The following is a 56,172-nucleotide window of genomic DNA, read 5'->3' as shown; positions in this document are numbered from 1 at the left end:
GCCCGTTCGGCCATGGCAGGGGCGGCGGACGCGGCGGCCCGGGCGACATGTTCCGCGCCGGGCGCATGCTGGCCGACGGCGACCTCAAGCTGATCACGCTGTCGCTGCTGGCCGAGGCGCCACGCCATGGCTATGACATCATCAAGGCCTTGGAGGAGCGCACCAGCGGCATCTACAGCCCGAGCCCGGGCGTGGTCTACCCGACGCTGACCTTCCTGGAAGAGGCAGGCTATGCCGTGTCCTCGAGCGAAGGCAACAAGAAGGTGTTTTCGATCACCGAGGCCGGGCAGGCGCATCTTGCCGACAACCGTGAGATGATCGACGGCGTGCTAGACCATCTCGAGCGCTTCGGCCGCAAGATGGCCAAGGCGCGCGACTGGTTCGGCTGGAACGACGATAGCGAGGATCGGCGCGACGGCCGAGGCGGCCGTTCGGAAAAGCGCGACGAATTCCGTGCGCTGCGCCACCGGCTGCGCGCCGCGCTGAGCGACATCGTCGATGCGCCGGCGGACAAGCAGGCCGAGGCGATGAGCATCCTCGAAGACGCCGCCGCGGCGCTCGAAGCGCTGTCGCGCAAATAACCCGGCTTCGGTCCAACCGGCACGGCCCTTGCCCGTTCAGGCAAGGAGCGATAGTGAAATTCATCCCGCGCCAGATTATGTGGTGCGGGATGAATGCTGTTGGAGGAAGTCCGATGTCTTTTCTGAAGCGTCTTTTCGGCGGTGGCGGTGATGAAGCGGCCGAGCCAAAGAGCGCCGCACCGGCCAAGCAGGTCGAGCACAAGGGTTTCACGATCAGCGCCACGCCCTACAAGGCCGATGGCCAGTACCAGACCTGCGGCGTCGTCTCCAAGGATGTCGACGGCGTCCTGAAGGAACACAGATTCATCCGCGCCGACCGCTTCGCCGGGTTGGACGATGCCGTCGACATCTCGATCAAGAAGGGCATCCAGCTCGTCGACGAGCAGGGCGAGCGGATGTTCGGGTAGGCGCCGACGAACAGCTCAAGAATTCGACAGACCCGAGGGCCGGCCCAGATCCTGGGCCGGCCCTTTCGTTTGCTCCGCTATGCCGGCTGCAACGCTCTGCGCGGCAGTGGCGGGAAGGCGATGGCGATGCCTGCCGCACCCAGCCCGATGAGGGCCGAACCGATGAACAGCCAATGGTAGTTGGCGTAGGCGTCGAACACCATGCCGCCGGCCAGCGGGCCGAGCGCCATGCCGAGGCTGGACAGCATGGTCGCGGCGCCGAACACGGTGCCCAGGATGCGCTGGCCGAAATATTCGCGCGCCAGCACCGCGTAGAGGGGCATGACGCCGCCATAGGTGGCGCCGAAGATGACGGCCAGCATGTAGAACTGGTCGAGCTGGCTGACCGAGAGATAGGCGGCGATCACCACGGCCTGGATCAACAAGCCGGCGATCAGCACCGGCTTGACGCCAAGCCTGTCGGCGAGCACGCCATAGAGCAGACGCCCGCCAAGCCCGGCAAGGCCCTCGACGCTGTAGATCGAGACGGCGGCCATGGGCGCCACGCCGCACAGCATGGCATAGCTGACCATGTGGAAAATCGGCCCCGAATGCGCCGCGCAGCAGGCGAAGAAGGTCAGCCCCAGCACGATGAATTGCGGCGAGCGCAGCGCTTGGCCGACGCTCAGGCCGGCGCCCTCGGCAACCGGCGAGGAGCCGGTGTCGGTCACGACAGGCTTCGGTGGCTGGCGCACCAGAAGCACCGCCGGCAGGAGCAGCACCCAAGCCATGATGCCGATGTCGAACATGGCGGTGCGCCATTCATAGGCCGAGATCAGCCAGCGGGCGAAGGGCGAGATCGTCATCGGCGCGACGCCCATGCCGGCCGAGACCAGCGACACGGCAAGGCCGCGATTGGTGTCGAACCAGCCTGTTGTAAGCGCGATCATCGGTGCGAAGAAGGCGCTGGCCGCGAGCCCGACGAGCACGCCAAAGGTGATCTGGAAGGTGATAAGCGAGCCCGCGCGGCTGGCCAGCACCAAGGCCAGGCCGAGAAGCAACGCGCCGATCGTGACGACGATGCGGGCGCCGAAGCGGTCCGACAGCGCGCCCCAGGCGAAGCCGCCAAGGCCCATGACCAGGAAATTGAGCGTCATCGCGCTCGATATGCCGGCGCGTGACCAACCGGTATCGAGCGCCATCGGCTCGAGGAAGATCGCCAGCGAAAACATGGTGCCGATGGCGACACAGGACATCAGCGCGCCGGCCGCGACAATGACCCAACGATAGGAAAGGTTCATGGTTTTCTCCCATGCCGTAAGGCATTTGTTGTGCGGCACGGCCTGACTTGGCCTGCCGCTTGCGTCCGAAGGACGCCGGCGCCGGCACCAATCCTACAATCCGGTTGCATTTTTTATCCAGTCCGGGATGGGCCATTCCCCGGCGCCTAGATCGGCAGTTCCGATGTGTATTTGATGGTCTGGCTGGGAACGTCGGTCTTGACGTTCTGCACGCCCCTGATGCGGCTGAGATGTTCCGACTGGAAGCGGCGGTAGTCGTCGATGCCGGCCGCCACCACGCGCACCATGGCGTCGCAGTCGCCGAGCATCAGATAACATTCCATCACCTGCGGCAGCTTGGCCACTTCGGTGGCGAAATGCTCGATCGTGTCTTCGTCCTGCGCTTTCAGCCAGATGCGGGTGAAGAAGGTCAGGCCCTTGCCGATGCGGGCCGGATTGAGCACTGCGACGTAGCGGTCGATGACGCCGGCCTCCTCCAGGAGCTTGACGCGACGCAGGCACGGCGACGGCGACAGGCCGACTTCAGCGGCCAGTTCATTGTTGGCCATGCGCCCGTCGCGCTGCAGTGCCCGCAGGATGCGCCTGTCGATCTCGTCAAGTTTCATGGCTCTAAATTCCGTTTATCTGTTGATTCATGGCATAAGATGCCAAAATCTGGTAAAAGACAACAATCTTCGCAACCAAATTGCGAGGCCTGGCGGCTATGGTTGCCCTGACATCAGCGGCATCCAACGGAACCGGCAGAGGCGGCCGCGCGGCGCGGCCGGAGGAAGATCATGAGCATTGCAGAGACCAGATCGGCGGCGGGCGGCGGACTGAACTCCGAGTTCCGGCGCGGCGTGGCCTCCTGCGCGCCCGTGCTGTTCGGCACCATCCCTTATGCGCTGGTGCTTGGTGCACAGGCCACACAAAGGGGGCTCAGCACCGCAGAACTGTCGCTGCTGACGGGACTGAACTTCGCCGGCGGCTCGGAATTCGCGGCGATCCAGCTGTGGACGTCGCCGCCGCATGTCCTGCTCATCGTCGCCATTACCTTCCTGGTCAACAGCCGCCATCTCCTGATGGGGGCGGCACTGGCGCCGTTCCTGCGCGACCTGCCGCGGCGCAAGGCGTTTTCCGCGCTGTTCTTCATGTGCGACGAAAGCTGGGCGCTCGGCCTGGCCGACGCCAAACGGCGCGCCGCCGACGGCGTCGCGCCAGCCTTCAGCCCGCGCTACTATATGGGCGCGGCAGTGGCGATGTACCTGACCTGGGTGGCCTTCACCACAATTGGCGCCTTGCTCGGGCCGGTGCTGGGCGAAGCCGAGACCTACGGCTTCGACATGGCGTTCGCGGCCGTCTTCCTGGTACTGCTGCGCGGCATGTGGAAGGATGTTGCCGCTGCGCGGCCGTGGCTGGTCAGTCTGATCATCGCGGCGCTGACCTACCTTTTCGTTCCCGGCGCCTGGTATGTAGCGGCGGGCGCGCTGGCGGGGCTGGTCTCGGCCTGGCTGTTGTGGAGGGATGAGGCATGATCGACGCGCAGACGCTTCTCACCATCGTGCTGATGGCCGGTGTCACGTACCTCAGCCGCGTCGGCGGCTATGTCGTGCTGCGCAATCGGGTGCTCAGCGCGCGGGCAACGGCCGTGATGGAGGCGGCGCCCGGCTGCGTGCTGATCTCGGTGATCGCGCCTGCCTTCGTCTCGAAAAACCCGGCCGATCTTCTGGCTCTGGCCGTCACGCTGATTGCCGCCACGCGATTTTCGATGCTGCCGACCGTGCTGATCGGGGTCGCTTCGGCGGGACTGCTGCGGCACATCATTGGATAGGCCAAAAAAGGCAGGCGCGGGCGCCTGCCTTCGATCTGGTTGGCAATCAGAGCTTTTACGCGGCTGCCGCGACATCCCGGCTGGCAGCCACCACGGCGTCGACCTTGGCGGTTGCCTTGGCGAGCGCTTCGCTGACTGCGTCAGGACCCTTGGCGACGCCTTCGATGCGGATGACGTCGACGTCGGTCATGCCGATGAAGCCGAGCACCGAGCGCAAATAAGGAACGGCGTGATCGAACTGCACAGCCGCGCCTTCCGAGTAGATGCCGCCGGATGCCAGCACGATATAGACCTTCTTGCCGGTGACGAGGCCTTTGGGGCCATTTTCGCCGTAAGCAAAGGTTTTGCCGGATCGGGCGACATGGTCGACCCAGGACTTCAGCGTCGAGGAGATGTTGAAGTTGATGAAGCCGGTGGCCAGGATCACCGTGTCGGCGGCAAACAGTTCGTCGAGCACGGCATCCGAGACCCCGACCACTTCGGCCTGACGCGGCGTGCGGGCTTCGGCAGGGGTGTATATGCCGGTCGCATAGTCGGTATCGATATGCGGCAGCGGGTTGGCGACGAGGTCGCGCACGACAAGCGTGTTCGACGGGTCGGCGGCGAGCAGCTTCTGAGCGAATTCGGTGGCGATACGGGTCGAGTGCGAGGCCGCGCCGCGCGGGCTCGACGTGACGAGAAGAATGGACATGGTGGGTCTCTCCAGTGGAATTGGATTGTCCCGCTACATATGGGCTTTCGATCCATCAGATAAACTGGTATATTTTCTATACGATCCATCCATTAATTAGATACAATAATGCAACCCAACCCGACACTCGACCAGCTTCAGATCCTCGTGGCCGTTGCCGACACCGGAAGTTTTTCCGCTGCCGGCCGCAAGCTTAACCGGGCGCAATCCGTCATCAGCTACGGCATCGCCAATCTCGAGGCGCAGCTTGGGCTGAAGCTGTTCGAGCGCGAGGGCACGCGAGAGCCGCAGCTGACGGAGATCGGTCGGGCGATGCTGGAAGACGCGCGGCGGATGATCGGCGTGCTGCACCGCATACGCTCACGCGTCGATGGTCACCATCGGGGGCTGGAGGCGGAAGTCGCGCTGTCGGTAGATGCGGCGCTGCCTTCGCCAGTGCTGGTGCGGGTGCTCAAGGCGTTTGAGGCGCAATTTCCGACCGTGATGCTGCGCCTGCACATCGGCACACTCGGCCTAATCCCCGACCACGTTGTCGGTGGCCAGGCCGATCTCGGTATTGGCGGCCTGCTGGGCGATGTCGACGTCCACCTGGTGGGTATAGGCTTCATGTCGATAGTGCTGGCAGCCGCGCCCAGCCACCCGCTGGCGCTGCTGCCCAAACCGGTAGCGATCGAGGACGCGCGCGAACACACACAACTCGTCGTCACCGACCAGTCCGAGCGTACCAAGGGGCGCGATTTTGGCGTCTTCGCCTACCGAACCTGGCGACTGACGGACCTGCGCACCAAACATATGTTGATGCGTGAGGGGCTGGGCTGGGGCGGGCTGCCGCGTTGGCTGATCGCTGACGATCTGGCTACCGGCCGTCTCGTGGAACTCGACCTCGAGCCTTTCAGGGAGGTGCGTTCGCCGCTCTATGCCATGCACCGCGCCGACCGCAGCCCGAATCCGGCGGCGGCCTGGCTGATCGACCAGTTCAAGCGCCAACTTGGCTGCTTCAACGAGTTCGAGCCGGGCGAGGTGCCCGACGAAGAGCCGGAAATTTCCAGCGCACAGATTTGATTCCAACCTTTGCCCTGGATCTCATCGGCGGGAAGCCTCGGATCACGCGCGGGACAACCCATCGATCAGTGCCGTGAGAACGTTGCGGTAGTCTTCGGCCGAACCGCCCGCCTCAATGGCAAGTGCCGCGCGGTCGAAGGCGGCGGCGAGCAGGGCGGTCGTCGCTTCGGCCGGAAGCTTCTTTATGGTCCGCGCCCGCATCGCCGCGACCAGCCCTTCGCGCAGCGAGCGATTGCCATGGCGGTTGTCGATGGCGTCCATTTCGGCGCGGCCGAGCACGGCCGGGCCGTCGAGCAGCAGGAGCCGCGTGCGGCCGGGCGCGCGCATGGCGGCAAGATAGGCGTCGGAGCCGGCAATGAGCGCGTCGCGGGCATTGAGCGAAGGCGGCGCTGCGCCCTCGATCTCCCGCGCCACGGCCTCTGCCTCCTGCTCGACGACGGCGCCGAACAGCGCCTGCTTGTCGGAGAAGTGGTGGTAGAGCGCGCCGCGCGTCACGCCGGCCGCGGCGACGATCTCTGGTGTGCCGGTCTCGGCGTAGGATTTTTCGATGAACAGTTTTCGCGCCGCGGCGATCAGATCGGCGCGTGTCGCCTCGGTGCGGTCACGGTTGGAACGGCGCGCTGATCTCTGTTGCATACATGCAGCCTGTATGTTAATTCAATTTACATGCAGACTGTATGTTGCTTGACGGGAGAAGGAAAGATGAAGACGACCAGCTATTATCCGGTGCTGATGACCGGGGACGTTGCCGGCACAGCGGCGTTCTATGTCGAACATTTCGCCTTCCGGCCGCTGTTTACGAGCGACTGGTACGTGCATCTGCAATCGGTGGAGAGCAAGCGCGTCAATCTCGGTATCGTGCGAGGCGACCATGAGACGATCCCGGAAGAGGGACGGGGTCGGAGCTCGGGCCTGCTGATCAACTTCGAAGTCCGTGATCCCGATGCGGTCTATGAGCGGATCACAGCCGCCGGCCTGCCCATCCTTCGGTCCCTGCGCGACGAGCCTTTTGGTCAGCGCCATTTCATCACCAGGGATCCCAACGGCGTCCTGATCGATGTCATCAAGCCGATCCCGCCAAGCGAGGAATTCCTGGCACAGTATGCGCAGGGTGCAGTGAGCGCCTGAGTGGAAACTCAACCAGCCCTTGCCACTGGCGTCACTGTCACCTGGCTGACACCGGTGCGGCGCACCACCGTGCACCGCGTCTCGCGGCCGATCCGCTCGGCGTCGAGCAAACGCACCAGGTCGTCGACGCCGGTGACCGGTCGGCCGTCTATCGCGGCGACGATATCGCCTTCCCTGAGGCCGGCCCTGGCCGCAGGGCCCTCCTTCTCGACGCCGCGCAGCCGAACCGCGGTCTTGCTCGACACTTGCGACAGAAGGGCCGCGCGACGGGGCAGGTTCACGGTGTCGGCCGACACCCCGATGAAGGCGCGGCGTACGCGGCCGAAACGGATGATCTCCGAAATGACGAAGTTGGCGGTGTTGGAGGCGACGGCAAAGGCAATGCCTTGCGCACCATGGATCATGGCGGTGTTGACGCCGATCACCTCGCCCGCCGAGGATACCAACGGTCCGCCGGAATTGCCGGGGTTGAGCGCGGCGTCGGTCTGGATGACGTCGTCGATCAGCCGCCCGGTGGAAGCGCGCATCGAGCGGCCGAGCGCCGAGACGACGCCCGAGGTGACGGTCCATTCGAAGCCGAGCGGGTTGCCGATGGCTATGGCGATCTGGCCGCGCCGCAGGCGCTTGGAATCGCCCAGCGGCGCGACATCGGCAAAGCTGCCGTCGGCGCGCACCAGCGCGATGTCGGTGTCGGCGTCGCGGCCGAGCACGCGGCCTTCGCTGGAGGCGCCGTCGGGCATCGATACGCGCACCGTTCTGGCATCGCCGACGACGTGGAAGTTGGTGACGACGAGCCCATCATGCGCAATGACGAAGCCCGACCCATGCCCGCCCTGGCCACCGATGCGCTCGATGCGGCAGACAGCCGGGCCGATGCGGTCGACAGCATCGGCCACCGTCGTCGAGTAGGCGTCGAGCAGCGCGTCGTCGGATTGGAATTTGGCGGCAGCAACGGCCATTGGCAGGCTCCATGTTTTCAGGCGCAACGATGACTATATGTGCGGAGCGGCTTCATCCGCCGCGACCTGACCAGATGGCCAGTCGCCCGGCCGACTAGCCGTCAGGCGAGTATCTCCAAGCGCGCTGCCGCGCGATATCTGGGGCATGGATGAACCCAGGAGACTGCTATGAGCGAATTCAATCTAAGTGCCTTTTCGGAAGCCATTGCCGATCTGGCAGCCAAGGCGGCACCGGCGACCGCGAGCTTCACCACCCACAATCATCGCACAGCGAGCGCTTTCCATTGGCGCGACGGCTACTTCGTTGCCGCCGAGGAAGCCGTCGAGGCCGGCGAGGAGATCGAGCTGACGCTGGCTTCGGGCGAGACGGTGAAGGCCGATCTTGTCGGCCGCGATCCCTCGACCGGCGTCGCCCTGCTCAAGCCGGCCGGTGCTACCAATGCCGAGCCGTTGGCCAAAGCGGATGCGGTGCGGCCCGGCAATATTGCCGTCGCCATCGGCAACAGCCGGGGTTCGGCGTTGGCAGTTTCAGGCTCGGTCGGCGAAGTCGGCCCGGCCTGGCGCTCAATGCGCGGCGGCACCATCGACCGGCGCATCAACCTGGCGGTGGGCGCCGGCGGCCGTTTCGAGGGCGGCCCGGTGCTCGATGCCAAGGGCGCGCTGATCGGCATGCTGTTGTTCGGGCCGCGCGGCCGCGCGCTGGTCATGCCTTACGAGACGATCGAGCGAGCGGTCGCAACGCTGCGCGAAAAAGGCCATGTCGCCCGCGGCTATCTCGGCGCCGGTCTGCATCCGATCCGTGACGGCGAGGCCCGCGGCGCCATCGTCATGAGCCTTGATGACAACGGTCCGGCCAAGGCCGCCGGCCTTTCCCTCGGCGACATCATCGTCGCCTGGAACGGCGAGGCGGTGAGCGGCCCGCGCGAGCTGATCCGCAGGCTCGGCCCCGACAGTGCCGGAGCTTCGGTTACGCTCGGTGTCGTGCGCGGCGGAGAACAGCGCGACGTGGCGCTGACGGTCGGCGAAAAGCCGCTCAGCTGAGAGGATTAATGGACGCGATCGCGACAGGCGAGATGACGCAAAGCAGCACCGGCGAGCGGCAGCTGGTCGTGCTGGTCGCGCTCGGTGATGCCGCGCGCGCCGAGCGGCTGTCCGCGTCGCTTGCCGCGACCGACGATCTGCTGCCGGTGACGCCGGGCAGCAGCGAAGCGGTTGATGTCGCCATCGTCGACGAGACCGCCGGCCCCACGGGTGCGGGAACAGGGAAGGGCGACGCCGTTCCCGCCGCGACCGCGCGGGTGCTGTTGTCTTCGCAGGCCGGCCTGGCACGGCCGCAGGGGCAGGTGTTCGCCGTGCTGCCGACGGCGGCGGATGCAATGCTGATTGCGGCCGCCGCCAGGCTGGCGGCGGCCGGCTACCGCGTCTTTGGCGACAGCGGATCCGTTCCTGGCCGCCGCGATGATTTCCACGGCGGCGATATTGGCGGCGACGGCCTTTTCGACGAGGAGCATCCCGACGAGCATGCCGCCCGCCCGGCGCTGTCGCCGCGAGAAGCGGAAGTGCTGGCGCTGCTGGCCGAGGGCGCCCCCAACAAGGTAATCGCGCGGCGGCTCGACATTTCCGTTCATACGGCGAAGTTCCATGTCGCCGCGATTCTGATCAAATTGGGCGCTGCCAACCGCACGGATGCCATCGCCATTGCGATGCGGCAGGGGCTGGTGCTGGTCTAGGGTGACGTCTCAGCCAGGATTTGACGATCATCGTCAAAGTCAGCGCTGCCCCTATAGCTCCAGATCATTTACAGCGGCAAGGAACGGACCCTCCGCAGCGTCACCGTCAGCCGCTGCCGCAAGCTCTTGTATCCGGGGACCGCCACAGGCAAGGATCGCGCCACCGGACAATGCAAGCGGAGGAAAAATGTCGCTCAAGGGAAAGACGCTGTTCATCTCCGGCGGGTCGCGCGGCATCGGGCTGGCGATCGCCTTGCGCGCCGCGCGCGACGGCGCCAATGTGACGATCGCGGCCAAGACCGCTGAGCCACATCCGAAGCTGCCGGGCACGATCTACACCGCCGCTGAAGAGATCGAGCAAGCCGGCGGCAAGGCGCTGCCGGTCCTGTGCGACATTCGCGAGGAGGCGCAAGTGGCCGAAGCGGTGTCGAAGACGGTCGAAAAATTCGGCGGCATCGATATCTGTGTCAACAATGCCAGCGCTATCCAGCTCACCGGGACCCTGGAAACCGACATGAAGCGTTACGACCTGATGCACCAGATCAACACGCGCGGCACGTTTCTCGTTTCCAAAATGTGCATTCCGCACCTGAAGTTGGCCGGGAATCCTCATATCTTGAATCTGGCGCCGCCGCTCGACATGAAGGCCAAGTGGTTCAAGAACCATGTCGCCTACACCATGGCCAAGTTCGGCATGTCCATGTGCACGCTGGGCATGAGCGCGGAGTTCGCCAAGGACGGCATCGCGGTCAATTCGCTGTGGCCGATCTCGACCATCGATACCGCGGCGGTGCGCAATCTTCTGGGCGGCGCGACGGTGGCCGCGATGAGCCGTTCGCCCGAAATCATGGCCGATGCCGCGCATGCCATCTTCATGCGGCCATCACGCGAAGCGACCGGCAATTTCTACATCGACGAGGAAGTGCTGCGCGCCGAGGGGATCAGCGATTTTTCGGTGTATGCGCCGGGTGCGGCCGGGCCGCTGGCCGGCGACTTTTTTGTCCCGGACGAGGTGTTTGCCAATTCCGACACGAAGATCAGGACGGCTTTCTAAAGATGTATCGAGGCGCAAATTCCGGATGGAACTCGGTTTCAGACATTCCTGGAGTTGCTCTAAGCAAAAAGCCCCGCCGGAGAGGGCCGGCGGGGCTCAGTGCGTCCCGCTGGAGTCGGGACGGGGCAGGGAACGCCCGATCCTGAATCTGGGGTAGGCCATCTCGCGATTCAATGAGCGGGATCTAACACCAGGACAATTCTTGTTGAACTTGGGCCGTTGCCGCGATCTCACCCATCCCGGCGAAACCGGGATGGGCCTTTTACCGATCCGATTCCAGAAGCCTGCTCAAGCGTCTGGAAATGCAGAAATTTGATCGACCATGATCTTTTCCGAAAGCCGGTTTCCGGCTCCCGGATCGTGGTCAGTTGTTGCTCGCCACCGGCGCCACCAGCGAGGTGATACGGCGGATGGCGACACGCCGGTTCTCGCGGTTGGGGCCTGAGGTGTCGACCTTCAGATATTCCTCGCCATAGCCCTGCGTGGTCAGGTTTTCAGGCGGTATGCCGAAGGCGTTGGTCAGCGCTTCGGCCACCGCTTCGGCGCGGCGGTCCGACAGAGCGAGGTTCGCCTCCGGTGTGCCGACAGCGTCGGTGTGGCCTTCGATAAGGAAGGTCTCGGCCGGGTTCTTCTTCAACAGCTTCTCCATGGCCGTGGCGACACCCTCGAGCTTCTGCACCTCGGCATCGGAGATCGAGGAAGAGCCGAATTCGAAGTTCAGCGTGTCAAGATCGATGCGTCGGGCAATGTCGCGCACCCGTGCGGAACGCTTGACCTCGTTGATCGAATAGAGGCGCTGCACCTTCTCCACCGGCGGCTGCTCGAGGAAGGTGTAGTAGTCGTCCGGGCTTTCGACCTCTTCGGAGTCAAGGATGTAGTCCCGGCGCGGAATGGTCAGCCGCATCGGTGGCAGGTCGTCGCCCGGATCGCGCCAATCATTATCGTCGTCGTAGCTTCGTTCGTCGACATAGCTCAACACATACTCATGACCGTCGGGCATGATGCGCGACCGCTGGATGATGTCGCCGTAGCGGTTGCGGATGGTGACGATCTGCACGCCATTGTCGCGCTCGACTGTCTCGCGCGTGCGGCCTTGCGACAGATCCTCATAGTAGACATCCTTGGCGCCGCGGGTCAGGCGCGGGCGGTCACTGCTCTGAACGTATGTCTGATCGTTGAGCTGGATGATGACGCGATCGCCGATCTCCTTGAGCACGTCGACACCCTTGGGGCGGCGGCGGTCGCGGATGTTCTCGTCCGGTGCGCGCTCGAGGCGTTTGCCCTTCTCCTCGGTAACCGGGACGATTTTTTCCGGTTTGATCTCCTGCTGAGCAGCTCTATCGTCGGTCGGAGGCGGACCCTGGTCGACGGGAGCGACCGCGGGCTGGCGGCCCTGAGCACCGCCCTGCCGGGCGTTTTGCCCACCATTCTGCTGCTCGCCATTTTGCTGCTCGCCATTCTGGTTGGCGGGGTTCCTGCTGGCCTGGCCGTTCTCGCCGCGGCCGCGGCGTCGGGCATCCTTCTGGCTGTCGAGAATGGGGGCAGCGTTCTTGTCGGCGGGCGTCTCGGCCTGCTCGGGGTTTTGCCCCTGGACAGGCGCGGCCTTGCCGGCACTGGGCTGTTCACCCGTGGCCGGCTGCTCGCCCGTTGCAGGCTGCCTGCCGGTTTGCTGTTGTTCGCCATTGGCCGGCTGCTGTTCGCCATTCGCCGGCTGCTCGCTAGCCGGTTGTCTGGCGTTCTTTTTCCTCTTGTCCTGGGGTTGTTCGCCCTGGGCTGCCGGCCTCTCGCCTGAGGGTGCCGGTTCTGCCTTGGGTGCTTCTGCGGCAGGTGCTTCCTTCGGTGTCGGCACGGCGCTGGGCTCGGCCTGCTGCTCCTGTTTGCGCTTCTTGCGCTGGTTGTCGTTGGCAGGTTCCGTTTGGCCCGCCGGTGCCTGTTCGGTCTGCTGTTGTTGGTCGCGCTTCTTCCTGCGCGGCTGCTGTTCCTCGGTGGCGGGTGCTGCCTCACCGGCTGGCGCCTGCTCGGTCTGCTGCTGCTGGTCGCGCTTCTTCCTGCGCGGCTGTTGTTCCTCGGCAGCTGGTGCGGCCTGCTGCGCGGGGGCCTGTTCGGTCTGCTGTTGCTGATCGCGCTTCTTCCTGCGCGGTTGTTGTTCCTCGACGGCGGGCGCGGCTTCACCAGCGGGCGCCTGCTCGACCTGCTGCTGATCGCGCTTCTTCCTGCGTGGCTGTTGTTCCTCGGCGGCTGGCGCGGGCTGCTGTGCGGGTGCCTGTTCGCTCTGCTGTTGTTGCTGATCGCGCTTCTTCTTGCGTAGCAGTTCCTGGTCGCTCTGCTGTGCATCGTCAGTCTGGGTGTCCTGGGCCAGGACCAGCGGCATTGCGCTGTCTCGCATGGGGCCGAACGCGGCACTTCCCTGAAGCGGGGATGCGCCCAACGGCGCGGATGCCATCAGCAGGCCGAGTGCGGTGCCTGCCAGAATCCGTGGTTGGCGTTTCATCGAAATTCTCCTTGTGGGGTCCCATCCTTGCCGAAACCGATTTTAACGAAATTGGTTCCGGCGGCTCATGGTTAGGGACCGTACGGGGCGATTGGCCGGCCTTTTGAAGGCAACTTCATGTCTTTCGACTGGGGTGCCGCCCCACTCCAGCCCTTGCCCTGCTTGACCTTCGCGGCGGCCGGGGCCACATGCCGGAGATGGAAACGCCGTTCTGGAAAACAAAGACGCTGGAAGCAATGAGCCCGGCCGAGTGGGAATCGCTCTGCGACGGCTGCGGCAAATGCTGCCTGTCGAAGCTCGAGGACGAGGATACTGGCGACATCTACTGGACCAGCGTCGGCTGCCGCCTGTTCGACGCGCAGACATGCCGCTGTTCGGACTATCACAACCGGCTGGCGCGCGTTCCCGATTGCGTCGGGCTGACGCCGCAAAATGTACGCACCATCAGTTGGCTGCCCAGCACCTGCGCCTACCGGCTGGTCGCGGAGGGGCACGATCTCTACTGGTGGCACCGTCTGGTGTCGGGCAGTGCCGAGACGGTGCATGAGGCCGGCATGTCGATGCGCGGCCGGGTCAAGGCCAACGAGACGGATCTGGCCGAGCCGGAGGATTATTTCGACTATATGCTTGACGACGAGCCATAAGCTCGCATCGGGATGGCGAGCCATGGCTCGCATCGGCACGAGGAACCATAGCTCGCATCGGGATGACGAGCCCTGAGGCCGGTGTCCGCAAGGGCGCGCAGGAACCAGGAACCATGCGAGACGTTTGGGGCACATTGTTGGAAAACCCGTAGAAGCTTCCTTTTTCCGCCACATGAACCGCCGATGAACGGCAGGTTCGTAAATAGTTCAGACAGGCGGGTGCATTCTCCCATCATCGATTTCAAGAGGACGGGCGAGAGCCCGCAACAAGGAGAGAAGACCATGTTCAACTCGGTGAAAACGGCAGCCCTTTCGGCCCTCGTCGGCCTCGGCACGCTGGCGGCCGTTCCCGCCCATGCCGACAGCCTTTACCTGGGCTTCGGCAACAACAACGATCCGCGCTTCGGCGTCTATGCCGGCGATGACGGCTATCGCCACCGCCGCGATGAACGCCGCGACGACTGGCGCCGCGGCTGTTCGCCCGACTGGGCCCTGAACAAGGCCGAACGCATGGGGCTGCACCGTGCCCGCATCGTCGACGTCAGCCGCCGCACGGTCAAGGTGATGGGCCGCCAGTATGGCGACCGCGTCGTCATCGTGTTCGCCAATGAGCGTGGTTGCCCGATCATCAACCGCTGAGCCTCTTAAGGCGCGACCTTCTGCGAGGGTTGGTAGCGGCATGATCTTCTGCGGGGTCAGTCGCAGACACCACCCTCTGCGAAGATCCGTCTGGAGACATGATCCTTTCAGGATCAGTCTGGAGACACGACCTTCTGCGAAGGTCGGTCTGGAGTAGTGGAGCCGCTTTCCTTCGGGAAGAATGCGGCTCAAAAAAACCCCGCGGGAGCGATCCTGCGGGGTTTTTCGTGCACCATGGCGGACGGTTCAGGGCCGGGCCCGGCCACGGACCATCGAAGGCGCTTATTTCAGTTCGAAGGTAACCGTGACCTGGACATTGTAGGCGTTCTCGCCGGCCTGCACCGGAGCAGCACCGACGGCCGCGTCGAAGGCCTTGGCGTTGATCGGCATCGGTGGCGGCGCGATGTTCTGGTCAGTGATTTCGATCACCCGGCCTATGCTGACGCCGGCGGCTTCCGCCAGCGTCTTGGCCTTGGCCATGGCATCGGCCACCGCCTTTTTGCGCGCTTCGGTAACGGTGGCAGCCGGATTGTCGTTGGTGAAGACGATGCCGCCGCCCTGGTTGACCCCCAGCGATACCGCCTTGTCGAGGATCTCGCCGGTCTTGTCGACGTCGCGCACGCGCACCGATAGCGTGTTGGTTACCTGGTAGGCAATCAATTCGGCCTCCTGGCCGCCGTCGGGCTTGTTTGTGTAGTTATAGCGCGGATTGATCTGGATGCCCGCGGTCTGGAGGTCGCGGTCCTTGATGCCGGCCGACTTCATCGCGGCGATCACGGCCGCCATGGCGTCGTTGTTGGCATCCAGTGCGGCGCGCGCCGTCTTGGCTTCGCGCATGACGCTGAGCGTCAGGACCGCCAGGTCGGGCGCTACAGTCGCCGCCCCTTCGCCCGAAACCACGATACGGGGCGGTGTCGGCGACTCAGCGGCCGCGGCCAGCGCCGGAAAGGTGATGGCGGCGGCGAGTGCGAGGGGCAAAAGAGGTCTGGTCATAAAATCTCCTCGGGTAAGCATATCCGCGCCCAGCGGGCGCACGAGGCTCCTTATGGCGCGATTATGGGCTGATTTGGACGATTGTGACCAGCGGTCCCGGAAAGCCTTGTGCCGCGATGCGAAAAACATTAATCCAGCCCGCGTGGGGCCTGTAGCTCAATGGTTAGAGCCGGCGGCTCATAACCGCTTGGTTGGGGGTTCGAGTCCCTCCGGGCCCACCATTGGCTTTCGGTGCCATTGATTTAATTGGGTTTTTTGTACTTTTTTGTCCCACTCTCTTCCACCCCCCTCGAAAGTGGGACATTCTGTGCCTGTCGGAGCGCACCGCGATAAGCGGTAAGAGTCCGCTCGCCACGTCGAGCTCGATCCGGCCTACGCGCTGGCGCATGGCAACGCTGCGATGTGCCACCATTGCCTCTTCCTACGCAGCGGCTTGCAGGTCCGCGCCGCTTCGATACGTCATGCCCGCTCCGCCATCCTCATGGGCACGACGATGCGTCTGCATTGACCCTCGCGTGATTTTCGATCGGCATGGATGGACATGACCGCAGTCCTGCTTTCAGTGTATTTGGAAGCTGCGCTCGCGATTAGTCCGTCATCGGCGCTGACCTACATTTTGGGCAGCGTCGTCCTCGGATGGAGCGGAAAAGCAGAGCGAGCCATCGAGTGGAGCAAACGAAGCATGCGGCTTTTGCCGGCAAGACGATCGGGCTTGCCGGCATCGGCGCCAGCTATTTCTGATCTGCGCGATATTCGTGAACATTGATCGCATATCAAGTGACTGGAAGCGTCGACCTGCGGTTGGGGGAGATATCGCGCCTTTTTTTCGGATCTTCGTGCACTCGTCGTTGTGCTCCAGTCGGCGGCAGTTCGTTTCACGGCCTCTCAATGGGACGCTGACCGGGCCTGTGAATAGACTGCCACTGCGATCAGCGTCAGCAGGCCGATGAACCAATATTGCCAGGCTTGCGACAGGCCCAGGAAAACCATCGATGAATTGACTTCCTGGATCAGGACGGCGCCAAGCAGCACGCCGATGAAACTGCCGCGTCCGCCAAAGAGACTGGCTCCGCCGAGGACCACTGCGGCAATGCTGCCCAGCGTGTATTCGATGCCCTGATTGGGATCGCCGATGCCCAGCTGCGCCACCACCATCATGCCCCCAAGCGCCGTGAGCAAGCTGCAGGCGATGAACGCGCCGACTACGGTCCAGCCTGTGCGCACACCAATATGCGCCGCCGCCTTCTCGTTAGAGCCAACGGCGCGCAAGCTCATCCCCCAACGGCTGTAGCGCAAGCCCACTTCGAGGATGATTGCCAGGACCAACGCGACGATAAACACGACCGGAATGCTGCCGATAGTGGCTTTGATGGTATCCATGACGGTGGCGCTGATGGCTCCATCGGGATAGGGCCGCAGCAACACCGAGATGCCCTGAATGATGATGTAGACTCCAAGCGTCGCGGCGACGGAGGTGAAGTTCCCGAACCGAACCAAGGTCCCGTTGGTCAGGCCGATGAGGGCTGCGGCGCCAAAAACGGCCAACACGCCAACGATTATCGTTCCCATGCCGGCACCTTCATTCAGGAAGAATGACGCGATGACGAGGCTCAAGCCGATCAACGGGCCGACCGACAGATCGATCCTGCCAGTGAACACTGCGCACATCTGCCCAAACGAGACGAACGCCAGCGCAGCGGAAAGGAACAGGATCTTCTCGATGTTGAAGCCTGAGACGAAACGAATGTTGTGGCCAGACGCTACCAGGCCCAGCAGCACGATCAGCCCGGCAAGCACGAAGCTTGGAACATAGTCGCCGGCAGCAACCATTCGCAGCCATGAACGCGTAGTGCCGGATCTGTCTCGTCCTTGCTGGTCGGTCTTGCGATGGGTGGTGGCCGTTATCATGGTCCGGCCGATATTGGCCTCATTGACGTCTTGGCCTGAGAGTTCGCCCACGACGTGCCCACGGGAGAAGACCAGCACGCGGTCGCATACGCCCTCAAGCTCGACGATATCGGATGAGACGATAACCACCAATGTCCCGCGCGAAGCGACGTCACGCAGGATGCGATAGATTTCGGCGCGGGCACCCACGTCAACCCCGGCTGTCGGCTCCTCTGCCAGCACGAGTGAAGCCTCTGCCAGGAGAGCTCGTGACAGGATCGTCTTTTGCTGGTTCCCGCCAGACAGCGTGGCGACATTCTGCTCGATCGATGCCGCGCGAATGTTCAGGTCCACTCGCTGGGCTTCCATTTGCCGCCGTTCGAGCGAACGGTCCACGACGCCAAAGTTCGCGAAACGTGACAGGGCCGAGATGGTACCGTTTTCGCGCACGGAAAGACTGGGAAAAAGGCCTTCATGCTGGCGGTCGGGAGACAGATAGATAATGCCGGCACTACGAGCGGCACCCGGGTTGCCGAGCGGCACGGTCTTCCCGTCCAGAGTGACGGCTCCACGGGCATTTCCAAGACCTGCCAGCGAACGCAGGAAGTCGCTCTGGCCGTTTCCGGTAATGCCGGCGATACCAACGATCTCGCCGCCACGCGCCGACATGTTGATGTCTACGAAATCAGCGCCCGAAAGCCCTTTGACCTCAAGAACACTTGCGCCACTCATGACACCGGATGATTTGGGCGGAAATTGCTTGGTAACGGTGCGTCCGACAATGAGGTTGAGGATCTGGTCATCGCTGACATCGCGCACAGGTGCCGATCCCTTCACTTCACCGTCACGCATGACGGTGACAGTGTCTGCGATCTGTCTGATTTCCTGCAGCCGATGCGAAATGTAGATGACCGCCGCGCCGCGAGCCGCGGCTTGGCGCACGTTGCGAAACAGGATATCGACAAGGTCGGCTGTCAAAGCCGCGGTGGGTTCGTCAAGAATGAGGATCTTCGGGTCGATCGCAAGCGCCTTGGCAAGTTCTATCAGTTGGCTTTGTGCTATGTCGACATCACACAGCCGGGTCTTGGGATGAACGGCAGAGCCAACACGATGGAGTTGGGCGACTACCCAGTCATTGGCATTCGCATAATCCGTTCGAAGCGCTGCTGGAACTGCAAGCAGCAGGTTTTCAGCCACCGTCAGATCAGGAAGCACTGCCGGGTGCTGATGCACGATGGCGAGCCCGAGCCGTTGCGCCTGTGCCGCGCTCAAGCGATCTACAGTTTGTCCGCATATTTCGATCGAACCCTGATCGAAGCTCAAATTTCCGGAGGCAATGCCCATCAATGTCGACTTGCCTGCGCCATTTTCTCCCAGAAGCGCATGAACCTCGCCACATCGCGCGTCAAACGAGATGTCCTTCACGGCGACGACATTGCCGAAACGCTTCCACACGCCTTGCATGCGCAATCCCAACGGGGCGTCCGATACCGCGTCGGCCGGGGGTGCCATGTCAGGCTGAAGCTGTTCGACGGTGGCCATGCTCGATCCTCCTAAGTGTCTCCATCATCCTCCTTGAGGGGATGAAGGGGCGGGCAGAGCCCGCCCCGTTTTGCTCGAGATCAGAGACCGCCCTTGAGGGCCGCCAGGACTTGTTCGTCCGTCAGGCTGGTGCCATTCGAAGCGGATTCCGGGAGCTTCGGATTGCAGAACACCGTTCCGGCAAGCGAATCCTCCAGCTGGAAGTTCGTCACTTCCTTCACACCGGCCTCGGCCACCGTATGCTTGGTGCCATTGGGATCGGTTATGACGAGCGGCTGATCCATCTTGCCGCCGGCGGCCTCGGCAATCGCCCAGCGCACGGCCAGGCGAACATTCCACTGCTCGGCGCTGTTTGTCGTGTACTGGAAGGTGGACTTCGCGTCGGCGTCATGCAGCTTCTTCCAGGTGCAGCCGAACACATTGGCGTCTTCACCGGCGATCAGCGGCAGCGGCCGTCCGGCGCGTTCGAAGACGCCCGAGGCGACAACGCCCATGCTGAGGTCGGCGATGACACCGTCGATCTGCGGATACTGGGCAATCAGCGCGCCCAGTGATTTGGCGACCATGCTGGAATCCCAATTCGTCACTTCGAACGGCTTCTGCCCGATCTGGACGATGCCCGGATAGTCCTTGAACGCTTCGAGGATGCCATCGGCGCGCTCACGGCTCTGGCTGGTTCCGGCAGGTCCGCCGAGATAGGCGACATTTCCCTTGCCGTTGAGGGCCTTCGCCATCCATTTTCCCCAGTCGACGCCGTCCTGGTGGAAGTTCGTGCCGACGAAAACGCTGTAATCCTTGCCTTCCTCGCCGCCGACACGGGCCCGGTAGGGGACGACGGTGCTGCCTTGCTTGAAGGCATCGCGGATCGCCGGCAACATGGCCGGGCCGGCATCGGGAAACACGACAATGGCATTGACGCCGCGTGCCGCGAGACCGCTGAGGTCGGAGATTGCCTTCTGGGTGTTACCCTGTCCGTCAGTATGATCCCAGCCGGTGACATTCGGGCACTGGCTGGCCTCGTTGATCGCAGCGGCCGTCGTCATCTGCCGCCAGGGGTTTTGGGCGAAGCCATCCGCCAGCGCGACGGAGATTTCCTTCGTTCCGCAGAAGCTCGGCGGCGTCGCCGCCGGTTCGGCGCAGAAGACACCACCGGCGATGCCCTTGCACCAATCCGCGGCGCCGGCTTGCGTGACCGACAGCGGTGAGACAGTTGCAAAGGCCGACAGGGCGAGCGTTGCGCCCGATAACAGGTTTATTCCAAGACAAGACTTCATCATTTCCTCCCAACGAAGTTTGGTTGCGGTTCTCCAACCTGCCCGTGGTGGACAGCGTTGAAACTTTTTATTCCCTTGGCCGCCGACATCATGCGGTCGACCTGTTCCTCAGGCTGATTGCACGCCTGAGATTGCGAAAATTCAGACCATAGATGCCGACCCCGACCAGGATCGCGGCACCTTGAAAAAGGTATTGAACGCCGATGCTGGCGCCCGTCGTCAGCACCAACTGCTGAAGCTGTGTGAGAAAGAGCGCGGCGATCACGGTCGCCGCCAGATTGCCCTTGCCGCCAAACAGCGAGGTTCCACCCAGAACCGTCGCGGCGATTGACGGCATCAGGTAGTTGTCGCCCTGCTGCGGACTTGGCAATTGCATAAGGCCGCCGAGCAGAATGCCGCCTGTCGCATAAAGCAGGCTCGCGCCCACATACGCAGCGATCTGGTAGCGATCGGCGATGATACCCGCCGCGCGCGCAGCCCTGCTGTTTGCGCCGACAGCCTCGAAATTGCGGCCGAAGGTCGTCGCCTTGATGACGAAAATAACGACAATAGCCACCGCTACGGCCAGATATGCGAGCTGCGTGATGCCAAATATCTTGCCGTTGGCGAACGCTGCTATCGACCCGGGCACAGACACCGGCGTGCCGCCCGAAATCTTGACGTTCAGACCGTAGAGCAGCGCGTTCATGCCGATCGTGGCCACGATGGGCGCAACACGAACCTTGCTGACGAGCAGGCCGCTAATCAGCCCCGCTACAGCTGCAGCGGCGAAAGCGTAAAAGAGTGCCAGGACGACACTGCCCTCGGCATTCGATTGGCTCTCTGAGAAGTAACAGACGATGACAGCGCTGAGCGAAACCATCCCCGGCACGGACAGATCGATGCCGCCCTGCTGGATGACGAGTGTCTGACCCAGGCTGACCAGGGCCAGGATCGCGGCAAAGGGAAGCATTCCGCTCATCGCTCCGGTGCCAAGACTCTGCGGGGCGATCAGGCCGCCGAAGACGAACAGGACCAGCGTTGCCGCCGCGATACCCGCGGTCGGTCCGCCAGCTGAGGCAAACCAACTGCTCGGTCCGGATGCACCTTCTCCTAAGGCCGTGACCGGCTTTGGCTTCTCTGAAGGCTTTTCCACGTGTCTTGTCCTTCTGCGGATTCGCGGCATTGAACTTGTTGGTTAAAGCAGTGCGGATCTTGCTCCGCTGGCCAGACAGATTTCGCTGATGCGCAGCTTCTGGCTGGAGAGCCGGGACGGGAATGTCTGTTCAAGCCGCGACTCGTGAACGGGTATGACCCGTCGAGACTCATGGCCGACCTGTTTCATCATGGCTTCGGTGGCCATGATCAGATTGATCTGGCTGCCGGTGGCAAGGCCGACCGGGAGATACATGTCGTCGATCTTGAGCTGTTCGGAGGCGCCGTTCAGGTTCTCGAACTGGTAAACAAGATCACCGGCAAGCACCCAGGTGTCCTGGGAATCCGTCTTGCCATCATTGCGCACCGTCACCCACATGCATGCGAAGGTGTGGCTGTCATAGGCGACGTGAAGATCGATGCCGGGGAAGACGTTTTCCATGGCGCCATCGACCGCGATGAGGCGTTTGTCGCGCGCCAGCTGCACACCGCGCAGGATGTCCGCCGTATCGATGCCGGACAGGATCCAGCGCATGCGGTCCGGCAGCGACATTGCCCAGATCCATTCCTGCAGCTCCTTCTTCTGGACGTAGAAGGTGGCATTGGGAAATGCATCGACATTGCCGAAATGATCGAAATGCGCGTGCGTGATAAAGACTGCGTTGATGTCTTCCGGCGTCAATCCGATTTCGGCAAGAACCTCGCGCGGTCCGCGCCAGTTCTGGACATTGAACAGCGTGCCAAGATAGTTCCCGTAGTCGCGGTCGTTGTAACCGACGTCGACCATCGCGGCCCAACCGTCTCCCTTGATGACGGCGTAGCAGTAGGGCAGCTTCACATAGCCTTCATTGTGAGCGCCGTAGATGACGCCGCTCTTGTGGTATTCGGGCACATAGCCGTATTCGAGGACGTAGATCGAATAGAGTGACACCGGTTCCTCCCTTGATCCAGCCGGTTAATTTTTCGCGGGTCGGCAGTTGCAGCAGGCCGCCGTGAAATCCACGGGGGTCAGTCCGGCGGAAGGTTCCGAAACCATCCGCAGCGACCGCTGCGCGGAAAAAAGCGCGTCAACGACGGCATCGAGATCGGGACTTGCCGGATCAATGAGATCGGCAAGACGATCAAGCCGCGAGAGTATCCGGCCGAGAAGCACTAGCAGATCGGCGAGCGCGGCTTGGTGGCGGGCCGCTGTCGGCGGCGCCTTCACCGCACCAAGCCGGTCGGTTGCCTCGCGCAACTGCCTTGTCACCGACGCCAGCAAGAGATCGTTGCGGTTGCGGTCGAGGCTGTCGGTCTGGAGCAGAAGCAGGATTCCCGAAAGCTGGCCAACGCAACGCTTGGCGGCGTCATAGAGCGGACGGGTGTCTGACAGGTAGGAGGCAACCGCTTCATCCTTGATCCCTGACTTCAACAAGGCATCGGGCTGGTACTCGCGGGGGGTGTCCCATATCGAGCAGGTGGGACGATGCACGCCTTCGATCCCTGAAGAAGGCGCTGGAAATTCGCGACGAAACGTTAGAAGCGCCGTCCCATGCGCAAGCGGAGCCTCGTCTTGTCCGGAATTGATCCTGAGCACGCGTCGCCTCCATATGTTCGTCGTCGCATCGATCCGCAGGCCATGCGGACTGTCGTTCAGTGCATGAATCGGCCGCCGTTTACGTCGAGAATGAGCCCCGTCACGTAGTCGGACAGGTCCGAGACCAGGAACAGGCAGGCTTTGGCGATATCATCCGCCGTCCCGAGCCGGCCAAGCGGGATGTTCACGACGATGTCGCGTCGCTTGTCTTCGGTCAGCTTGTCTCCAAAGATGTCCGTGTCGATCGTGCCTGGGGCAATCGCGTTGACGCGGATATTGTGCTGCGCCAGTTCACGCGCCATCGACTTGGTGAGGCTGTGGATGCCGCCCTTGGCTGCGGAATAATGCGGCCCGCCGAAAATGCCGCCGCCGATCTGGGCCGCGATCGAGCCGATCGAAACGATCGCGCCGGAGCGCCGTTCGATCATCGAAGGCACGGTAGCCTGGGCCATGTTCAGGCTGCCACGCAGGCTGGAATCGATGACCAGGTCGAAATTCTCCTGGGTGATATCCATCAGCCGGTCTGGTTGGCTGATGCCGGCATTGTTGACCAGGATGTCGACATGTCCGAAGCGGGCCATGACGTCACCAACTGCCTTGCGACAAAAAACGGGATCCCGGACATCGCAAGCCACGCCGATGTGTTCGGAGCCGATGTCGCGGGCCGCATTCATGGCGGCCTCTTCGTCGAGGTCGAAGATCGCCACGCGGCAGCCCTGCGCGGCAAACCGCCGGGCCGTGGCCTTGCCTATGCCGCGCGGCGAGGCGGCGCCTGTGATAATGGCGGTCTTGTCGTTCAGCATCACGGTGTACTCCTCCCCATATGAATTCATTCGGCGGCCTCGGCCGCGTCTTCGATATTCAGGCCTGCCCAACCCTCGATGAGGGCCGCGATGCGCGAGCAATCGGCGTCGGCCATGCCTTGCGTCATGGCGAACTGCCAGAACTGGCGGACGTTGGCCCCGAGCCACATTGGCACGCCCATACGCTCGGCTTCCTGCATGCAAAGCGTCACGTCCTTGTGCATGAGCTCGGTGCGAAAATTCTGGTCGTAGCGGCGTGTCACCACATGCTTCGGATAGGCGATCTCCGACACCCAGGACCGGCCGGAGCCGGCATTGATGATCCGGAACAGATCCTCGGGCTCGATACCGCCCTTTTCGGCGAATGCCAGCGCTTCGCCGACGATCACCATGTTGGTTGCGGTGAGAAGATTATTGGCGAGCTTGAGGATCTGTGCCTTGCCGACGTCCGGGCCGAGATGGACAAAAGTCTTTGCAAATGTCGCCAGGAACGGTCGTGCCCGTTCCAGTGTCTGCTCCGACCCCGACGCCATGACCGCCAGCGTCTCGTTGCGGACGCCGATTGGTCCGCCGCTGACGGGCGCATCCAGCACAGATACGCCGCGTTCCGCCATCGCATCACCGACCTTGCGCGCCATTGTCGGGCCGGTGGTCGAGAGATCGATATAGTGCTTGATGCGTTTGCCATGGATAAGGCCGGCCTCACCCAGCGCGACGGCCTCGACAATCGGCGCGTTTGGCAGGCTGACGAAGACCGTCTCGACCGCGTTGGCGACCGCGGCGGCGCTGTCTTGCCGCTTTGCTCCCTGCGCGACAAGGACATCGACGACCGCAGCGTTGGTATCGAAAATGTGGACGTCGAGCTGGGCTGCCAGAGCCTTGCTGACCATGGGCATGCCCATCGCACCGAGACCGATGAATCCGTAAGAATTACTGGGCACGCGCGCTCTCCCCGATCGCTGTAAGATGTGACGGCGCGCCTTCGTAGAGGCGATAGATGCCGGTGCCGTCGATGTCGCCGTGGCCGGCCGTGATAAGCAGACGAAAGAGCTGGGCGGCTTGGCCGGACATTGGGGTTGCCGTGCCCGAACTACGGGCGAGCTCCTGCACCATGTCGAGGTCTTTCAGCAGCTGCCGCGCATAGGCCCGCGGCGCGAAATCATGTGCGGCGATACGTGGATAGAGCTGTTGCATCAGAACACCGTCGGCATGGCCGTATTTCACGCATTCAGGCAGCAGCGCGGCATCCATTCCTGCCGCTTCAGCGAGGCGCACGGCTTCGGCCAGAACAGCATAATTCGTGCCGACCACGAGCTGCGCGATCATCTTGGCAACCGAACCCATGCCTGTCTGTCCGACATGGGTGAACTGGCGGCCGATGTCCTGAATCAAGGAACGGATGCATGCGATCGCCCAATCCGAGCCGCCGGCCATGATTGTCAGTGTGCCTTCGCCTGCCGCCGAGGGACCACCCGAAACCGGAGCGTCGATCCATTCGCATCCCGTGGCCGCTTGGACGCGCCAACCGATGGACCGGCAGAAATCCGGCGACACGGTTGAGAAATCCACCACAATCTGCGGTGACAGCAGAGCATCCGACAGGCCCGCTTGGCCAAACACCACGGTTTCGACTGCCGCCTGCGACGGCAGGTTGAGGAGCACGAGATCCGCGTCCTCGACACAGTCTTTTGGCGACGCAGCGCCAACTGCACCCGAAGCCATAGCCGCAGCTTGCCGGCCGGCATCCGCGTCGAAGACTCGTAGCTTGTAGCCAAGCCCTGCAAGGCGCGCGGCCATGGGTCCGCCCATCAGGCCGACGCCGATATAGGCAAGGCGCGGCTTACCGGATGTCATAGAATTGGACCGCATTGTCGTGGAACAGGCGCTTTTGCGCTTCGGGTCCGAGATCCGCCGTGATCTCCTTGTAGCCACCAAAGATCTCATCGAGCGTGCCGCACACACTGTCAACCGGGAAATTGCTCCCGAACATGCAGCGCTCGACGCCGTAAATCTCGATGATCGACCTCACGATGTCGCGGTTGTTGGCGACCGTCCAAGGCTGGCCAGGCAGGCCGATGCCGGAGATCTTCACCGCCACGTTCGGCCGCTTGGCGAATTCGGTCATTGCCGCTTTCCAGCCGGCAATCCCCTCGGCACTGCGATCGGCCGGCAGCCCTGAATGCAGCAGAATGATCTGCGTCTGCGGGAAGCGGTCGGCGAGCGTGCACGCCTCGTGCAGATGCCACCATGGTGTCTGCAGATCGAACCGCAAACCATAGCTCGACAGCATGGCGAAACCTTCGACCCAATGCGGGTCGACCATGCTGCCTGGAGCGGCTGAGCCCGGCTTGGGATTGGATTTCGGCTTGTGACGCAGGCCGCGTACGAAGTCGAAACCGGCCAGCCGCTCCAGCACCCGGGCGCGGTCGCCCCGGTCGAGCCATGCCTGGCCGACAGCGACGTTAGGCCACCCCGTCTCACGACGAAGGGAGGCGATATAATCCATCTCGCCGATTGGATCACTCGGATCCCACTCGGCTTCGATATAGACCGTCTTGACAACGTGGTGGCCGGCAGCGTCCCGCTTGTAGTCGGCCGGCAGATACGGCCGGCATATCGAGGAGTAGTCGCCATAGCGGAATGGGATCAGCGGCCGATCGTTGAGCCACGGATAATAGTTCTGCTCGGGATTCCAGAAGTGGACGTGCGCATCCACCATCGGCATATCAGTCACGTCTGTCTCCTCTCCGTCTCGGGACGACCCGTCTCAGATTGGATGCCAGCTCCTCTTCCGGCATCCGCAGTCGTCGCCGCGATTTATCGCGATTTATTCAGCGGCGGCCGCATAGGGGACGTTGCGCCCGCCATAGCGACGGACACGAACGTTTGCCTGCTCGGCATGGCCGGCGAATCCTTCAAGTATGCAAAGGCGGGAACAGTATTCGCCGATCATTGCCGAGGCCTCATCGGTCAGGACGCGTTGATAGGTAACGGTCTTCAGGAACTTGCCGACCCAAAGGCCGCCGGTGTAACGGGCGGCTCCGGCCGTCGGCAGCGTGTGGTTGGTTCCAATCACCTTGTCGCCATAGGCGACATTGGTTCGCGGCCCGAGAAACAGCGCCCCGTAGTTCGTCATCCGCTCGAGGAAGATATCGGGATCGCGAGTCATCACCTGCACATGTTCCGATGCGATGCGGTTTGCTTCACCGACCATTTCGTCCTCTGTCGAACACAGGATCACCTGGCCGTAATCCTCCCATGCGCGACGGGCGACGACGGCAGTCGGTAGGATGTTCAGCAGCCTTTCGACCTCTGCGATCGTGGCTTTGGCGAGGACCTCTGAATTGGTCAGCAAGACTGCCGGTGAGTTGGGACCATGCTCGGCTTGGCCGAGAAGATCGGTCGCGCATAGCTCGGCGTCGACGCTGTCATCGGCAATGACCAGGGTTTCCGTCGGACCGGCGAAGAGATCGATGCCGACCTGCCCATAGAGCTGGCGCTTGGCTTCCGCCACAAAGGCGTTGCCTGGACCGACCAGCATGGCAACGGACTGGATGCTTTGTGTGCCCAGTGCCATGGCGGCTACGGCCTGCACACCGCCGAGACAGTAGATTTCATCCGCGCCTGCCAGGTGCTGGGCCGCAACGATCGCCGCGGCAGGGCGCCCCTCGTAAGGCGGCGCAGCCGTGAAGATGCGCGGCACGCCGGCAACCTTGGCCGTGATGACCGACATATGGGCCGAGGCCAGCAATGGATATTTTCCGCCTGGCACATAGCAGCCGACGGACTGAACGGGGATGTTCTTGTGCCCAAGAACAACGCCCGGCAGGGTTTCGATCTCGATATCGCGCAACGCTTCGCGCTGATGCTGCGCGAAGTTGCGAACCTGTTCCTGCGCGAAGCGGATGTCGCTCAGGTTCTGTTCGGACAGTTCCGCAAGGCAGGCGCGTATTTCCGCATCGGTAAGGCGAAAATCCTTGCGGTCCCATCTGTCGAAGCGGATCGAAAGCTCGCGCACCGCAACATCGCCACGCGAACGGACATCTGCGATGATGCCCTCTACAGTGGCTCTGACGGTGGCCTGATCGGCTGCCACGGCGCTCGGATCGCGCCCCTCTTTGAGTTTGCGGATCACTTGGTCGCCCCTTCCGTCGTCCTGCCTTCGAAGTAGCTGTCGAGATCGAGCGCCAGTTTGATGATGCTCGAATAGTCCTCGCCGGCATGTCCATTCTGGCAATGGATGGCGAAGAGCTCTGTTGCCAGATTTCCCATCGCTGCCAGGACTTTCGAGCTGTTCGCCAGCTCCTTGGCGAGCCGCATGTCCTTCAACTGGAAATCCGAGCGGAAACCGCCGGCAAAACCGTTGGCAGAGGGCACATTCTCCATCAGGCCCGGGAATGGGTGATAGCGCTCGAGCGCGTAGTTGTTGCCCGAGGAGTTGCGCATCACATCGCTGAGGATTGCTGGGTCGAGACCATTGGCGACACCGAGTGCCAGCGCCTCGACAGTTCCCGCCATGCATATTCCGGACAGAATGTTGTTGCAGAGCTTCGCCGTGTGGCCCGCTCCCGAAGCCCCGACATGATAGATGCGCTGTCCCATTGCTTCCAGCAGAGGGCGGGCATGCTCGACATCCGTGGCCTCGCCGCCGACCATGAAAGTCAAAGTGCCGGAATGGGCGCGCGGCGTCCCGCCTGAAACCGGTGCATCGATCATGCGCCGGCCGGCGGCGCGGGCGGCAGCGGCGATTTCCACCGTGACGGTCGATGAAATCGTGCTGCTATCCATCAAGAGCGCACCCTTGCGGGATGCCGCGATGACACCCGACGCTCCAAGATAGGCGTCGCGGACATTGTCTCCGGTCGGAAGCATGGTGATAACCACATCGGCCGATGAAGCCGCCTCGGCGGCGGAGGTGGCACGTTTCACGCCCTGCTTCTCAGCCGCGTCCTGTGCGGCCGAAGACGGGTCGAAGCCAATGACTGGAAAGCCGGCTTGGACCAGATTGCGGGTCATTGGTTGACCCATATTGCCAAGACCAAGGAAAGCGACGGTTTTCACTTGAGCATTCTCCCGGTCAGGCAGCCGACGTGTTGACGATGACGGTCTTCGACCAGGTGAAATGCTGGATCATGCTCGCCAGCGAGAGTTCACGCCCCATGCCGCTCATTTTCGTCCCCCCATATTCGATGTTGGCTTCCGCGACGGCAAACTGGTTGACCTGCACGAAGCCGGCGTCGATGCGCGACACGAAGTCGAACGCCGCCGGGAGGTTTTCCGTGAAAATCGTTGCCGCGAGGCCGTAGGGCGTATCGTTGGCCTCCTGCAGCACGGTCTCGAAATCGGTAAAGCGTGAGACAGTCGCGACCGGCCCGAAGATCTCGTCACGGCAAACGGGTGAGCTTGCGGGAACGCCCTCGATCAGCGTCGTCGAGTAGTAGTAACCCTTGTCCAGACCTTCGGGACGCTGGCCGCCGCAAAGGATACGGGCGCCGGGCGTCTGCCGCGCCATTTCGATGTAGCGTTCGACACGATCGAACTGCTTGCGCGATACGATACAGCCCACCTGTGTCGCTTCATCCAGCGGGTTTCCAACCCGAAAAGACGTAATGCCGGCCAGCACGCGCTCGATCACCGCATCATAAATGGCGTCGTGGATATAGATCCGCGTACCGGCGGAACACGACTGGCCCTGACGCTGAAGCCGGAGCCCCTGCAAAATGCCACGGGCCGCGCGATCGATATTGGCATCGGCCAGGACGATGTTCGGATTCTTGCCGCCGAGTTCGGCTGTGACTGGTATGATCTTGTCGGCGGCGTAGTGCATGATCATGGCGCCGACCGCGCTCGATCCGGTGAAGCTGATCTTGCGTACAGCCGGATGTTGGCAAAGCAGGCGACCTGCTTCCTCGCCGAGCCCGGTGATTGCGTTCGCGACGCCGGGTGGCAGAACCGCCTGCAGCAGTTCGAACACCCGAAGCACTGCCAAGGGTGCTTGCTCGGCCGGCTTTAGCACGACGGTGTTGCCTGCGGCGAGTGCCGGGGCGATCTTGCTGGCAAGCTGCATCAGCGGTGCATTCCACGGAATGATCGCGCCAACGACACCAAGCGCCTCGCGTCGCGTATAGAGCAGCCGGCCAGGATCGGGCGGATAGGTCTGGCCGTTGATCTCGCCAGCCAGACCACCGAAATAACGCAGGATGTCGACCATGGTGCCGGCTTCATTGCGCGATTGGGTTGGAAGTGCGTTACCAGTCTCCAGCGACGAGAGCCGGGCAATGTCTTCACGGAAGCCGTCGAGATGATCGGCTGCCCGCATGAGCAGGGCGCCGCGCTCTCTCGCCGGCGTTGCCGACCAAGACCGGAACGCAAGGGAAGCCGAATCCACCGCAGAATTGACATCCTCTATGCCGCAGCGTGGCGCAGAGCCGATGATCTCTTCGGTGGCGGGGTTCTCGATATCGAATTGCGCGGTTGTGAGCGCTTTTCTCAAGCCGCCGCCGCAGACGATCTGGCCCGAAAGTCGTCTCGCTTCCGTGGTTTGCGCGCCGATGCGCGCTTCAAGGGAGTCTGTTGCAAAGGCGTTCATACGAGATGGCTTCTGTCGTTTTTGATTGAGCATACGTATGCACTCTGTTAGACATTTGAAATGAGTTTGTCAAACAGGAGTGAGAGATGTCTGTGACAACAATCGGCCTCGTCGCTGGAGACCCATCCGGTGTCGGTCCGGAACTTTGTGCCAAATTAGTCAATGCAAAGGGGCGCCAGAGTGACCTTCGCGTTGCCGTCTTTTGTGGGAAAGGGAGCTTTCGCGACGGAATGCGAATCGCTGGTCTCGATGCTGAAATCCCGGTCGTCGATAGCGTCTCATCGATTCCGGAGCGTGGCGGCGTGGCGCTGATTTCAGGGCTGGATCGAGACGGCTACAAACCCGGTGTGGCGAGCGCGGAGGGCGGAACTGCCACGCTCGCGGCGCTGGAGAGTGCAGCAGACGCGGCCGGGGCAGGGCAGCTCGATGCGATTGTCTATGGTCCGCTCAACAAACAGGCGATGTGGCTGGCCGGTCACAAGGCGATCGACGAACTGCATTTTTTCTCAAGTCGCCTCGGGGTTGCCGGCTTCTGTTGCGAAATGAATAACCAGGGGGCTCTCTGGACGGCCCGCGTAACCTCGCATATTCCGCTTCGCGCCGTGGCCGACAACATCTCCGTGGAGTCCATCATTGCGGCCACGGTGGCCGGCGCCAAGGCGGTCGAATCATCAAGCGGCAAACGTGCGAGAATAGCCGTTGCCGGCCTTAACCCGCATTTGGGAGAAGGCGGCGCAATGGGCACTGAGGAGATTGAGATTATCCTCCCCGCTATCGAAAGGCTAAAGGAGCTTGGATACGATGTCGCCGGCCTCTATCCGGCCGATACCGTCTTTCTGCGTGTGGGGCCGGAGAAGCTCGACTTGATCATCACCATGTTCCACGATCAGGGCCAGATCGCGCTGAAGACACTCGGTTTCGCCAACACCTCGACCGTTCTTGGCGGATTGCCGCTGCCAATCGTTACCGCCTCGCAAGGAACAGCCTACGACATTGTCGGCCAAAATCGCGCCGACCCCGCCGGCCTGACAGCAGCGTTTGATCTCGCGCATCGTCTTGCTATTGCTGCGCGCAAGGCAGCATAACAGGCGCAAAAGCTGATTTGCGCAAGGATCCAATGCATGAGACGGTCAACTTCGGTGGATGTCGCGCGGGAGGCTGGCGTATCGCAATCGACAGTGTCTCGCGCACTCGCCGGCGACGGGAGGATTTCAGAGGAGACAAAGAAAAAGATTCGCAAGACGGCGGAGCGCTTGGGCTATACGCCAAATGGGATCGCGCGAAGCCTGCAGACGAAGAAGACGAATATGGTTGGCCTGATCATGGCCGATATCCTCAATCCGTTCTACCCGGCCGTCCTGGAAATCTACACCCAGAAGCTCAACGCCATGGGCAAGCAGCTCCTGTTGCTTTCCGTGCCCAAGGGTTTCGAAGTCGATGACGTGCTGCCATCGATGCTTCAGTACGAGATCGACGGTTTGATCGTCACGTCAGCTGTGTTGTCGTCGCGAATGCGCGACATCCTGCACAACAGGAACACCCGGGTGGTTCTGTTCAACCGCTCCGTCGACGACTTTTCGATCAATTCAGTGTGCTGCGAGAACAGGTCGGCTTCTATGGAAGTTGCCGCCCTTCTTGTTGCCGCAGGGCATAGGCGTATAGCCCTTATAGGGGGCCGCCCTGATACGTCGACCCACCGCGAACGTAGCGCCGGCTTTCAGGATGAATTGCGCCGCCATGGAGTCCAAATCATTGGCGAGCAATTCGGCGAAAACACCTATGGCGGGGGTTACAGGGCAGCGATCAATCTGCTGTCCGGCCCGACTCCCCCGGACGCCATCTTCTGTATCGCCGATGTCATGGCGCTTGGCGCGTTGGATGCCGCGCGCTTCGGGCTTGGGTTGAAAGTTCCGCGCGATGTTTCCATCGTGGGCTTCGATGACATTCCCTCGGCCGCCTGGCCGGCATACGACCTCACCACCTTCCGCCAGCCGATCGAGGCGATGGTGGGGCGGTCGCTCTCCCTGCTGTTTGATCCGGCAGACTTTCCACCAGCGGCTATTCGCATACCCGGCGAACTGATCATTCGCGGCTCTACCAACATTGGTCCTGCAACCGCCTGAACTGATCAACGCCAGGATACTAATTTAGCAAATGCGTGCGCATACGTATTCCCAATTTCAAACAAATGGAGAGAGATTTATGGAGGAAAATCAAGTCGCGCCAAATTTCAGGCTGGACGGAAAACGAGCGCTCATTACGGGAGCCGGGCGGGGGCTGGGACTGGCCGCCGCTCATGCGCTCGCCCACTTTGGTGCCGAGGTTGTTCTGGCCGCCCGCACATTGAGCGAGGTGGAGGCTGCCGCGGCCAATATCACTCGCGCGGGCGGACGAGCCGAAGCCATCGCGCTCGATATCCGGGACGTTTCGGCAGTGAGTGAAGCTGTTTCACACAGGCCGGCATTTCATGTGCTGGTCAACAATGCAGGGATGAACCGCACCAACCCATTCCTTGATGTAACGCAGGCCGATTTCGATGATATCATGGGCCTCAATCTGCGTGCTTCCTTCTTTGTTGCGCAGATCGTCGCGCGACGCATGGTCGAGCAAGGCGTGAGTGGCAGCATCATAAACATGTCGTCGCAGATGGGCCATGTCGGTGCCGCGACGCGCAGCGTCTACTGCGCCTCGAAGTGGGCCATGGAGGGCATGACGAAGGCGGTGGCAATCGACCTTGCGCCACACAAGATCCGTGTCAACACCGTCTGCCCTACGTTTGTCGAAACGCCGCTCGCTCAGAATTTTCTCAAGAATGAGGCCTTCAAGGCGGAGGTGCTGTCCAAGATAAAGCTTGGCCGCATAGGTCATGTCGGCGACATAACCGGGGCGGTTGTCTTCTTGGCGTCCGATGCATCCTCTCTCATGACGGGATCGTCCATGGTCATCGACGGCGGCTGGACCGCGGACTAGGAACCTGCTGGAGGGTCGCATAATCTGGACGGGACACGCGAACTAAGGAATGAAAGCACGATTCAGAAACGGCGCTCGTAAGCCTTCGTGCCCGAGGTTTGGCGGGCGGTGTTCTGATCGGATCGGCGGCGAGCCGGGCGCGCCATCAGCGTCGCGAAAAGCCGTCGAGCATCACTGCGAAGATGATGATGGCGCCTTTCAGGATCGCCTGTTGGGCGGGTCCGACGCCAGTGATGCTCAACCCATTGTCGACGACGCCGATGATCAGCGTACCGAGCAGCACGCCGACGATGCTGCCCTTGCCGCCCGACAGGCTGACGCCGCCGATGGCAACCGCGGCGATCGTCGATAGTTCGAGGCCGGTCGTCTGCGCCATCGTGGCGCTCATGTAGCGCGACATGCTGATTACGGCGCCGATCGCATAGAAGCTGCCGGCAATGGCGAACACGATGATGCGCACGCGCACCACGCGCACGCCGCTGATGAAGGCCGATCGGGAATTGCCCCCAACGGCGTAGATTTCGGCCCCGAAAGCGGTCCGGTGCAGGACGAAATAGCTGAGCGCCACGATCGCGAAGAACAGGATGACCGGGTTGGGCACGTAGAGCACGCTGCCCTGGCCGATGAAGGCAATGCTCGAGGGGATGCTGTCGACGAAGCCACTGCCGGTCACCTGATAGGCGAGCCCGACGCCGATTTGCCAGACGCCAAGCGTCACGATCAGGGATGGCAACCGCAGCCGTGCCACGAGGAAACCGTTGGCGGTGCCGAACGCGACGCCAACGAAGAGCATCACCGGGATGGCGAGAAGCGGAGAGATCGCGACGCCGAGAAGGCTGAATTGCGGGTTGGTGGTGACGAGGCTGCCGCCGACCATCAGCGTCACCGCCACGATGCCGCTCACCGAGAGATCGAGGCCTACCGTGAGCACCACGAACGCCTGCCCGCAGGCGGCAATGCCTCGGATGGACGACTGGATCAGCACGTTCGCAAGGTTTTCGGTGCCGATTGTGGCGCCGCGCGTGACGATTGCGAACCCCGCGATCAAGGCGGCGAGGATGAGCAGGCGCACGAAGTCGTCGCTGGTCAGTACGCCGAAGCCAAAGCCTCGGCGGCCCGGCCCGGCATCCGCTGCCCGAAGTTGGTCGACGATCACTCTGGTTGCCTCCGCAATTGCATGTCAGGCCGTGATGCGGGTTGGCCGCTCGCGGCGGCGGAAGAATTCGATCGACACCGCCAGGATGATGACCGCACCCTTGACCGTGTTCTGGACGTCGGTGCTGGCGCCCATGGCGCCGAGGCCGCTGTCGATGACGGCGAGGATCAGTGTCCCTAACAACACGCCGAGCACGGTGCCGCGGCCGCCATAGATGCTGACGCCGCCGATCGCGACAGCGGCGATGCTGTCGAGCTGCAGCCCGCTCAGCGTCCTGATCGAGACCGACATCATCCGCGATTCGATCGACAGGGCGGCGAGTGCGACCATCAGTCCCGAGATCACGAAGACGAGGAACTGCACGCGCCGGACCTTGATGCCGGAGAGATACGCGCTGGCGGAATTGCCGCCGACGGCATAGACGGCTCGGCCGAAGGACGTGTGGCTGAGCACGAAATGCGCCAGCGCGAAGAGCAGGAGCATCTCAATGACCGGCACGGGCACGCCCCGGATCGAGCCCTGTCCCAGCATGCTAAGGCTCGAAGGCAGATCGGTGATCGTGTAGCCGCCGCCGACGAGTTGGGCGAGACCCAGGCCGATCTGCCACATGCCGAGCGTCGCGATCAGCGCGGGCACGCGCAGCCGCGCGACCAGCAGGCCGTTGACGGCGCCCATCACGATGCCGACGAGCAGGATAATCGCGATACCGACGGGAACTGGCCAAGGATCGCCGCCGACCATGTTGAGGTCGAAGCGGCTGGTCAGCGTGGAAGCGCCAAGTACGCTTGCGAAGACGCCGATGCCGTAGAGCGACACGTCGATGCCTCCCGTCAGGATGACAAAGGTCTGGCCGATAGCGGCTATGCCGATGATGGAACTCTGCAGCAGGATGTTGTACAGCCCGCGCGCACTGTAGGTAACGCCTCCGGTTAAGAGGCCGAACACGCCGATCAGCGCCACGAGCATGAGCGCGCGCAGCACGTTGTCGTTGCGCAGGAAGCTCTTCATCCGTGCGCCTCCGGCACGCCAGCGATATCGGCGCCCTTGTCGCCGCTCACGAGCACCATTTCGAGCAAGTCGCGCTCGCTGACCCGATCGGGCGCGACTTCGCGTGTGATCCGGCCCTGCGCCATGATCAGGATGCGGTCCGACGCCACCATGATCTCGCGCATGTCGGATGACAGCAGCAAAACGCCGACGCCCCGCTCCCGCGCCTGGCGGCGGATGACGTCGTAGATCTCCTGGCGGGCGCCGACGTCGATACCCCGGGTCGGCTCGTCGAGAATGAGGAGCTTCGAACCGGCGGCGATCCACTTGCCGATGACCACCTTCTGCTGGTTGCCGCCGCTGAGCAGTCGCACGAGCTTGCCCGGTTCGCGCGGCCGCAGCCCCACATCGTCCATCACTCGGGCCACCAGGCCGCGCACCCGGCGGCCGACGAGCACGCCCGCAGTCGTCACTCGGCTCAGTGCCGGCAGCACCATGTTGAAGCCGACCGAGTGCTCCTGGACGATGCCTTCGGCCTGGCGATCCTCGCTGACGAAGCCGATGCCGAGCCGGCGCGCCTTGCTCGGCGTCATCGTGGCGACGTTCACCGCCACGCCATCGAAGTGAAGGCTGCCCTTGACACGGGTTCCGTCCGGCAGCGCACCGACGATGGCGCGCGCGAGTTCGCTCTTGCCCGCGCCGATCACGCCGGCGATGCCGACGATGGTGCCCTTCGCGATGGTCAGGTCGATTCCTTCGAACAGGCCGTCGGCGGAAAATCCGGAGAGTTCGAGGAGCCTGCCGGCGCCCGGTCCGGGCGCCTGCCGCAACGTTGATGTGCTGTCAACCGGCTTGCCGGTCATGCGCTCGACCAGCGTCGCCATGTTGATTTCGGCGATGCCGCAGCTCTTGACGACGGCGCCGTCGCGCAGGATCGTCACCCGGTCGGCGAGCGCGAAGACTTCTTCGAGTTTGTGCGAGATGTAGACGATGGCGACGCCGCGCTGCTTGAGCACCCTGACGAGGCCATAGAGATTGTCGATCTCGACGCGCGACAAGGCGGAGGACGGCTCATCCATGATGAAGACGGCCGGATCGTAGGAGAGGGCGCGCGCGATCTCCACTTCCTGCTGGTCGGCCACCTTCAGGTCGCCGACCGTGGCATCGGGCGACACTCTGCTGCCGAGCCGCTGCAGGATCTGCGCGGCCTCGCGGCGCGCCTTGGGCCAGTCGACCTTGCCCCAGCAGGCGGGCAGGCGGCCGAGAAGGATATTCTCGGTGACGCTCAGATACTGGACCAGGCCGAACTCCTGATAGACCATCGAGACGCCGTTGCGCTGCGCCTCGGATGGATTGGAAAACTGGGCCTGCTTGCCGCGCACCGTGTATTCGCCGCTGTCGGGCCGCAGCACGCCCATGAGGATCTTCATCAATGAGCTTTTGCCGGCGCCGTTCTCGCCAAGAAGGGCGTGGACCTCGCCGGCGCGCAATTCGAGCGCCACGTCCCTCAGAATCTTGATGCTCCCGAAGGACTTGGTGATGCCCACCATGCTCAGGACGATGTCACCCACGCGTGTCTCACCTGTTCCCTGGATACCGCCCGGCGTCTGTCGCGCGGTGGAATTGCAGCCACCCGCGCGACGAACGGATGCGCCTCAATAGCCGAGGAGGCTCTTGCGGTCGGCGAGCGTCGGGACGGGGAGGCCGATCTCCTTGGTGTCGAGGACTGGCCAGTAGTTCCACTTGCCGAGCGGCATGTCGGTGAAGGCGACGGTTCCGCCCCACATATGCGCTGCATCCGTGTCGATCGTCGCACCCGTCAGGAGCGGCATCGGCAGCAATACCCGGCGCGGCAGCTTGACCGTTCCGGAATTGGCATCGCCGTCGCCCAACGGCTGCTTGAGTACGGTGTGCCAGAGGAACTGCTTCACGACGACATCGATCTGGTGCCACGGGTTGTTCGACACCGTGAAGTCGAAGGTGCCGTCGCGCAAAGGTGCCAGCATCGCCTTGTCGATATCCTGGAGGATGACGACGACGTGGTTCGGATCGCCGGCGGGCGCCAGACGGTCGACGGAGCGCAGGCCCTCTGTGATGGCGCCGGCATCGCCGAACTGGGGATAGATGGCCTTGATGTCGGGATAGCGGGCAAAGGCATCCTGGATAGCCTTGATCACCGACTCCGGCTGGCCGGACGTGTCGACCGATTCCACGATCTCGACGGCGGGATCTCCCGCCAGCCCCAGACCGACGCCGTGGTGACGGGCCTGGCAGATCGGCAGGGCGCGTGCGCCCCAGATCTCCAGCACGCGATAAGGCTTCTCGGCGGTAGCGCCCGCCGTCTTGGCGAGTTCGGAGAATTTCACGCCGATCTGGCCGTTGCCTTCCATCGTGTCGGCATCATAGCCGGCAAAGCCGGTGAGCTTGTCGGTGTTGGCCGGAAGCACCCAGTTGTAGACGTCGATCCCGGATGCGATGGCCTTGTCGATGGTGGTGGCCATGGAGGTCGGGTCGATGGGATGCAGCACGATCGCGTCGTAGGCGTGCGTGGCGATGGCGTCTTCCATCAGGCGCGTCTGCGTCGGCACGTCGAATTCGGCCGAGCTCGTCGTGAAGGTCGCGCCGGCTTCCTCGAGCTGGGTCTGCAGGAGATGCTGCGCGATGACCTGGTAGTCGTCGCCCATCCACACCGGCAAATAGAGCACCTTGTAGGGCGACCCGTCCTGCTTGACGGCGATCCCCTTGTAAGGCTGCCACTGGACACGGCTCGGATCAATGAGACCCTTGATCTTGCCCCAGTCGGCCTCGGGTATGAAGTCCGGTCGCGCGGCTTCCTGGGCCGTCGCGGCAAATGCCAGGGACAGCGAGAATAAAGCTGCCGCTATATATTTCTTCATTGGATTCCTCCTCCAAACTCTTCCTGCCATTCGCGAATGCGGTACCTGGGGTACCGGCATTTCCTCCCTGCTGCGAAAGAAGACCTCCAATTCGTCTGCTGAAGCTATTCGGCGATAAGGTGTGATGAACTATAGAAGCATGCAGCCGAAGAAATACTGCCCGGAAGCACTGTCCTAAGGCAAGTCCCCAACCGAAGTCCTAGCCGCCCCGGCAAGAGGGCTCAAATCGTTGTTCACCATGTCGGCATCGCGAACGGCGAGGAAACGGTGATATTCGGGTGGAGGGATGGCCGCGCTTTCTCGTCACCACGCCCTGCCTTCGCAATCGACCAGTGTTCTTCGACAGGCTCAGGATGAAGTAGGAAGCGGGCGAGCCTAGACCGACCGAGAAGGAGAATGCCGGCGCCATTGGCGCGACCGCTACCGTCAGGTGTCGAGCTTGGTGGCCATGTCCTCGATGTCGTCGGCGATGACATCCCAATCCGCCTCGGCGGCAAGGTCGATCGTCTGGTTGGGGCCGAATTCGGTGGGACGCAGGAAGAAGCCGGTCATCAAACCGTACTTGCGCGCGTTGGCGAGGTCGCCATTGTGCGCCGACGCCAGCATGACCTCGCCCGGTTCGAGATTGAGCAGCCGGGCGCTGCCCAGGTAGGTGTCGGGATGCGGCTTGAAGCGTGAGAACATATCGGAGCCGAAGACCACGTCCCACGGCAGGTTCGCGCCCTTGGCCATGTCGACCAGCAGGCGCACGTTGCCGTTCGACAGCGAGCCGACGATGTATTTGGTCTTCAGCCGCGTCAGGCCCGCCACGGCATCCGGCCAGGCCTTGAGGCGATGCCAGCCGAGGTTGATGTCGCGCAGCTCGTCCTCGCTGAAGCCGGTGACGCCAACATCGCGCATGGCCTCGTCGAGCAGTTCGCGATGCAGGTCGTCGAGGAGGCCGTAGTCCCGCGTGCCCGCGGTCACTTCATCGAGCATCCGGTGATAGCCGTGGCGCCATGCGTCGGCGACGGCGGCCCAGTCGCCGTTGACGCCGCGCTTGCCACCGAGTTCCTTCATTTCGGCGATCAGGCCGCCGCGCCAGTCCACCACGGATCCGAATGTGTCGAAGACGATGGCTACGGGTTTCTTGCTGGACATGGCGGTCTTCTCTTCGAATTTGGAAAAACGGAAGCACCGGCGGGTTTCGCGGTGCGTGCTATGAGGCGCATCGTATCGAGGGTCTTCCTCCCATCGAAACTAACGGAGAGCCCGGCGAAGGAAAGTATCCATTGGGCACCCCCCACCTCGCGGAACGTGGCGGCAGCCTGGGCCGCGCGGCTGGAGGTGATCGCCGCTCGACGACTGCGTTCAGGCGAAGGCGATCTGTACCTTGATCGCCCGGCTCCTGTCGCCTGCCAGCAGGAAGACGTTATTGGCATCAGTGACCGGCATGGTCGCGCTTAGCAGCGGCGCCACGTCGATCCGGCCCGAACCAATGAGCTCGGCGGCGAACGAAAACTCGCCGGCGAAGCGGAAGCTGCCGCGCGGCCGTGTCGCGCGCAGTGCCCCGGCGATGGTCAGCGACTGGCCGGCGACCTCGAAGACGACGTCGAATAACCCTTGTTGGCCTCGTAGCCGGCCAGCGCATCCGGCCCGACCGCGACGTTGACCGTATGGTCGCGCTGAGCGAACGGGCGAAGGCGATCGGCTTGTCGAGGATGTCGGTGACCACCACTTCGCGCGTGCGCCAGTCGCGCCGAAAGCAGGAGGAGGAGGCCGATCGGCCCGGCGCCGACGATCAGCACGCGTGCGCCGTAGACCGGCGCCTGGCCGACCGCATGCATGCAGACCGCGAGTGGCTCGGCGAAAGCCGCCATCGCGGCGTCGACGCCCGGCAGCCATGGCGAGGCGTTGGCGGCGTCGCAGACGATGAAGTTGGCAAACCCGCCCTGCACGAGCGGCGTGCGCATGGCGCTGCCGAGGAAGCGCATGTCAGAACAATGGATCGGCTGGCCGCTGCGGCAGAAGCCGCAATGGCCGCAGGCGACGACGGATTGACGGCGACCAGCGCGCCCGACTGCAGGCCCGCGACACCGGCGCCGAGCGCCGCGACATGCCCGGAAATCTCATGACCGAGGATCATCGGCTCGCGCACTCGGATCGGCCCGAAGCCGCCATGGTTGTAACAATGCAGGTCGGAGCCGCAGATGCCGCCAATGGCGATCCGCACCGGCACCTGTTAGGGGCCAGGTTCGGGCTTGGCCCTTTCCTCGACGCGCAGGTCTCTCTCGGCATGCAGAACCACGGCGCGCATTATCTGTTCAAATCCTCGTATCCGGCAGCGTCTGCCGTCGCCGCTTTCAGTACAGGACGGCGCACGCCATGTTCAATGGCTGATCTGGCTGAGGAACGCCTTGGTGCGGGCTTCCCTCGGATTGTCGAAGAAGGTGCCCGGCTCGCCCATCTCGACGATCTCGCCCTGGTCCATGAAGATGACGCGGTCGGCGACCTGGCGGGCGAAGCCCATCTCGTGGGTGACGCAGAGCATGGTCATGCCTTCGTTGGCCAGTTCGATCATGGTGTCGAGGACTTCCTTGACCATCTCCGGGTCGAGCGAGGAGGTCGGCTCGTCGAACAGCATGATCCTGGGGTTCATGCAGAGCGCGCGCGCGATCGCCACGCGCTGCTGCTGGCCGCCCGAAAGCTGGGCGGGATATTTGTCGGCCTGTTCGGGAATGCGCACGCGGGCGAGGTATTTGCGCGCGGTCTCCTCCGCCTTCGCCTTGGCGATGCCGGAAACCTTCATGGGCGCCAGGGTGCAGTTTTCGAGCACTGTCATGTGCGGGAACAGGTTGAACTGCTGGAACACCATGCCGACGTTGCGGCGCACCGCCTCGACGTTCTTCGGCCCGGCGGTGAGTTCGATGCCGTCGACGACGATCCTGCCGCTGCGGACGTGCTCGAGCTGGTTGATGCAGCGGATGAGCGTCGACTTGCCCGAGCCGGACGGGCCGCAAAGGACGATTCGCTCGCCTCTGCGCACCGTCAGGTTGACGGCCTTCAGCGCATGGAAAGCGCCGTAGTATTTCTCGACGTTTTCCATGCTCACCGCGAGCGAGACGGTTGCGTTCGCCTGTTCTGAACTCACGTGGACATCTCCCTGCGGCCGGCCGTGCCGGAACCTACTTCTCGGCGTTTTCGATGAAGGCCGGCAACGGCGCCTTCATCCATTGCTCGTGCAGCTTGCCCAGGCTTCCGTCCTTCTTCTTCCCGTTGAGGAAGTCGTTGACGGCGGCAAGCAGCTCGGGCGAGTCCTTGCGCACGACGATACCCTGCGCCTGCTGGCGCAGCAGGAACTTCTTGGTGAAGCGGTCGGGCGCCGTCTTTTCGATCTGGCCGATCGCGATGTCGGCAACGCCGAGCAGCGGCACCTGGCCGGAGATCAGTGCCTGCGCGGAGGAGGCGTCGTCGTCGTAGCGCTGGACGTTGGTGTCGGCCGCCGCGATTGCCGTGACGGCGGTATCCTGCGTGGTGCCGCGGGTGACGCCGATCGTCTGGCCCGCGAGGCCCGCCTTGTCGGTGATGGCGATATCCTTGTCGCCATAGACGAACTGCTCGAGACCGGCATAGGGCACCGAGAAGTTGACAACCTTGAGGCGTTCCTCGGTGATGCCGAGCGTGGCAAACAGCACGTCGGCCTGGCCCGACAGCAGGTACTGGATGCGGTTGGCCGAGGTCACCGGCAGGATGGTCAGCTTGACGCCGATGCTGTCGGCGAACTCCTTGGCGAGATCGGGATCGTAGCCGACGGCCTGGCCGTTGGAATCGAGCAGGCCGAAGGGTGGGTAATCGACCAGCGAGCCGACGGTGATCGTGCCTTTGTCCTTGATTTCCTTCAAGGTCAGGGCTGAAGCCGGCATCACGGTGACGGCCGCCGCGACCGCGACGCTCGCGACGAACGTCAGAGCATTTTTCCAGAGTGTCATCGGTGTATCCTCCCTTTCAAAAATGGATCCCCGACATCGAGGGTCCGGACAATTCGAGACGTCAGCGTTTCGCCAGAGCGACGTAACGCCCTTCCATGCGCCGGGCGTAGACCGAAAGCGGCCAGCACAGGCAGAAGTAGATGATGGTCACCAGCCCGTAGACCTTGAGCGGCGAGTAGGTCGCGTTGTTCATGATCTGCGCGGCGCGCATCAGCTCGACGAAGCCAATGATCGAGGCGAGCGACGTGCCCTTGATCAGCTGGACGAGGAAGCCGACGGTCGGCGCCACCGCGATGCGCGCGGCCTGCGGCAGGATCACCGATTTCATCCGACCGGAATAGGACAGGCCAAGCGCCCAACTCGCCTCGCTCTGGCCTTCCGGCACCGCCTGGATGCAGCCGCGCCATATCTCGCCGAGAAAGGCGGCGGCGTGCACGGTAAGCGCCAGTGCGGCCGCCACCCAGGGGCTGACGCCGAAGCCGATGATCTGCAGGCCGAAATAGGTGAGGAAGAGCTGCATCAAGAGCGGCGTGCCCTGGAATAGGCGAATGAAGCCGAGCGCCGGCAGGCAGAGCAGCCGGTATTTCGACACCCGCGCCAGCGCCACCACGAGTCCGCCGACGGCGCCGCCGGCAAAGGCGACGGCCGAAAGCGCCATCGTCCACTGGACGGCCAGAACGATGAACCAGAATTCCTGTATGCCGAAGGGGCGGATCATGACCTCGCTCCTACCGGCTCAAGGGATAGTTGAAGGCGAGGCGCTGGATCAGGCGGAACAGGCCGGAGAAGCCGAGCGACATGACGAGGTACATGCCGGTGATGACAAGATAGACCTCGAAGGCGGTGAAGGTGCGCTGCTGGATGTCGTTGCCGGCGGCGGCCAGGTCCGTCGCCGAGATCACCGAGACGACGCTGGTCGACAGCATCAGGTAGACGAACTGGCTGGTCAGCGCCGGGTAGATGGTGCGCACCGCCTGCTTGAGGATGATGTAGCGGAAGATCTGCAGGCGGTTGAGCCCGAGCGCGACGCCGGCCTCGACCTGGCCTTTGGCGATGGATTCGATGCCGGCCCGGATGATCTCGGTGGCGAAGGCGCCGACATTGACCACCAGCGCCACGATGGCGGCGGTGTTCGGCGTCATGCGGATGCTGAATTCGGGCAGCGCGAAATAGATGAAGTAGATCTGCGCCAGGAAGGGTGTGTTACGGATGAGCTCGATATAGGCATCGATCAGCCAACGCAGCGGGGGCGGCCCGCCGGTCTTGGCAAAGGCCAGCACGACGCCGACGATCAAGCCGAGAATCGTGGCGACGAACGAGAGCTGGATGGTGATCCACGCGCCCGTCAGAAGATGGTCCATGTTCGCGAACACGGGCGCGAATTGGAGCTGATACTGCATGACCTCCCTAATTTCCGGCTGCTCCAGAAATGCCTGCCCGCCACGCTCCGATCCGCCGACCGCGCGCGCCTCCCTATCGGGGATAGCTTAAGCCGGCGGCGCGATGCAGGGATATTATCGGTTCGGTTCCCCCCACCTCGCCAAATGTGCTGGCTGGGCGCCGCCCGCGCGGCGGTTCAATCCAGCCGGTACACGCGCCGCGCGGTGCCGGCAAACAGCGCGCGTTTCTCGCCGTCGGATGCGCCGGAAACGATGCGCTTGAAGGCGTTCCAAAGGGCGGCATAGCCGATGCCCATCCGGTCGACCGGGAAGTTGCTCTCGAACATGGCGCGGTCGGCTCCGAAGAGTTCGATGCAGGTCTCGATGTAGGGACCCCACATGGAGGCGAGTTCGGCCGAGGTCGGCGGCGCGGGCCGGGTGTTGTAGTCGTAGGCGGCAAGCCGCATCATCATGCCGCCGAGCTTAATCGAGACGTTCGGGCAGGTGGCGAGTTCGGCCATCGACGCCTTCCAGGCGGCGAAGACCTCGTCCTTGCGGCCGGCATAGGGGCCGTAGCCGAGCGGGCAGCCGCAATGGCCCATGACGATGCTGGCCTCCGGAAAGGCGCGCGCGAGGTCGGTGACGTCGGCGAGCTGGGGATGGTAGAGCCAGGCGTCGAAGGATAGGCCCATGGCGACGAGCCGGGCAAATCCGGCGCGGAAATGCGGCTGCCCGTAAAGCCCGGGCGCGATGCCCGGAAAGCTGTTGCCGATGATCGGGTCGGCATCCCACCCGCCTGAGTGGCGGATGCCTCGGAAACGACCGCCGCCGGCCCGTACATGCGCCTCCAGGACCGGCGCGACGCCGTCGCCGAGCATCAGGTCGGCGAAGCCGACGATGCCGGCCGCAACACGGATCGGCCCGTAGATGCCATTGTCGCACATGGCGGCGATGCCGGCGGCGACCTCGGTCTCACCGACGGGCTGCATCTCCTTCGGGCCGAAGGCGCGATCCCATTCGTAAGCGTTCATGTGAACGGTGGCGACGACCGTGTGGCCGCTGTTGGCATCGGCGAGGAACTCGTCGAGCATGTAGCGGTGGCCGCTGGTGGTGCGAAGGTCCCAGAGATGATGATGGGTGTCGATGATCTCCAATTCGGGGTCGAGAATGACCTCCGGCTCTGCCGTCGCCAGCCAGGCTTCGTCCGGCGGGAAAATACGGCCGTATCGGGTGGGCAGTCTGGACGAACGCATCGGTATTCCCTGTCTCATTTTTTGTCAGTGGACCGTGAAGCCGGCGGCCTCACGGAGCGGGCACGAGCCGGCAATGCAATGCCGATCCCGTGCCGGTGACGGCGAGTTCGCACGGCGCCGCGACGTCGAACGGTTGCGTCAGCGTGCCGGTGAAGACCACGCCGCTACACCTCCGGACCTGTCCCCGTTCGCGCAGATGCGCGATCAGGTGGCCGAGCACCGCGAGCGTATCGGGCAGATCGTCGCCGCGCAGGCCGCGGGCGCGCAAATGGCCGTCGACCGTGACGCCGGCATGTGCGGCGATGTCGCCGATCGCGTCAAGATCGACGGTTTGGCCCAGGACCACCGCATGCGACACGCAATTGTCGGCGATCGTGGCCGGCACGCCGATGCGCTGGCGGTCGGGAAGGCGCGAGGAGACGATTTCGAAGCCGATATGCGCGGATTCGATCAGGTCTGGGGTGACGACGGGTCCGGCGTCACACGCCAGCACGAGCGCGATCTCCAGTTCGATAGTGACGCTGGCATCGCGGGGCACGATGACGTCTTCGCCACTGACGTGGCGGCGCGGCGCCAGGATGCGCCCGAAGATCGGGCGGGAGAGACCGGCGCCGCGATAGAAGTTGCGCCCGGCGAGGCCGATCTTCCAGCCGACGACCGCATGGCCGAGGAGCGCGATCAGCCGGTCCTGGACATCGTAGCCTTCGGCGAGGCTGCGCGGCCGTACGTCGGCGCGCAATCCGGCCGGCTGCGCACCGGCGCGCCATGCGCTCGCCAGTCCCTCTGCCGCGCTGTCGGGATCGAAGCTGTCGCTCATGTTGTCAACGGCCCGTCATCAGGCGAAGAAGACGCCGCCATTGACGTTGACGATCTCGCCGCAGAAATTGCTCGCCCCCTTCGTGCATAGGAAGGCGATCGGCCAGGCGATCTCCTCGGCGGTGGCCATGCGTCCGAGCGGAAAGTTTTCGCGCGGAAAGTCGATGTTGGCGCTGAACGGCGTCACGACCGGTCCGGGGGCGACGCCGTTGACCAGAACGCCGCCCGGCGCAGCCTTGCGGGCAAGCAGGCGGACCAGCGCGTGCAACCCGCCCTTGGAGGTGACGTAATCGGGCGGCGTCGTCGTCAGCGTGCCGCCGTGCCAGCCGGCCAGCGAGCCGATGAGGATCAACCGGCCGCCGCCGTTCCCGGCCATGTGGGCGATGCCGGCGTGACCGAGTTCGATCGGCAGCCGGACGTTGACCGCCATGGTCCGGGCGAAGCGGGCTTCCCAGTTTGGGTCCTGGTCCCAGGGAATCTGCGTCGGAACGATGCCCGCGCAATGGACGACCGCGCGGACCGGCCCGGAGGCGAAGAGCCGGGCTATGGCGCCGGGCGTCAGGAGGTCGCCCTGGACCGTTTCGGGAACGACGTTGTGGGCGATGAGATCGGCACAGGTCGCGTCGAGGCTCGAGACATCGGCGAGCAGCAGGTCGGCGCCGAGGCCGGCGAGAGCGCTTGCCGTCGCCCGGCCGATCCCGCTCGCCGCGCCGGTGACGACAATGCGCTGGCCGCTGAGGTCGAGCGCTTCGGGAAGAGATAGTGCCATGAATTCCACCCTGAAGCTGGCGTTTCAGACCCTGGCGCGCGGTGCCAGCCGCTCGATGATCGCCCGGGCGATCGCGCCCGTGCCGTCGCTGCCGCCAATGTCATAGGGACGAACCGAGCCGGCGGCAAACGCCGCGTCAACGGCGGTCTCGATCTCGTCGGCTGCTTCCAGGCAGGCCTCGCTGCTATGGCGGGCGCCGAGCCAGTCGAGCATCATGGCGGTCGACAGGATCATCGCGACCGGATTGGCGATGCCCTGGCCGGCAATGTCGGGCGCGGTGCCATGGCAGGGCTGGAACAAAGCGTGGTCGTCGCCGATATCGGCCGACGGCGCGAAGCCCATGCCGCCGACGAGCCCGGCCCCCAGGTCCGACAGGATGTCGCCGAACATGTTCTCGGTGACCATCACGTCGAAATCCCACGGCCGGCGGATGAGGTCGAGCGCGGTGGCGTCGATCGAATGCTGGGCCGCCGTGACGTCGGGATGCTGCGAGGCGACCTCGAAGAAGATCTTGCGCATGAAGGCGAACGACCGGAACACGTTTGACTTGTCGATGAGCGTCACCGTGCCCTTGCGCTTGCGCCGCCGGGCGCGTCGCTCGGCGAGCTTGAAGGAGAAGTGCGACACCCGCTCGGTGACGTCGCGCGTGATCCGCATCGTGTCGGTGGCGACCTTGTCGTCGGTCACGATGCCCTTGCCGCGCGAGGCAAACAGCCCCTCGGTCGATTCTCGCACCAGCGCGAAATCGATCTCGGAAGCGCGCGGCGAAGCCAGAGCCAGCGGCACGCCGGGAATGGCCCGGATCGGGCGCAGGCCCGCGTAGAGCTTCATGCGAAAGCGCATGTCGAGCTGGGGGGCTGGCTCGGTGCCGTCGGGATGGCGGATGTCCGGCGAACCCATGGCGCCGAACAGGATGGCGTCGGCCCGTTCGGCCGCCTCGAATCCCTCTTCAGTCATGGCGACGCCGGTCTCCTGATACTGGCGCGCGCCGCCATTGACGCGCTCAATCTTGAAGCCGATGTCGTGACGCTTCTCGATCGCCTCCAGCACCGCCGTCGCCGCCTCCATAACCTCGACGCCGATGCCGTCGCCCGGCATGATCGCGAGCCGAAAAGAGTTCTCTCTCATGAAATTCTCCCGGAGCGCCGTATCTCCCCGACGGGGATGGACGCCCACGCTTTGAATGGATGCATCGCGCTTGCCGAAGACCGGTTTGCGATCCTGGACCCGATGCTGGTGAACACGGCGCGACGTTATGATGGCTGCCGCCGACGCGACAGTATCGGTTCGGCAGGCCCCCCTTATCAAACAGCGACGATCGGCGGCGGCTGGCGATCACCGCTATGGGACGGACCGCAGGTGATCGAGCATGAACAGCGCTGCGGTCGTCAGCTGTCGGTCGTTGCGGACGCAGATGACGTGCGGACGCGTCGACCATTCGTCGAGCAGCGGAATGGCGCAGACCCGGTCGTTGCCGACTTTGTCGGCCAGCACGCCGTCCGGCAGGATAGTGATGCCGAGCCCGGCCTCGACCATACGCACGGCCGATTCGAAGGTCTTCACCTCGATGCACGTCTTCAGCGTCATGCTGAGCGCGTCGGCCGCACCCGCGAGCAGGGTGCCGAGCGAACTGGTGACGGCGAGCCCGACATGGTCGAAGCCGAGCGTGTCGGCAAAGCGCACCCCGCCCGACGTGCTGAGCGGGTGGCCGGCCGGAACCAGAACCACCAGCTTGTCGTGCCTGTAGTCGAAGACATCCAGCGCATCCGGGAAGGCCATGTTGCCCGCGAGGATACCGATGTCCGTCAGGCCCTCGATCGTCGCCTGCAGGACGCCGAGGCTCGAATCCTCGACCAGGATGATCTTCACCGAGGGATAGGCCTTGGTGAAGCTGGCGATCTGGCTCGGCATGTATTGAACGATGGCCGAGGTGTGCGCGTGAATGCGCACCTGGCCGGCGACGCCGGAGGCGAAGGTGCTCATCTCCGAGGTCATCCGGTTGATCTGGCTGAACAGGGTCGCCGCGTGCTTGGCGAGCATCTCGCCGGCGGGCGTCGCCTCGACGCCGCGCGAATGCCGATAGAACAGCGGCGCCCCGAGTTCCGATTCAAGCGAGTGGAGGCGCTTGCTGATCGCCGACGACGCGATGTTCTCGCGCGCCGCCGCCTTGCTGATGTTGCCCAGATTGTAGACGGCAAGGAAGATTCTGAGCGTCGTGAAATCGGGATGGAACATGCCGTTCTGCCTTTGTTGGGTGGAACCGCTAGTCCTTAAGCGACAATCCGGCAGCGTCAAGCGCGGCCGGATTGGGAACGGTTGGCGCCGCGCGTCAGTCCTCTTCGGGCCCCGCATTGTTCGCCGATGAGCGGGAGGAACCGGCCGCCGCCGAAATCCTCCTCCCTGTAGGTCGCGGCTGCCCTTCGTGCGGTCCTGACGAGACGCTGGCTGTAGGGTCTTCGCCGACGGGATCAAGAGCCGGCCACCGATGTCGAGCTGTTCGCGCAGGGCGGGCGGCGGGGCGGGCGCGGTAGCCGCCACCAGGATGGCGTCGAAGGGCGCGGCGTCCGGCCAGCCCATGGTGCGTCGCCCGCGCGCACCGCGACGTTGTCGTAGCCGAGTTTTCCGAACCGTTGCCGCTGTGCAGGGCGTGTGCCCCTGTCAGCCTTGGTAGAACTCCTGACGCTGCATGCCGAGGCCCTCGATGCCGAGCGTAACGACGTCGCCTGCCTTGAGGAAGATGTTCGGTTTCTGGCCTAGGCCGACGCCAGGAGGGGTGCCGGTGGAGATGATGTCTCCCGGCAGCAGGCTCATGAACTGCGACAGGTAGGACACCAGATAGCGGACGCCGTAAATCATCGTTTTGGTCGAGCCGTCCTGGAATTTGCGCCCGTTGACCTCGAGATGCATCTTGAGGTTCTGCGGGTCGTCGATCTCGTCGGCCGTCACCAGCCACGGGCCGGTCGGTCCGAACGTATCGCAGGACTTGCCCTTGGTCCACTGGCCCTGACGTTCAGCTTGGAAGGCGCGCTCGGAAACGTCATTGATGGCGCAATAGCCCGCGACATAGTCCATCGCCTCGGCCTCCGACACGTATTTTGCCGTCTTGCCGATGACGACGCCGAGCTCGACTTCCCAGTCGGTCTTGAGTGATCCACGCGGGATTTCGACCGGATCGTTGGGGCCGACAATGGCCGACGTGGCCTTCATGAAGATGATCGGCTCCGGCGGCACCGTCGCGCCCGTCTCTGCGGCGTGGTCGGAATAATTCAGGCCGATGCAGATGAACTTGCCGGTGCCGGCAACGCAGGCACCGAGGCGCGGGTTGCCTTCGATCAAGGGCAAGGTCATCGGGTCGATGGCGCGTAGTGCGTCAAGACTTTCCGGAAGCAACGTACTACCGGCAATGTTGGCCACCTTGCCAGATAGGTCGCGGATGCGGCCGTCCTTATCGAGCATTCCGGGCTTTTCCTGGCCCAACGGGCCATAATGCAACAACTTCATTTTAGGGGTCACTCCTCGACATGACTTCTCGTTCTAAAGACGTAGTCGGCAGTCGTGGCGGCCGCAAAAGCCGGAAGGTCGCGGCCGATAGACAACAAGTTCCTTGCTACGCCAAACCTGCCATTTGGGCGATGAAGGCATTCGCGCTTATCAGTCCGGAACGGTCCAGCCCTGCTCGGCCGCGTGGCGCTTCTCGAAGGCATCGATTTGGTCCTTCTGTAACAGCGTGTAGTCGAGTTCGTCGATGCCGTTTAGCAAGCAGTGCTTGGAGAACTCATCTATCTCGAAGGAATGGACCGCTCCGTTCGGGGCGGTCAGAGTCTGTGCGGCGAGATCGACCTCAATGGTCGCCCCCTGTTGTTCCTTGAGCTGGATCATGATGCTGCTGATTGCGTCGCGTTTCAGTACCACTGGCAGCAGACCGTTCTTCAAGCTGTTGGAGAAGAAGATGTCGCCAAAGCTTGGCGCGACGACAACCCGGAAACCATAATCCGCAACCGCCCAGACGGCATTTTCGCGCGACGAGCCGCAACCGAAATTATCTTCGCCAACCAAGATCTCGCCGTGGCGATAGGGTGGCGTGTTGAGTACAAAATTTTCCCGCTCCTTGCCGCCGTCGTCGAAGCGCAGATCGTGGAAGAGATATTGGGAAAAGCCCTCGGCGCGGGGTTTCGAAAGGAAGCGCGCCGGCAGGATCTGGTCGGTATCGACATTGACGCCAGGAAAGGGAACGGCGGTCGCCGTGACCGACTTGAACGGTTCCATGGTCATTCTCCTCGCTGAAACTGGCGAACGTCGGTGAGGTGGCCGGTGATAGCGGCTGCGGCCGCCATGGTCGGGCTCATCAAGTGGGTACGTGCGCCGCGGCCCTGTCGGCCGACGAAATTACGATTTGAGGTCGAGGCGCAGCGCTTGCCGGAAGCCACGGTCTCGCCATTGGTTCCCAGGCAAAGCGAACAGCCCGCCTCGCGCCACTCGAAACCGGCGTGGAGGAAGATGCTGTCCAGCCCCTCAGCCTCCCCCTGAGCCTTGACCAGGCCAGACCCAGGCACGATCCAAGCTTCGACTCTCGGATGGACCGTCCGGCCTTTGACGACCGCCGCGGCGGATCTCAAGTCCTCGATCCGGCCATTGGTGCACGAGCCGATGAATACCCGGTCGACCGGGATTCCAGCCAGCAACGTGCCGGGTTCGAGTCCCATATATGTAAGCGCCTTCGACATGGCTTCGCGGCGCTCGGCGGTGTTGGCGCGATCCGGGTCTGGCACTAGCGCGTCGATTGGAGCGACGTCCTCAAGGCTCGTGCCCCAGGTTACCATCGGCGCGATCTCGGCCGCGTCGAGTGTGACTTCCCTGTCGAACACGGCGTCGGGATCCGAGCCGAGCTGCGACCAGCGCTCGACCGCCTTGTCCCAGGCTTCTCCCGAGGGCGAATAGGGCCGGCCCTTCACATAGTCGAACGTCACCTGGTCTGGCGCGATCATGCCGGCGCGCGCGCCGGCCTCGATCGACATATTGCAGACGGTCAAGCGGCCTTCCATGGTCAGATCACGGATGGCGGAGCCGGCATATTCGATGACATAGCCGACCGCGCCAGCGGCGCCGATCTTACGGATAATGGCGAGAATGACGTCCTTGGCGCTTACGCCGAAGCCCAGTTCGCCCTCGACGGAAATTCGCATGGATTTCGGTTTGCGCTGCCATAGCGTTTGGGTGGCCAACACCTGCGTTGCCTGCGTCATGCCGACGCCGAACGCCAGAGCGCCCAGCGCGCCGTGCGTCGAGGTATGACTGTCGGCGCAAACGATGGTCATGCCCGGCTGGCTGATGCCCTGCTCGGGGCCGATGACATGCACGATGCCCTGCCGGCTGTCGGCAAGTTCAAACACGGTGAAGCCGAGCTCCTTGGCGTTCTCCATCAGCGACTCGACCATGCCGCGGCGCTCGGCGCTGGGAATGCGCGCAACCTGACGCACGTCAGTCGGCACGTAGTGGTCGGGCGTGCCGAAAATTTGATGAGGAGCTCTCGGGCGCAAGCCGCGCGCCCGCAGGAACTCGAATGCTGGCTGATAACCGTCGTGGATGAGATGCCGGTCGACATAGAGCAGCGTCTCACCGTCCGCGCGGTCGAGGATGCTGTGCTGCGACCAGATCTTGTCCAGCATGGTGAGAGCCGCGCGAGGCCGGCCTAAGCTCATTATATTTTTCTCCCATAGGAAGCAGATCAAACGAAGCAAGCAACCAAAGGCGGTGATGCTCAGCCGCAGCCGGTGAGTAGCATGGCGCCCGCCGATACGTTCGGGGCCATTTTCTAACGTAGTGACGTCCGCCCCAAGGAGTCTTTGTTGGGAAGGGTGTCATCGCAACGCGCGATGACTGGCGATTGTCGCACCGAGTTGATCGGCTCACCATCGATTCTGGCCAAGGCGTGTCGGGTGGACAGCTTCCCCTCCCGACGCTCGTCCACGGGCGCATCCAACCCGACTCCCGGCAACGGGCGTCGATCCGAACAGACCGTCCAAACTACTTCTCTTCAAGCAACACGGGGGGCCCCTGGGGCTTGGAAGCCAGTGCAGTTAGCTGGCTCCTAACAATGCCGCATCTCTTTCAAGGGACAGGCCCGCCGAGCGGTCATCTCAAAGCTGGCTCTTGCCCCCGTCAACGACGATCTCGGTGCCCAGCATGAAGGACGAGGCGTCGGAGGCGAGGAAAAGCGCCACTTCCGCCTGCTCGGATGGATCGGCGGCGCGGCCGATCGGCACGCGTGCCTGAACGGTCGCCAGCGCCTTTTCGGCGCCGTTGGCGAACGGTCCTTCGCTGGTGAACACGGCGGTCTTGGTGGGTCCTGGCGACAGGCAGAAGACACGGATGCGGCGCGACAAGAGGTCTGCCGAAATCGCCTTGGCTAGGGCCAAGGCCGGACCCTTCGAAGCCGCGTACAGTGCCATATTGGGCTGACCGGTCTTGGCGGCGATCGACCCCGTCAGGATCACCACGCCGCAATCGCGCATGAAGGGTGCTGCCTTTTGGACCGTGAAGAACTGGCCTTTGGTGTTGACAGCAAAAAGCTTATCGAAATCCTCGCCGGTCCAGTCGGCGAACGGCTTGAACACGGTGATGCCGGCATTGGCGAAGACGATGTCGATGCCTCCGAGCGCTTCCGAGGCAAGCACCGCACCAGCCGCGATGGAGTCCAGGTCGGAGACGTCCATGTGGACGCCGACACTACCCGGACCCAGCTCGGCTGCCAGCGCCTGGGCTTTCTTGCCGTCGCGTGCGCAGAGCGCCACACGCGCGCCTTCGCGGACGAATGTCCGCGCCGCAGCAAGCCCGATGCCGCTCGTTCCGCCGGTAATCAGCGCAGTCTTACCCGCAAGTCGCATTCACAATCCCTCAATGTTGGCGCCCGCATCCGTCTGGTGGTGAGAACCTACGGGAGGCGGCGGGTGGTAGGAGCCCAGCTCATCTTCGCCGGCACACCCCCGGGCCAAATGGAGCATGCCCCGCTCTGATAGCGTTTGACCGGCTGCTCGGCATTGAATGCTCTCTTTGCCCCTTCATGGTTCAGACGAGAGCGCCGACGCGGACGTGGCGCCAGTCTCGGCCTCTCTTAAAAGCAGGCTTCCATGATCGAAAGTCGCAAACGGGAAGGAAAGCATCGTGCCCGACGATGCCGCGGCCCGGCACATCGCCGATCACGATGCCCCCCTTCCCGAATGGCGTCTTCAGTTGCTGCCCACGACGCTTTAGACAATCCGGGGACGCTACAGTTTGCCGGCTGATCCCGACTGGGATCGCGTGGTCCGCCGCGCCGCACGCAAGTCGAAGGATTTCAAGATTCTCGGTTCAAGAGCAGGAGATTTATACATGTACACCGATCCGATCAGGGTTTTCTGGGTGCCTGGATGCTCGGCCTGCGTCAAGACGAAGGAGTTCCTGACCAGTCTCGGCGTGCCGTTCGAATCCGTGAACCTGCTCGAGAACGAGCAAGGCGCAGCCGACCTCGCCAAGCTCGGCGCGAAGTCTTTGCCTGTCGTATCGCGCGGCGAGAAGTTCACCTTCGCCCAGTCGCTCGACCAGGTCGCCGAGTTCGTCGGCAGGAAGCGAGACGGCGTCGAGCGACTGCCGCCTGAAGAGCTCCATCGGCGCTGGCAGGAATTTCTCGCGGTAGCGAGATCACTGATCGTGGAGATTCCGGTGGACAAGCTCGGCCACCATCCCATTCCGAACCGCCTGGAGCGAACGGTCCTTGGCCTTGCCTATCACATCTTCCAGATACCTGACGTGTTCGTCCGCAACGTCGCGGGAGAATTCGAGGATTGGGCGCACTACGTCAATCTTCCCGCGCCTGATGACATGAAGAACAATGCCGACATCCTTGCTTTTGCCGACGCATCGATCGCGACCCTGACGGGCTGGTGGGATGGCTTGCAGGACCGCGCCTGCCTATGGACCGTCCGGACTTATTATGGCGTGCGTTCGGGCTGGGAGGTACTTGAGCGCCAGACCTGGCACTCGGCGCAGCATACGCGCCAGTTGCAGGCGGTACTCGAAGGCTTTGATATTCCTCTCTCCAAGACTGTCGACGCGAAACTCTATGACGGTCTGCCGATGCCGGTCGCCCTCTGGGAATAGCGCCGCCCCGGTTGCCAACGACGGCCTCTCCCGCCATGCCAGCTGATGGCTACGTCGGACCGCTGCTTTTCGGAGCGGGCGCGAGGCAGCGGATAACCGAGGCGGGCGGGCAATACCGTCGAGCCGGGCAAACCCACCAGCAATCCTGGGCGAACGAATGAGCACACGGGTCATCATTATCGGGTCGGGGCCGGCGGGCTACACCGCCGCCATCTATGCGGCACGCGCGCTGTGCAATCCCGTGCTGATCTGTGGGCCGCAACCTGGTGGACAGCTGACGGTAACCACGGATGTCGAGAACTATCCGGGATTCCCCGACATCGTCCAGGGCCCATGGCTCATGGAGCAGATGCAGAAACAGGCGGAACACTGCGGGGCGACTATCGTCACTGACCATGTCGAAACCGCCGATCTCAGCGAGCGGCCGTTCAGGGTAATTACGTCGTCCGGCAAGCGCTACGAGACCGAGGCGCTCATCATCGCGACCGGCGCCCAGGCCAGGTGGCTTGGCCTGCCTTCGGAAGAGCGTTTCCGCGGCTTCGGTGTCTCCGCTTGCGCTACATGCGACGGCATATTCTTCATCCGCAAGCACGTCGTGGTGGTTGGCGGGGGCAACACCGCGGCCGAGGAAGCGCTATTCCTCAGCAAATATGCGTCTAAGGTCACGCTCGTGCACCGTGGTGCCAGTTTGCGAGCGGAGAAAATCCTGCAGCAACGACTGTTCAACGACACGAAAATCGAGGTCGTCTGGGAGCATGTAGTGGATGAAGTTCTAGGCAACGAAGAACCGGCGCTCTCCGTCGAAGGCATTCGCCTCAGGCATGCCAGAACGGGTGCCGTGCAGAACCTGCCTGCCGACGGGCTGTTCGTCGCGATCGGCCACAGCCCGTCCGTCCGGGTCTTTGGCGACCAGCTCCGACAGAAGCCCGGTGGCTACATCTGGGTTGAGCCTGGATCGACGCGCACCAGCGTTCCGGGCGTCTTTGCGGCAGGCGATGTAAGCGACGATGTCTATCGGCAGGCGGTAACCGCTGCCGGCCTCGGCTGCATGGCCGCCATCGAGGCGGAACGGTTCCTCGCTCACCCTCATTCGTAATGCTTGCGGCTGCGCAACCGGGCCTGGCTCGCTCTACCATGCTTTGCCATATTCTCTCCGCTCCGCCGTCTATCGGTAAAGCATACCGCGGCACCTGGCTCCGAGCAGAAGCCTTATCCTCGCAGTGTGCGATGCCGGCATAAGAATCTACGACTCACCTTTTTGCGCCGTTTCTTTTTATAAGGTCGCCGTACTGCGCCGTCGGCCATGCCGTCGCGAAGTGCCGCGGGAGGCCAAGAGGAACGGTGGTGGGCTTTTAGTTGGCGGCAGGAATTCGGGTGCGCTGTCTACGGTTCCTTTGGGACGTGACGCTAGCAAAGTCTCGCTGCGGGATGGAAGCCTCGAAGAAGCAATAAAAAGGGAGAGAAGAATGATTGGATCCTACAAAAAATCAGCCCATGCCATGCTGGCAGCGCTGTCGCTGGTACTGCTGTCGCTCGCTGGCGCCAACTGCGCCAAGGCGGCTGATGA

The 56,172-nt window shown here is 63.3% G+C and carries 54 protein-coding genes, 1 tRNA gene and 3 pseudogenes (2 of these 58 running past the window's edge); 19 read left to right on the top strand and 39 right to left on the bottom strand.

The genetic code is table 11. The features are described 5' to 3' along the window. Together FJ867_RS17985 and FJ867_RS17980 are read left to right on the top strand one after the other, a co-directional pair. A protein-coding gene (locus FJ867_RS17985; RefSeq protein ID WP_140516739.1) for a PadR family transcriptional regulator crosses the window boundary here: on the top strand, positions 1–581 show its 3' portion. Its footprint begins 94 nt before the window's first position; 581 of the gene's 675 nt are visible here — the last part of the coding sequence; its start codon lies off the left edge, out of view; the stop codon is at positions 579–581. Positions 582–694: 113 nt separating this feature from the next. Then, positions 695–988 (top strand): HlyU family transcriptional regulator, encoded by a 294-nt coding sequence (locus FJ867_RS17980; RefSeq protein WP_140495907.1) that lies wholly within the window; start codon positions 695–697, stop codon positions 986–988. Between the two features lie 77 nt (positions 989–1,065). Here the strand turns inward: FJ867_RS17980 and FJ867_RS17975 are convergent, their stop codons facing one another. After that, positions 1,066–2,268, bottom strand: coding sequence for an MFS transporter (locus FJ867_RS17975; protein ID WP_140560661.1), 1,203 nt, complete (start codon positions 2,266–2,268; stop codon positions 1,066–1,068). 146 nt (positions 2,269–2,414) lie between these two features. Beyond that, positions 2,415–2,873, bottom strand: coding sequence for an Lrp/AsnC family transcriptional regulator (locus tag FJ867_RS17970; RefSeq protein WP_140524836.1), 459 nt, complete (start codon positions 2,871–2,873; stop codon positions 2,415–2,417). 171 nt (positions 2,874–3,044) lie between these two features. Here FJ867_RS17970 and FJ867_RS17965 point away from each other — a divergent pair, with 171 nt between their 5' ends. Together FJ867_RS17965 and FJ867_RS17960 are read left to right on the top strand one after the other, a co-directional pair. Continuing rightward, a complete protein-coding gene (locus FJ867_RS17965; protein WP_140555975.1) occupies positions 3,045–3,782 on the top strand; it encodes an AzlC family ABC transporter permease in 738 nt (245 codons plus the stop codon). Further along, complete coding sequence (locus tag FJ867_RS17960; RefSeq protein ID WP_140495903.1) at positions 3,779–4,078, top strand: AzlD family protein; 300 nt, start codon at positions 3,779–3,781, stop codon at positions 4,076–4,078. The genes FJ867_RS17965 and FJ867_RS17960 overlap by 4 nt, the downstream gene beginning before the upstream one ends. Before the next feature lie 55 nt (positions 4,079–4,133). Here the strand turns inward: FJ867_RS17960 and FJ867_RS17955 are convergent, their stop codons facing one another. After that, the gene (locus tag FJ867_RS17955; RefSeq protein ID WP_140495902.1) at positions 4,134–4,769 is read right to left on the bottom strand and encodes an FMN-dependent NADH-azoreductase; all 636 of its coding nucleotides are present in this window, start codon (positions 4,767–4,769) and stop codon (positions 4,134–4,136) included. Positions 4,770–4,877: 108 nt separating this feature from the next. Between FJ867_RS17955 and FJ867_RS17950 the strand changes: the two genes are divergently transcribed. Beyond that, on the top strand, positions 4,878–5,831 hold the full coding sequence (locus FJ867_RS17950) for a LysR family transcriptional regulator (protein WP_140818115.1): 954 nt from the start codon (positions 4,878–4,880) through the stop codon (positions 5,829–5,831). 42 nt (positions 5,832–5,873) lie between these two features. On the opposite strand, the gene FJ867_RS17945 is transcribed toward FJ867_RS17950, so the two are convergent. Then, the gene (locus tag FJ867_RS17945; protein ID WP_140675499.1) at positions 5,874–6,467 is read right to left on the bottom strand and encodes a TetR/AcrR family transcriptional regulator; all 594 of its coding nucleotides are present in this window, start codon (positions 6,465–6,467) and stop codon (positions 5,874–5,876) included. Positions 6,468–6,533: 66 nt separating this feature from the next. Here FJ867_RS17945 and FJ867_RS17940 point away from each other — a divergent pair, with 66 nt between their 5' ends. Continuing rightward, positions 6,534–6,959 (top strand): VOC family protein, encoded by a 426-nt coding sequence (locus FJ867_RS17940; protein WP_140818113.1) that lies wholly within the window; start codon positions 6,534–6,536, stop codon positions 6,957–6,959. Positions 6,960–6,967: 8 nt separating this feature from the next. Here FJ867_RS17940 and FJ867_RS17935 read toward each other — a convergent pair whose 3' ends face one another. Next, the gene (locus tag FJ867_RS17935) at positions 6,968–7,918 is read right to left on the bottom strand and encodes a trypsin-like peptidase domain-containing protein (RefSeq protein WP_140675495.1); all 951 of its coding nucleotides are present in this window, start codon (positions 7,916–7,918) and stop codon (positions 6,968–6,970) included. A gap of 168 nt (positions 7,919–8,086) precedes the next feature. Here FJ867_RS17935 and FJ867_RS17930 point away from each other — a divergent pair, with 168 nt between their 5' ends. From FJ867_RS17930 to FJ867_RS17920, 3 genes are all read left to right on the top strand, one after another. After that, entirely contained in the window at positions 8,087–8,959 is an 873-nt protein-coding gene (locus FJ867_RS17930) for a S1C family serine protease (protein ID WP_140686124.1), read from the top strand. A gap of 8 nt (positions 8,960–8,967) precedes the next feature. Next, positions 8,968–9,648, top strand: a complete 681-nt coding sequence (locus FJ867_RS17925) for a helix-turn-helix transcriptional regulator (protein ID WP_140516725.1) — start codon at positions 8,968–8,970, stop codon at positions 9,646–9,648. Positions 9,649–9,835: 187 nt separating this feature from the next. Continuing rightward, positions 9,836–10,702 carry an NAD(P)-dependent oxidoreductase gene (locus FJ867_RS17920; RefSeq protein WP_140495895.1) on the top strand — a complete coding sequence of 289 codons (867 nt, stop codon included), beginning with the start codon at positions 9,836–9,838 and terminating at the stop codon, positions 10,700–10,702. 364 nt (positions 10,703–11,066) lie between these two features. Here FJ867_RS17920 and FJ867_RS17915 read toward each other — a convergent pair whose 3' ends face one another. Beyond that, on the bottom strand, positions 11,067–13,193 hold the full coding sequence (locus FJ867_RS17915) for an OmpA family protein (protein ID WP_140818111.1): 2,127 nt from the start codon (positions 13,191–13,193) through the stop codon (positions 11,067–11,069). Positions 13,194–13,390: 197 nt separating this feature from the next. Between FJ867_RS17915 and FJ867_RS17910 the strand changes: the two genes are divergently transcribed. Together FJ867_RS17910 and FJ867_RS17905 are read left to right on the top strand one after the other, a co-directional pair. Further along, a complete protein-coding gene (locus tag FJ867_RS17910; RefSeq protein WP_140524949.1) occupies positions 13,391–13,837 on the top strand; it encodes a YcgN family cysteine cluster protein in 447 nt (148 codons plus the stop codon). A 282-nt stretch (positions 13,838–14,119) separates the two neighbouring features. Further along, positions 14,120–14,476 (top strand): hypothetical protein, encoded by a 357-nt coding sequence (locus tag FJ867_RS17905; protein ID WP_140818109.1) that lies wholly within the window; start codon positions 14,120–14,122, stop codon positions 14,474–14,476. A gap of 282 nt (positions 14,477–14,758) precedes the next feature. On the opposite strand, the gene FJ867_RS17900 is transcribed toward FJ867_RS17905, so the two are convergent. Further along, entirely contained in the window at positions 14,759–15,469 is a 711-nt protein-coding gene (locus tag FJ867_RS17900) for an SIMPL domain-containing protein (protein ID WP_140560669.1), read from the bottom strand. Between the two features lie 145 nt (positions 15,470–15,614). On the opposite strand from FJ867_RS17900, the gene FJ867_RS17895 reads away from it, so the two are divergent. After that, positions 15,615–15,690, top strand: a tRNA-Ile gene (locus tag FJ867_RS17895). A 128-nt stretch (positions 15,691–15,818) separates the two neighbouring features. Beyond that, positions 15,819–16,160 (top strand): annotated as a pseudogene (locus FJ867_RS17890) (transcriptional regulator); the annotation flags it as partial. A 194-nt stretch (positions 16,161–16,354) separates the two neighbouring features. Here the strand turns inward: FJ867_RS17890 and FJ867_RS17885 are convergent. The 12 genes from FJ867_RS17885 to FJ867_RS17830 all read right to left on the bottom strand — a co-directional run bounded on the left by FJ867_RS17885 (position 16,355) and on the right by FJ867_RS17830 (position 30,274). Beyond that, positions 16,355–18,898 (bottom strand): ATP-binding cassette domain-containing protein, encoded by a 2,544-nt coding sequence (locus tag FJ867_RS17885; protein ID WP_210242314.1) that lies wholly within the window; start codon positions 18,896–18,898, stop codon positions 16,355–16,357. Between the two features lie 80 nt (positions 18,899–18,978). Then, complete coding sequence (locus FJ867_RS17880) at positions 18,979–20,172, bottom strand: substrate-binding domain-containing protein (RefSeq protein WP_181168387.1); 1,194 nt, start codon at positions 20,170–20,172, stop codon at positions 18,979–18,981. Positions 20,173–20,260: 88 nt separating this feature from the next. After that, a complete protein-coding gene (locus tag FJ867_RS17875; protein ID WP_210242313.1) occupies positions 20,261–21,307 on the bottom strand; it encodes an ABC transporter permease in 1,047 nt (348 codons plus the stop codon). A gap of 42 nt (positions 21,308–21,349) precedes the next feature. Further along, entirely contained in the window at positions 21,350–22,237 is an 888-nt protein-coding gene (locus tag FJ867_RS17870) for an N-acyl homoserine lactonase family protein (protein ID WP_024505467.1), read from the bottom strand. A 24-nt stretch (positions 22,238–22,261) separates the two neighbouring features. Beyond that, the gene (locus tag FJ867_RS17865; protein ID WP_127224577.1) at positions 22,262–22,777 is read right to left on the bottom strand and encodes a hypothetical protein; all 516 of its coding nucleotides are present in this window, start codon (positions 22,775–22,777) and stop codon (positions 22,262–22,264) included. Between the two features lie 161 nt (positions 22,778–22,938). Beyond that, a complete protein-coding gene (locus tag FJ867_RS17860; protein WP_140818249.1) occupies positions 22,939–23,688 on the bottom strand; it encodes an SDR family NAD(P)-dependent oxidoreductase in 750 nt (249 codons plus the stop codon). Positions 23,689–23,711: 23 nt separating this feature from the next. Next, positions 23,712–24,626, bottom strand: a complete 915-nt coding sequence (locus FJ867_RS17855) for an NAD(P)-dependent oxidoreductase (protein ID WP_140818105.1) — start codon at positions 24,624–24,626, stop codon at positions 23,712–23,714. Continuing rightward, positions 24,616–25,539, bottom strand: coding sequence for an NAD(P)-dependent oxidoreductase (locus FJ867_RS17850; RefSeq protein ID WP_281405954.1), 924 nt, complete (start codon positions 25,537–25,539; stop codon positions 24,616–24,618). The genes FJ867_RS17855 and FJ867_RS17850 overlap by 11 nt, the downstream gene beginning before the upstream one ends. Next, a complete protein-coding gene (locus tag FJ867_RS17845) occupies positions 25,526–26,410 on the bottom strand; it encodes an amidohydrolase family protein (protein WP_140818247.1) in 885 nt (294 codons plus the stop codon). The genes FJ867_RS17850 and FJ867_RS17845 overlap by 14 nt, the downstream gene beginning before the upstream one ends. A 102-nt stretch (positions 26,411–26,512) precedes the next feature. After that, positions 26,513–27,820, bottom strand: a complete 1,308-nt coding sequence (hisD, locus tag FJ867_RS17840) for a histidinol dehydrogenase (RefSeq protein WP_140818101.1) — start codon at positions 27,818–27,820, stop codon at positions 26,513–26,515. After that, positions 27,817–28,746, bottom strand: a complete 930-nt coding sequence (mmsB, locus tag FJ867_RS17835; RefSeq protein WP_082826745.1) for a 3-hydroxyisobutyrate dehydrogenase — start codon at positions 28,744–28,746, stop codon at positions 27,817–27,819. The genes hisD and mmsB overlap by 4 nt, the downstream gene beginning before the upstream one ends. A gap of 16 nt (positions 28,747–28,762) precedes the next feature. After that, positions 28,763–30,274, bottom strand: a complete 1,512-nt coding sequence (locus FJ867_RS17830) for an aldehyde dehydrogenase family protein (protein ID WP_140818099.1) — start codon at positions 30,272–30,274, stop codon at positions 28,763–28,765. Positions 30,275–30,360: 86 nt separating this feature from the next. On the opposite strand from FJ867_RS17830, the gene FJ867_RS17825 reads away from it, so the two are divergent. The 3 genes from FJ867_RS17825 (at position 30,361) to FJ867_RS17815 (ending at position 33,244) form a co-directional block, all read left to right on the top strand. Beyond that, positions 30,361–31,359 (top strand): 4-hydroxythreonine-4-phosphate dehydrogenase PdxA, encoded by a 999-nt coding sequence (locus FJ867_RS17825; protein WP_140818097.1) that lies wholly within the window; start codon positions 30,361–30,363, stop codon positions 31,357–31,359. Positions 31,360–31,395: 36 nt separating this feature from the next. Then, positions 31,396–32,397, top strand: coding sequence for a LacI family DNA-binding transcriptional regulator (locus tag FJ867_RS17820; RefSeq protein WP_024505477.1), 1,002 nt, complete (start codon positions 31,396–31,398; stop codon positions 32,395–32,397). Positions 32,398–32,476: 79 nt separating this feature from the next. Then, positions 32,477–33,244 carry an SDR family NAD(P)-dependent oxidoreductase gene (locus FJ867_RS17815; RefSeq protein WP_027035670.1) on the top strand — a complete coding sequence of 256 codons (768 nt, stop codon included), beginning with the start codon at positions 32,477–32,479 and terminating at the stop codon, positions 33,242–33,244. A 145-nt stretch (positions 33,245–33,389) separates the two neighbouring features. Here FJ867_RS17815 and FJ867_RS17810 read toward each other — a convergent pair whose 3' ends face one another. The 20 genes and pseudogenes from FJ867_RS17810 to FJ867_RS17715 form a co-directional block, all read right to left on the bottom strand. Further along, positions 33,390–34,400: an ABC transporter permease gene (locus FJ867_RS17810; protein ID WP_181168385.1), complete on the bottom strand. Its 1,011-nt coding sequence runs from the start codon at positions 34,398–34,400 to the stop codon at positions 33,390–33,392. 24 nt (positions 34,401–34,424) lie between these two features. Next, on the bottom strand, positions 34,425–35,408 hold the full coding sequence (locus tag FJ867_RS17805; protein ID WP_140818093.1) for an ABC transporter permease: 984 nt from the start codon (positions 35,406–35,408) through the stop codon (positions 34,425–34,427). After that, on the bottom strand, positions 35,405–36,958 hold the full coding sequence (locus FJ867_RS17800) for a sugar ABC transporter ATP-binding protein (protein WP_140818091.1): 1,554 nt from the start codon (positions 36,956–36,958) through the stop codon (positions 35,405–35,407). The genes FJ867_RS17805 and FJ867_RS17800 overlap by 4 nt, the downstream gene beginning before the upstream one ends. Before the next feature lie 84 nt (positions 36,959–37,042). Continuing rightward, positions 37,043–38,284 carry a sugar ABC transporter substrate-binding protein gene (locus FJ867_RS17795; protein WP_024504867.1) on the bottom strand — a complete coding sequence of 414 codons (1,242 nt, stop codon included), beginning with the start codon at positions 38,282–38,284 and terminating at the stop codon, positions 37,043–37,045. A 426-nt stretch (positions 38,285–38,710) separates the two neighbouring features. Then, positions 38,711–39,424 (bottom strand): HAD-IA family hydrolase, encoded by a 714-nt coding sequence (locus FJ867_RS17790; protein WP_140818087.1) that lies wholly within the window; start codon positions 39,422–39,424, stop codon positions 38,711–38,713. A gap of 419 nt (positions 39,425–39,843) precedes the next feature. Then, positions 39,844–40,496: pseudogene (locus tag FJ867_RS17785) on the bottom strand (alcohol dehydrogenase catalytic domain-containing protein). A gap of 156 nt (positions 40,497–40,652) precedes the next feature. Then, positions 40,653–41,369 carry an amino acid ABC transporter ATP-binding protein gene (locus FJ867_RS17780; RefSeq protein ID WP_140818245.1) on the bottom strand — a complete coding sequence of 239 codons (717 nt, stop codon included), beginning with the start codon at positions 41,367–41,369 and terminating at the stop codon, positions 40,653–40,655. Positions 41,370–41,448: 79 nt separating this feature from the next. Beyond that, positions 41,449–42,252 (bottom strand): transporter substrate-binding domain-containing protein, encoded by an 804-nt coding sequence (locus FJ867_RS17775; protein WP_140818085.1) that lies wholly within the window; start codon positions 42,250–42,252, stop codon positions 41,449–41,451. A 61-nt stretch (positions 42,253–42,313) separates the two neighbouring features. Then, positions 42,314–42,970, bottom strand: a complete 657-nt coding sequence (locus FJ867_RS17770; protein ID WP_140818083.1) for an amino acid ABC transporter permease — start codon at positions 42,968–42,970, stop codon at positions 42,314–42,316. 10 nt (positions 42,971–42,980) lie between these two features. Then, a complete protein-coding gene (locus FJ867_RS17765; RefSeq protein ID WP_140818080.1) occupies positions 42,981–43,652 on the bottom strand; it encodes an amino acid ABC transporter permease in 672 nt (223 codons plus the stop codon). 176 nt (positions 43,653–43,828) lie between these two features. Then, entirely contained in the window at positions 43,829–44,884 is a 1,056-nt protein-coding gene (locus tag FJ867_RS17760; protein WP_140818078.1) for an amidohydrolase family protein, read from the bottom strand. 49 nt (positions 44,885–44,933) lie between these two features. Continuing rightward, positions 44,934–45,701, bottom strand: a complete 768-nt coding sequence (locus FJ867_RS17755; protein ID WP_140818076.1) for a hydratase — start codon at positions 45,699–45,701, stop codon at positions 44,934–44,936. Positions 45,702–45,719: 18 nt separating this feature from the next. Next, positions 45,720–46,469 (bottom strand): SDR family oxidoreductase, encoded by a 750-nt coding sequence (locus FJ867_RS17750; RefSeq protein ID WP_140818075.1) that lies wholly within the window; start codon positions 46,467–46,469, stop codon positions 45,720–45,722. A gap of 24 nt (positions 46,470–46,493) precedes the next feature. Next, entirely contained in the window at positions 46,494–47,597 is a 1,104-nt protein-coding gene (locus FJ867_RS17745) for an isocitrate/isopropylmalate dehydrogenase family protein (RefSeq protein ID WP_140818073.1), read from the bottom strand. Between the two features lie 213 nt (positions 47,598–47,810). After that, a complete protein-coding gene (locus FJ867_RS17740) occupies positions 47,811–48,704 on the bottom strand; it encodes a LysR family transcriptional regulator (RefSeq protein WP_024504879.1) in 894 nt (297 codons plus the stop codon). Positions 48,705–48,944: 240 nt separating this feature from the next. After that, positions 48,945–49,046 (bottom strand): annotated as a pseudogene (locus tag FJ867_RS29060) (protein-L-isoaspartate(D-aspartate) O-methyltransferase); the annotation flags it as partial. Positions 49,047–49,127: 81 nt separating this feature from the next. After that, positions 49,128–49,970 carry a fumarylacetoacetate hydrolase family protein gene (locus FJ867_RS17730; RefSeq protein WP_140818071.1) on the bottom strand — a complete coding sequence of 281 codons (843 nt, stop codon included), beginning with the start codon at positions 49,968–49,970 and terminating at the stop codon, positions 49,128–49,130. Between the two features lie 150 nt (positions 49,971–50,120). Then, positions 50,121–50,735, bottom strand: a complete 615-nt coding sequence (gene leuD, locus FJ867_RS17725; RefSeq protein WP_140818069.1) for a 3-isopropylmalate dehydratase small subunit — start codon at positions 50,733–50,735, stop codon at positions 50,121–50,123. A 2-nt stretch (positions 50,736–50,737) separates the two neighbouring features. Further along, a complete protein-coding gene (leuC, locus tag FJ867_RS17720; RefSeq protein WP_140818067.1) occupies positions 50,738–52,168 on the bottom strand; it encodes a 3-isopropylmalate dehydratase large subunit in 1,431 nt (476 codons plus the stop codon). A 438-nt stretch (positions 52,169–52,606) separates the two neighbouring features. Next, positions 52,607–53,353, bottom strand: coding sequence for an SDR family oxidoreductase (locus FJ867_RS17715; protein WP_140818065.1), 747 nt, complete (start codon positions 53,351–53,353; stop codon positions 52,607–52,609). A 484-nt stretch (positions 53,354–53,837) separates the two neighbouring features. Between FJ867_RS17715 and FJ867_RS17710 the strand changes: the two genes are divergently transcribed. From FJ867_RS17710 to FJ867_RS17700, 3 genes are all read left to right on the top strand, one after another. Further along, a complete protein-coding gene (locus FJ867_RS17710) occupies positions 53,838–54,605 on the top strand; it encodes a glutaredoxin domain-containing protein (RefSeq protein WP_024504884.1) in 768 nt (255 codons plus the stop codon). A gap of 157 nt (positions 54,606–54,762) precedes the next feature. Then, positions 54,763–55,701, top strand: coding sequence for a thioredoxin-disulfide reductase (trxB, locus tag FJ867_RS17705; RefSeq protein ID WP_032899518.1), 939 nt, complete (start codon positions 54,763–54,765; stop codon positions 55,699–55,701). A 370-nt stretch (positions 55,702–56,071) separates the two neighbouring features. Next, on the top strand, positions 56,072–56,172 hold the 5' end (the start) of the coding sequence (locus FJ867_RS17700; protein WP_140818063.1) for a tripartite tricarboxylate transporter substrate binding protein. The gene runs 901 nt beyond the window's last position; 101 of the gene's 1,002 nt are visible here — the first part of the coding sequence; it begins with the start codon at positions 56,072–56,074; its stop codon lies beyond the right edge, outside the window.

The organism is Mesorhizobium sp. B2-5-3, assembly GCF_006441005.1.
Lineage (GTDB): Bacteria > Pseudomonadota > Alphaproteobacteria > Rhizobiales > Rhizobiaceae > Mesorhizobium.
This window is presented reverse-complemented; position numbering and strand designations above follow the sequence as displayed.

What these genes read in the sequence shown, in the direction of transcription:
- FJ867_RS17955 (WP_140495902.1), bottom strand. Translation starts at nt 4,769, where the DNA reads ATGTCCATTCTTCTCGTCACGTCGAGCCCGCGCGGCGCGGCCTCGCAC.
- FJ867_RS17915 (WP_140818111.1), bottom strand. Translation starts at nt 13,193, where the DNA reads ATGAAACGCCAACCACGGATTCTGGCAGGCACCGCACTCGGCCTGCTG.
- FJ867_RS17970 (WP_140524836.1), bottom strand. Translation starts at nt 2,873, where the DNA reads ATGAAACTTGACGAGATCGACAGGCGCATCCTGCGGGCACTGCAGCGC.
- FJ867_RS17940 (WP_140818113.1), top strand. Translation starts at nt 6,534, where the DNA reads ATGAAGACGACCAGCTATTATCCGGTGCTGATGACCGGGGACGTTGCC.
- FJ867_RS17885 (WP_210242314.1), bottom strand. Translation starts at nt 18,898, where the DNA reads ATGGCCACCGTCGAACAGCTTCAGCCTGACATGGCACCCCCGGCCGAC.
- FJ867_RS17750 (WP_140818075.1), bottom strand. Translation starts at nt 46,469, where the DNA reads ATGGCACTATCTCTTCCCGAAGCGCTCGACCTCAGCGGCCAGCGCATT.
- FJ867_RS17795 (WP_024504867.1), bottom strand. Translation starts at nt 38,284, where the DNA reads ATGAAGAAATATATAGCGGCAGCTTTATTCTCGCTGTCCCTGGCATTT.
- leuD (WP_140818069.1), bottom strand. Translation starts at nt 50,735, where the DNA reads ATGGAACCGTTCAAGTCGGTCACGGCGACCGCCGTTCCCTTTCCTGGC.
- FJ867_RS17765 (WP_140818080.1), bottom strand. Translation starts at nt 43,652, where the DNA reads ATGCAGTATCAGCTCCAATTCGCGCCCGTGTTCGCGAACATGGACCAT.
- FJ867_RS17925 (WP_140516725.1), top strand. Translation starts at nt 8,968, where the DNA reads ATGGACGCGATCGCGACAGGCGAGATGACGCAAAGCAGCACCGGCGAG.
- FJ867_RS17770 (WP_140818083.1), bottom strand. Translation starts at nt 42,970, where the DNA reads ATGATCCGCCCCTTCGGCATACAGGAATTCTGGTTCATCGTTCTGGCC.
- FJ867_RS17975 (WP_140560661.1), bottom strand. Translation starts at nt 2,268, where the DNA reads ATGAACCTTTCCTATCGTTGGGTCATTGTCGCGGCCGGCGCGCTGATG.
- FJ867_RS17755 (WP_140818076.1), bottom strand. Translation starts at nt 45,701, where the DNA reads ATGAGCGACAGCTTCGATCCCGACAGCGCGGCAGAGGGACTGGCGAGC.
- FJ867_RS17965 (WP_140555975.1), top strand. Translation starts at nt 3,045, where the DNA reads ATGAGCATTGCAGAGACCAGATCGGCGGCGGGCGGCGGACTGAACTCC.
- FJ867_RS17920 (WP_140495895.1), top strand. Translation starts at nt 9,836, where the DNA reads ATGTCGCTCAAGGGAAAGACGCTGTTCATCTCCGGCGGGTCGCGCGGC.
- FJ867_RS17825 (WP_140818097.1), top strand. Translation starts at nt 30,361, where the DNA reads ATGTCTGTGACAACAATCGGCCTCGTCGCTGGAGACCCATCCGGTGTC.
- FJ867_RS17815 (WP_027035670.1), top strand. Translation starts at nt 32,477, where the DNA reads ATGGAGGAAAATCAAGTCGCGCCAAATTTCAGGCTGGACGGAAAACGA.
- FJ867_RS17880 (WP_181168387.1), bottom strand. Translation starts at nt 20,172, where the DNA reads ATGAAGTCTTGTCTTGGAATAAACCTGTTATCGGGCGCAACGCTCGCC.
- FJ867_RS17980 (WP_140495907.1), top strand. Translation starts at nt 695, where the DNA reads ATGTCTTTTCTGAAGCGTCTTTTCGGCGGTGGCGGTGATGAAGCGGCC.
- FJ867_RS17960 (WP_140495903.1), top strand. Translation starts at nt 3,779, where the DNA reads ATGATCGACGCGCAGACGCTTCTCACCATCGTGCTGATGGCCGGTGTC.
- FJ867_RS17900 (WP_140560669.1), bottom strand. Translation starts at nt 15,469, where the DNA reads ATGACCAGACCTCTTTTGCCCCTCGCACTCGCCGCCGCCATCACCTTT.
- FJ867_RS17760 (WP_140818078.1), bottom strand. Translation starts at nt 44,884, where the DNA reads ATGCGTTCGTCCAGACTGCCCACCCGATACGGCCGTATTTTCCCGCCG.
- FJ867_RS17950 (WP_140818115.1), top strand. Translation starts at nt 4,878, where the DNA reads ATGCAACCCAACCCGACACTCGACCAGCTTCAGATCCTCGTGGCCGTT.
- FJ867_RS17845 (WP_140818247.1), bottom strand. Translation starts at nt 26,410, where the DNA reads ATGCCGATGGTGGATGCGCACGTCCACTTCTGGAATCCCGAGCAGAAC.
- leuC (WP_140818067.1), bottom strand. Translation starts at nt 52,168, where the DNA reads ATGAGCTTAGGCCGGCCTCGCGCGGCTCTCACCATGCTGGACAAGATC.
- FJ867_RS17790 (WP_140818087.1), bottom strand. Translation starts at nt 39,424, where the DNA reads ATGTCCAGCAAGAAACCCGTAGCCATCGTCTTCGACACATTCGGATCC.
- FJ867_RS17730 (WP_140818071.1), bottom strand. Translation starts at nt 49,970, where the DNA reads ATGAAGTTGTTGCATTATGGCCCGTTGGGCCAGGAAAAGCCCGGAATG.
- FJ867_RS17820 (WP_024505477.1), top strand. Translation starts at nt 31,396, where the DNA reads ATGAGACGGTCAACTTCGGTGGATGTCGCGCGGGAGGCTGGCGTATCG.
- FJ867_RS17945 (WP_140675499.1), bottom strand. Translation starts at nt 6,467, where the DNA reads ATGCAACAGAGATCAGCGCGCCGTTCCAACCGTGACCGCACCGAGGCG.
- FJ867_RS17710 (WP_024504884.1), top strand. Translation starts at nt 53,838, where the DNA reads ATGTACACCGATCCGATCAGGGTTTTCTGGGTGCCTGGATGCTCGGCC.
- FJ867_RS17910 (WP_140524949.1), top strand. Translation starts at nt 13,391, where the DNA reads ATGGAAACGCCGTTCTGGAAAACAAAGACGCTGGAAGCAATGAGCCCG.
- FJ867_RS17830 (WP_140818099.1), bottom strand. Translation starts at nt 30,274, where the DNA reads ATGAACGCCTTTGCAACAGACTCCCTTGAAGCGCGCATCGGCGCGCAA.
- FJ867_RS17775 (WP_140818085.1), bottom strand. Translation starts at nt 42,252, where the DNA reads ATGACACTCTGGAAAAATGCTCTGACGTTCGTCGCGAGCGTCGCGGTC.
- trxB (WP_032899518.1), top strand. Translation starts at nt 54,763, where the DNA reads ATGAGCACACGGGTCATCATTATCGGGTCGGGGCCGGCGGGCTACACC.
- FJ867_RS17715 (WP_140818065.1), bottom strand. Translation starts at nt 53,353, where the DNA reads ATGCGACTTGCGGGTAAGACTGCGCTGATTACCGGCGGAACGAGCGGC.
- FJ867_RS17935 (WP_140675495.1), bottom strand. Translation starts at nt 7,918, where the DNA reads ATGGCCGTTGCTGCCGCCAAATTCCAATCCGACGACGCGCTGCTCGAC.
- FJ867_RS17780 (WP_140818245.1), bottom strand. Translation starts at nt 41,369, where the DNA reads ATGGAAAACGTCGAGAAATACTACGGCGCTTTCCATGCGCTGAAGGCC.
- FJ867_RS17905 (WP_140818109.1), top strand. Translation starts at nt 14,120, where the DNA reads ATGTTCAACTCGGTGAAAACGGCAGCCCTTTCGGCCCTCGTCGGCCTC.
- FJ867_RS17930 (WP_140686124.1), top strand. Translation starts at nt 8,087, where the DNA reads ATGAGCGAATTCAATCTAAGTGCCTTTTCGGAAGCCATTGCCGATCTG.
- FJ867_RS17740 (WP_024504879.1), bottom strand. Translation starts at nt 48,704, where the DNA reads ATGTTCCATCCCGATTTCACGACGCTCAGAATCTTCCTTGCCGTCTAC.
- FJ867_RS17745 (WP_140818073.1), bottom strand. Translation starts at nt 47,597, where the DNA reads ATGAGAGAGAACTCTTTTCGGCTCGCGATCATGCCGGGCGACGGCATC.
- FJ867_RS17805 (WP_140818093.1), bottom strand. Translation starts at nt 35,408, where the DNA reads ATGAAGAGCTTCCTGCGCAACGACAACGTGCTGCGCGCGCTCATGCTC.
- FJ867_RS17850 (WP_281405954.1), bottom strand. Translation starts at nt 25,539, where the DNA reads ATGACATCCGGTAAGCCGCGCCTTGCCTATATCGGCGTCGGCCTGATG.